The 57042-nt window shown below is 67.7% G+C and carries 49 protein-coding genes and 2 riboswitches (2 of these 51 running past the window's edge); of the genes, 26 read left to right on the top strand and 23 right to left on the bottom strand.

From position 1 onward, the window contains the following. Both AADH62_RS00735 and trpS read left to right on the top strand, forming a co-directional pair. Positions 1-340, top strand: partial view of an exodeoxyribonuclease III gene (locus tag AADH62_RS00735; protein WP_292726350.1) — the 3' portion only. Its footprint begins 509 nt before the window's first position; the window shows 340 of its 849 coding nt (coding positions 510-849); the start codon falls outside the window, past its left edge; the stop codon is at positions 338-340. A 40-nt stretch (positions 341-380) separates the two neighbouring features. Next, positions 381-1385: a tryptophan--tRNA ligase gene (trpS, locus tag AADH62_RS00730; RefSeq protein ID WP_228179180.1), complete on the top strand. Its 1005-nt coding sequence runs from the start codon at positions 381-383 to the stop codon at positions 1383-1385. 77 nt (positions 1386-1462) lie between these two features. Here trpS and AADH62_RS00725 read toward each other — a convergent pair whose 3' ends face one another. After that, positions 1463-1741, bottom strand: coding sequence for a hypothetical protein (locus AADH62_RS00725; RefSeq protein WP_341577829.1), 279 nt, complete (start codon positions 1739-1741; stop codon positions 1463-1465). Positions 1742-2478: 737 nt separating this feature from the next. Here AADH62_RS00725 and AADH62_RS00720 point away from each other — a divergent pair. Then, on the top strand, positions 2479-3066 hold the full coding sequence (locus tag AADH62_RS00720) for a GNAT family N-acetyltransferase (protein ID WP_341577828.1): 588 nt from the start codon (positions 2479-2481) through the stop codon (positions 3064-3066). A gap of 12 nt (positions 3067-3078) precedes the next feature. Then, on the top strand, positions 3079-3954 hold the full coding sequence (locus AADH62_RS00715; RefSeq protein WP_341577827.1) for an Fpg/Nei family DNA glycosylase: 876 nt from the start codon (positions 3079-3081) through the stop codon (positions 3952-3954). Between the two features lie 265 nt (positions 3955-4219). Here AADH62_RS00715 and glpK read toward each other — a convergent pair whose 3' ends face one another. After that, a complete protein-coding gene (gene glpK, locus AADH62_RS00710; protein ID WP_341577826.1) occupies positions 4220-5758 on the bottom strand; it encodes a glycerol kinase GlpK in 1539 nt (512 codons plus the stop codon). 49 nt (positions 5759-5807) lie between these two features. Further along, positions 5808-7541 carry a glycerol-3-phosphate dehydrogenase/oxidase gene (locus AADH62_RS00705; RefSeq protein ID WP_341577825.1) on the bottom strand — a complete coding sequence of 578 codons (1734 nt, stop codon included), beginning with the start codon at positions 7539-7541 and terminating at the stop codon, positions 5808-5810. 101 nt (positions 7542-7642) lie between these two features. On the opposite strand from AADH62_RS00705, the gene AADH62_RS00700 reads away from it, so the two are divergent. The 7 genes from AADH62_RS00700 to AADH62_RS00670 all read left to right on the top strand — a co-directional run bounded on the left by AADH62_RS00700 (position 7643) and on the right by AADH62_RS00670 (position 14296). Next, positions 7643-8611: a sugar-binding transcriptional regulator gene (locus AADH62_RS00700; protein ID WP_341577824.1), complete on the top strand. Its 969-nt coding sequence runs from the start codon at positions 7643-7645 to the stop codon at positions 8609-8611. Between the two features lie 53 nt (positions 8612-8664). Beyond that, positions 8665-8824: riboswitch (FMN riboswitch) on the top strand. 86 nt (positions 8825-8910) lie between these two features. Beyond that, positions 8911-9969: a bifunctional diaminohydroxyphosphoribosylaminopyrimidine deaminase/5-amino-6-(5-phosphoribosylamino)uracil reductase RibD gene (ribD, locus tag AADH62_RS00695; protein WP_341577823.1), complete on the top strand. Its 1059-nt coding sequence runs from the start codon at positions 8911-8913 to the stop codon at positions 9967-9969. 13 nt (positions 9970-9982) lie between these two features. Then, entirely contained in the window at positions 9983-10627 is a 645-nt protein-coding gene (locus AADH62_RS00690; protein ID WP_341577822.1) for a riboflavin synthase, read from the top strand. Continuing rightward, a complete protein-coding gene (gene ribA, locus AADH62_RS00685) occupies positions 10624-11907 on the top strand; it encodes a GTP cyclohydrolase II (RefSeq protein WP_341577821.1) in 1284 nt (427 codons plus the stop codon). The genes AADH62_RS00690 and ribA overlap by 4 nt, the downstream gene beginning before the upstream one ends. Beyond that, a complete protein-coding gene (gene ribH, locus AADH62_RS00680) occupies positions 11904-12377 on the top strand; it encodes a 6,7-dimethyl-8-ribityllumazine synthase (protein WP_300591211.1) in 474 nt (157 codons plus the stop codon). Before ribA ends, ribH begins: the two co-directional genes overlap by 4 nt. Positions 12378-12441: 64 nt before the next feature. Beyond that, positions 12442-12801, top strand: coding sequence for a Fe-S protein (locus AADH62_RS00675; RefSeq protein WP_300591210.1), 360 nt, complete (start codon positions 12442-12444; stop codon positions 12799-12801). A 52-nt stretch (positions 12802-12853) separates the two neighbouring features. Next, positions 12854-14296 carry an MFS transporter gene (locus AADH62_RS00670; RefSeq protein ID WP_341577820.1) on the top strand — a complete coding sequence of 481 codons (1443 nt, stop codon included), beginning with the start codon at positions 12854-12856 and terminating at the stop codon, positions 14294-14296. A gap of 30 nt (positions 14297-14326) precedes the next feature. Here AADH62_RS00670 and AADH62_RS00665 read toward each other — a convergent pair whose 3' ends face one another. Genes AADH62_RS00665 through AADH62_RS00655 form a run of 3 tightly spaced genes read right to left on the bottom strand, consistent with a single transcriptional unit; the run spans position 14327 to position 16952 of the window. Further along, the gene (locus AADH62_RS00665) at positions 14327-15151 is read right to left on the bottom strand and encodes an ABC transporter permease (protein ID WP_341577819.1); all 825 of its coding nucleotides are present in this window, start codon (positions 15149-15151) and stop codon (positions 14327-14329) included. Continuing rightward, complete coding sequence (locus AADH62_RS00660; RefSeq protein ID WP_341577818.1) at positions 15148-16014, bottom strand: ABC transporter permease; 867 nt, start codon at positions 16012-16014, stop codon at positions 15148-15150. The genes AADH62_RS00665 and AADH62_RS00660 overlap by 4 nt, the downstream gene beginning before the upstream one ends. Then, positions 16011-16952, bottom strand: coding sequence for an ABC transporter ATP-binding protein (locus tag AADH62_RS00655; RefSeq protein WP_300592333.1), 942 nt, complete (start codon positions 16950-16952; stop codon positions 16011-16013). Before AADH62_RS00655 ends, AADH62_RS00660 begins: the two co-directional genes overlap by 4 nt. Before the next feature lie 56 nt (positions 16953-17008). Between AADH62_RS00655 and AADH62_RS00650 the strand changes: the two genes are divergently transcribed. Next, a complete protein-coding gene (locus AADH62_RS00650; RefSeq protein ID WP_341577817.1) occupies positions 17009-18124 on the top strand; it encodes a 5-methyltetrahydropteroyltriglutamate--homocysteine S-methyltransferase in 1116 nt (371 codons plus the stop codon). 133 nt (positions 18125-18257) lie between these two features. Further along, positions 18258-19661, top strand: coding sequence for a vanillate/3-O-methylgallate O-demethylase (ligM, locus tag AADH62_RS00645; RefSeq protein WP_341577816.1), 1404 nt, complete (start codon positions 18258-18260; stop codon positions 19659-19661). Positions 19662-19741: 80 nt separating this feature from the next. Here ligM and AADH62_RS00640 read toward each other — a convergent pair whose 3' ends face one another. After that, positions 19742-20692: a LysR family transcriptional regulator gene (locus tag AADH62_RS00640; RefSeq protein WP_341577815.1), complete on the bottom strand. Its 951-nt coding sequence runs from the start codon at positions 20690-20692 to the stop codon at positions 19742-19744. 123 nt (positions 20693-20815) lie between these two features. Here AADH62_RS00640 and AADH62_RS00635 point away from each other — a divergent pair, with 123 nt between their 5' ends. After that, on the top strand, positions 20816-22186 hold the full coding sequence (locus AADH62_RS00635; RefSeq protein WP_341577814.1) for an aminomethyl transferase family protein: 1371 nt from the start codon (positions 20816-20818) through the stop codon (positions 22184-22186). A 333-nt stretch (positions 22187-22519) separates the two neighbouring features. After that, on the top strand, positions 22520-24517 hold the full coding sequence (locus AADH62_RS00630) for an ABC transporter ATP-binding protein (protein WP_341577813.1): 1998 nt from the start codon (positions 22520-22522) through the stop codon (positions 24515-24517). Between the two features lie 139 nt (positions 24518-24656). Here AADH62_RS00630 and AADH62_RS00625 read toward each other — a convergent pair whose 3' ends face one another. Beyond that, positions 24657-26519, bottom strand: a complete 1863-nt coding sequence (locus AADH62_RS00625) for a phosphoenolpyruvate carboxykinase (GTP) (RefSeq protein WP_341577812.1) — start codon at positions 26517-26519, stop codon at positions 24657-24659. 117 nt (positions 26520-26636) lie between these two features. Here AADH62_RS00625 and AADH62_RS00620 point away from each other — a divergent pair, with 117 nt between their 5' ends. Further along, positions 26637-28073, top strand: coding sequence for a helix-turn-helix domain-containing protein (locus AADH62_RS00620; RefSeq protein ID WP_341577811.1), 1437 nt, complete (start codon positions 26637-26639; stop codon positions 28071-28073). 150 nt (positions 28074-28223) lie between these two features. On the opposite strand, the gene AADH62_RS00615 is transcribed toward AADH62_RS00620, so the two are convergent. Then, a complete protein-coding gene (locus AADH62_RS00615) occupies positions 28224-28358 on the bottom strand; it encodes a hypothetical protein (protein WP_341577810.1) in 135 nt (44 codons plus the stop codon). A 222-nt stretch (positions 28359-28580) separates the two neighbouring features. On the opposite strand from AADH62_RS00615, the gene AADH62_RS00610 reads away from it, so the two are divergent. Together AADH62_RS00610 and AADH62_RS00605 are read left to right on the top strand one after the other, a co-directional pair. Continuing rightward, positions 28581-29339 (top strand): DUF559 domain-containing protein, encoded by a 759-nt coding sequence (locus AADH62_RS00610; RefSeq protein ID WP_341577809.1) that lies wholly within the window; start codon positions 28581-28583, stop codon positions 29337-29339. 51 nt (positions 29340-29390) lie between these two features. After that, positions 29391-29834 carry a hypothetical protein gene (locus AADH62_RS00605; RefSeq protein ID WP_341577807.1) on the top strand — a complete coding sequence of 148 codons (444 nt, stop codon included), beginning with the start codon at positions 29391-29393 and terminating at the stop codon, positions 29832-29834. On the opposite strand, the gene AADH62_RS00600 is transcribed toward AADH62_RS00605, so the two are convergent. From AADH62_RS00600 to glyA, 3 genes are all read right to left on the bottom strand, one after another. Continuing rightward, positions 29831-30811, bottom strand: coding sequence for a DUF4436 family protein (locus AADH62_RS00600; protein ID WP_341577805.1), 981 nt, complete (start codon positions 30809-30811; stop codon positions 29831-29833). The two genes, AADH62_RS00605 and AADH62_RS00600, sit on opposite strands and share 4 nt — an antisense overlap. Positions 30812-30865: 54 nt before the next feature. Then, the gene (locus tag AADH62_RS00595; RefSeq protein WP_341577804.1) at positions 30866-31753 is read right to left on the bottom strand and encodes a bifunctional methylenetetrahydrofolate dehydrogenase/methenyltetrahydrofolate cyclohydrolase; all 888 of its coding nucleotides are present in this window, start codon (positions 31751-31753) and stop codon (positions 30866-30868) included. Positions 31754-31871: 118 nt separating this feature from the next. Beyond that, a complete protein-coding gene (gene glyA, locus AADH62_RS00590; RefSeq protein WP_300592204.1) occupies positions 31872-33146 on the bottom strand; it encodes a serine hydroxymethyltransferase in 1275 nt (424 codons plus the stop codon). A gap of 53 nt (positions 33147-33199) precedes the next feature. Next, positions 33200-33283, bottom strand: a riboswitch (ZMP/ZTP riboswitch). 82 nt (positions 33284-33365) lie between these two features. On the opposite strand from glyA, the gene AADH62_RS00585 reads away from it, so the two are divergent. The 4 genes from AADH62_RS00585 to AADH62_RS00570 all read left to right on the top strand — a co-directional run bounded on the left by AADH62_RS00585 (position 33366) and on the right by AADH62_RS00570 (position 37934). Beyond that, positions 33366-34922 (top strand): family 20 glycosylhydrolase, encoded by a 1557-nt coding sequence (locus AADH62_RS00585; protein ID WP_341577803.1) that lies wholly within the window; start codon positions 33366-33368, stop codon positions 34920-34922. After that, positions 34916-36076: an N-acetylglucosamine-6-phosphate deacetylase gene (gene nagA, locus AADH62_RS00580; RefSeq protein WP_425355633.1), complete on the top strand. Its 1161-nt coding sequence runs from the start codon at positions 34916-34918 to the stop codon at positions 36074-36076. The genes AADH62_RS00585 and nagA overlap by 7 nt, the downstream gene beginning before the upstream one ends. 116 nt (positions 36077-36192) lie before the next feature. Next, positions 36193-36570 carry a YrdB family protein gene (locus tag AADH62_RS00575; RefSeq protein WP_341577801.1) on the top strand — a complete coding sequence of 126 codons (378 nt, stop codon included), beginning with the start codon at positions 36193-36195 and terminating at the stop codon, positions 36568-36570. Continuing rightward, the gene (locus tag AADH62_RS00570; protein WP_341577800.1) at positions 36567-37934 is read left to right on the top strand and encodes an FAD-binding oxidoreductase; all 1368 of its coding nucleotides are present in this window, start codon (positions 36567-36569) and stop codon (positions 37932-37934) included. Before AADH62_RS00575 ends, AADH62_RS00570 begins: the two co-directional genes overlap by 4 nt. 55 nt (positions 37935-37989) lie before the next feature. Here AADH62_RS00570 and AADH62_RS00565 read toward each other — a convergent pair whose 3' ends face one another. From AADH62_RS00565 to AADH62_RS00540, 6 genes are all read right to left on the bottom strand, one after another. Then, complete coding sequence (locus tag AADH62_RS00565) at positions 37990-38769, bottom strand: glucosamine-6-phosphate deaminase (RefSeq protein WP_341577799.1); 780 nt, start codon at positions 38767-38769, stop codon at positions 37990-37992. Continuing rightward, positions 38762-39691, bottom strand: coding sequence for an ROK family protein (locus AADH62_RS00560; RefSeq protein WP_341577798.1), 930 nt, complete (start codon positions 39689-39691; stop codon positions 38762-38764). Before AADH62_RS00560 ends, AADH62_RS00565 begins: the two co-directional genes overlap by 8 nt. Before the next feature lie 43 nt (positions 39692-39734). Next, positions 39735-40577, bottom strand: coding sequence for a carbohydrate ABC transporter permease (locus tag AADH62_RS00555; RefSeq protein WP_341577797.1), 843 nt, complete (start codon positions 40575-40577; stop codon positions 39735-39737). Beyond that, positions 40574-41545: a sugar ABC transporter permease gene (locus tag AADH62_RS00550; protein ID WP_341577796.1), complete on the bottom strand. Its 972-nt coding sequence runs from the start codon at positions 41543-41545 to the stop codon at positions 40574-40576. The genes AADH62_RS00555 and AADH62_RS00550 overlap by 4 nt, the downstream gene beginning before the upstream one ends. Before the next feature lie 74 nt (positions 41546-41619). Next, positions 41620-42888 (bottom strand): extracellular solute-binding protein, encoded by a 1269-nt coding sequence (locus AADH62_RS00545; RefSeq protein ID WP_341577795.1) that lies wholly within the window; start codon positions 42886-42888, stop codon positions 41620-41622. A gap of 78 nt (positions 42889-42966) precedes the next feature. Then, positions 42967-44163, bottom strand: coding sequence for an ROK family protein (locus AADH62_RS00540; protein WP_425355626.1), 1197 nt, complete (start codon positions 44161-44163; stop codon positions 42967-42969). A 188-nt stretch (positions 44164-44351) separates the two neighbouring features. Between AADH62_RS00540 and AADH62_RS00535 the strand changes: the two genes are divergently transcribed. Together AADH62_RS00535 and AADH62_RS00530 are read left to right on the top strand one after the other, a co-directional pair. Next, entirely contained in the window at positions 44352-45326 is a 975-nt protein-coding gene (locus tag AADH62_RS00535) for an acetylxylan esterase (protein WP_341577794.1), read from the top strand. Further along, positions 45323-46243, top strand: a complete 921-nt coding sequence (locus tag AADH62_RS00530) for an N-acetylglucosamine kinase (RefSeq protein WP_341577793.1) — start codon at positions 45323-45325, stop codon at positions 46241-46243. The genes AADH62_RS00535 and AADH62_RS00530 overlap by 4 nt, the downstream gene beginning before the upstream one ends. 247 nt (positions 46244-46490) lie before the next feature. On the opposite strand, the gene AADH62_RS00525 is transcribed toward AADH62_RS00530, so the two are convergent. After that, positions 46491-48710 (bottom strand): NADP-dependent isocitrate dehydrogenase, encoded by a 2220-nt coding sequence (locus AADH62_RS00525; protein WP_341577792.1) that lies wholly within the window; start codon positions 48708-48710, stop codon positions 46491-46493. 132 nt (positions 48711-48842) lie between these two features. Between AADH62_RS00525 and AADH62_RS00520 the strand changes: the two genes are divergently transcribed. Further along, positions 48843-49295 carry a GNAT family N-acetyltransferase gene (locus tag AADH62_RS00520; RefSeq protein ID WP_292711489.1) on the top strand — a complete coding sequence of 151 codons (453 nt, stop codon included), beginning with the start codon at positions 48843-48845 and terminating at the stop codon, positions 49293-49295. 218 nt (positions 49296-49513) lie between these two features. Here AADH62_RS00520 and AADH62_RS00515 read toward each other — a convergent pair whose 3' ends face one another. The 4 genes from AADH62_RS00515 to AADH62_RS00500 form a co-directional block, all read right to left on the bottom strand. Then, positions 49514-51328, bottom strand: coding sequence for an ABC transporter ATP-binding protein (locus AADH62_RS00515; protein ID WP_341577791.1), 1815 nt, complete (start codon positions 51326-51328; stop codon positions 49514-49516). Further along, complete coding sequence (locus AADH62_RS00510; RefSeq protein WP_341577790.1) at positions 51325-53148, bottom strand: ABC transporter ATP-binding protein; 1824 nt, start codon at positions 53146-53148, stop codon at positions 51325-51327. The genes AADH62_RS00515 and AADH62_RS00510 overlap by 4 nt, the downstream gene beginning before the upstream one ends. 293 nt (positions 53149-53441) lie before the next feature. After that, positions 53442-53960 carry a methylated-DNA--[protein]-cysteine S-methyltransferase gene (locus tag AADH62_RS00505; RefSeq protein ID WP_341578008.1) on the bottom strand — a complete coding sequence of 173 codons (519 nt, stop codon included), beginning with the start codon at positions 53958-53960 and terminating at the stop codon, positions 53442-53444. Between the two features lie 2 nt (positions 53961-53962). Then, positions 53963-55471: an AlkA N-terminal domain-containing protein gene (locus AADH62_RS00500; protein WP_341578007.1), complete on the bottom strand. Its 1509-nt coding sequence runs from the start codon at positions 55469-55471 to the stop codon at positions 53963-53965. 249 nt (positions 55472-55720) lie between these two features. On the opposite strand from AADH62_RS00500, the gene AADH62_RS00495 reads away from it, so the two are divergent. Further along, positions 55721-57042: the 5' portion of an NAD(P)/FAD-dependent oxidoreductase gene (locus tag AADH62_RS00495; RefSeq protein ID WP_341577789.1), read on the top strand. Its footprint extends 97 nt past the window's final position; only the first 1322 of its 1419 coding nucleotides appear in the window; its start codon is at positions 55721-55723; the stop codon falls past the right edge of the window.

Here is a 57042-nt window from a genome sequence, read left to right as displayed (position 1 = left end):
CAAAAAGGCCGGATTCCTCCCCCGCGAGCGCGCATACTTCGACCGCATCTTCGCTCCCGCGGGCTCCGAGATCGAATGCGTCGACGGATCCAACGGCACCGGACTCGGGTGGGTGGATGTCGGACGCCGCTGGGCCGGCGAGGTCGATGGACCGTACTCATGGTGGTCGAACCGCGGCCAGGCCTTCGACAACGACACCGGGTGGCGCATCGATTACCACCTCGCCACTGCTCCGCTGGCCGAGCGGGTCACGGCGTACCGAATCGACAGGGCACCGTCGTGGGACACCCGCTGGAGCGACCACGCGCCGGTCGTCGTCGACTACACGATCGGCGGGTGAGCGAGACGGCTGCCACATCGCCGCGGCCTAGGATTGTCGGGTGACCAAGCCCCGCCTGTACTCCGGAATGCAGCCCTCCGCCGACTCCCTCCAGATCGGCAACTACATCGGCGCGCTCATGCAGTGGCGGGATCTGCAGGAGGCCTACGACGCGTTCTTCTCGGTCGTCGACCTGCACGCACTGACGCAGCCGAACGATCCGGCCGAGCTGCGTGAGAAGACCCGGCGCACCGCGGCCCAGTACATCGCCGCAGGCATTGAACCGTCGAAGTCGACCCTGTACGTGCAGTCGCACGTTCCAGCGCATGCCGAGCTGGCATGGGTGCTCTCGACGCTCACCGGCTTCGGTGAGGCGGGGCGGATGACCCAGTTCAAAGACAAGTCGCAGCGGTACGGCCAGGATGCGACATCCGTTGGGCTGTTCACCTACCCGGTGCTCATGGCGGCCGACATCCTGCTGTACCAGACCGACATCGTGCCCGTCGGTGACGACCAGAAGCAGCACGTCGAGCTCACGCGAGATCTTGCCGAGCGCTTCAACGGACGATACGGCACCACCTTCCGGGTGCCGATGCCCGTCATTCAGCAAGACACCGCCCGGATCTACGACCTGCAGAACCCGACGGCGAAGATGTCGAAGTCGGCCGAGTCGGATGCCGGCGTGCTGTGGCTGCTGGATGAGCCCGCCAAGAGCGCCAAGAAGGTGATGCGTGCCGTCACCGACAGCGAGGGCTCGGTGCGATACGACCGCGAGAACAAGCCCGGTGTCTCGAACCTGCTCGTCATCTACGCTGCCCTCACTGGTCGGCAGATCCCCGCGATCGAAGACGAGTACGCCGGCCGCGGCTACGGCGACTTCAAGAAGGGTCTCGCCGACGTCGTAGTGAACGAGTTCGAGCCGGTGCGGGCTCGGGCGCTGGAGCTGCTCGATGACCGGGCCGAACTCGACCGGGTTCTGGCATCCAACGCTGCTCGCGCCGAGTCCGTCGCACGCTCGACCCTTGGCGACGTCTACGACCGGATCGGTCTACTGCGCCGCGCCTGAAAATCCTGCGGCGCCAACTCCTGCAATTCGCAGGCCAGAGTTCACTCGGCGGCACCAAAGATACCCTTCTGCAGGAGTTAGCGTCGCCTCCGACCGTGGGCCAGCACTGACCGTAGGGCCTCGCGAACACGATCGGGGCGATAGAGGATGTCCTCTGCCAAGAGCCGGAGGGTCGTGTACCCGCTGAGGGCAGCGGCAAGGTCTCGCTCTCGATCACGTCGCTGGGTGCGCTCATCGGCGTGGAAGGCGACGCTGTCGCACCCGACAACGAGCCAGCCGTCGACGACAAAGTCCACTCGCCCCACCCCGGGCAGCTGCGCCTGAATCACGAAGGATGCGCCCAGCGACCGCAGCATCAGCCGTACCAGTGTCTCCGTTCCCGACTCACACCGAGGGTCGAGCAGGCTTCGAATCCGGCGGTATCGCTGAGGCAATCGATCAAAAACCTCAGCGATCTCGCTCTCCGTGACCAATCCCTGGTGCCAGGCGCTGTCGAGCGTTGCAACCGCGTACCGAGCGGGCTGACACCGACACGCCTGGGCGAGCGCCTCAACAATCCCGCACACGAGATCGTGTCTTGGGGCATCCGAGGTGCGCCAATGAGCCACCACGCCATGACGCGACGGGAGCCGGCTCGCGTCGCGCTCGAACTGCACGTGCAGGCTGTGCCGCTCAGCAACAAAGACGCCTTGTAGCCGCAAGAGGGACACGCAATCGAGGCGACCGCCGACGGCGGCGGCCCGTGCAAGCGGTAGCGGGGTGTCAGCTGGAAGGTAGACGTCTCGACGGGCACGGAGCCACGATCCTGATCGCACCGCCGCCCGAAGTGCGGTTCGACCCAGCCCCAGACTTCCCAGTTCCGTGCGGGTATAGCGACGATACGCAGGGTTCATACGGAGAGAGTGGCGCCGTCGCACCGCCGGAAGACCTGGCGTCTGCACAGCAACAGCAAACGGGCGAGAACGCGAAGCTGGGGAGGACGCGTCACAACTCCTGCAATCCGTACTCGCGAATGGCAGAGCCGACACCCGGCCCCAGCTATTGCAGGAGTTGCGACGCGCCGCTCGACAAGCCCGGCGCATAGGGTGGGGCGATGGATGTCGTCGTGCTGCGCACCGAGCGATGCGAACTCTCGCCGCCGACCGACGCCGACGTGGATGCGATCTTCGAGGCGTGCCAGGATCCGGCGATCCAGCGATACACCACCGTGCCTTCGCCGTATCTCCGCGAGCACGCCGAGCAGTTCATCCCTCGCGTGCAGCGCCACTGGGCCGAGGGAAGAGAGGCGACGTGGGGCATCCGTCACGACGGGCGCCTCGCCGGAATGATCGGGCTGTACCGTCGGGAGACAGAGGCTGCTGAGCTGGGGTTCTGGATGTCGCCCTGGGCGCGTAGGCAGCACCTCCTCACCGAAGCTGCCACCGCGGTCGTCGACTTTGGGTTCGAATCCGCGGGAATGTCGCTGGTGCGCATCGAGTGGCGCGCCGTCGTGGGAAACACCGGGTCGGCGCGGACGGCTCGCGCACTGGGTTTCCGGTACGAGGGCACGCTGCGCCAGGCGCTCGCCGGCCCTCTGCAGCGTGACGATGCCTGGATCGCGGGCCTTCTTCCCGGCGATGACCGCACGCCGGTTGCGTGGCCGGTCCTCGATGGGGGTCTGCCGCCGATTCCCACGCCGTGACAGGATGGCGCCATGCCCGAGATGCCGGAAGTGCAAGGACTCGTCGACTACCTTGCCGGGCGCCTGCCGGGGCTCACTGTCACGCGTGCGACTGTCGCCAACATCGCGGCGCTCAAGACGTATGACCCGCCCCTCGACGCGCTCGTCGGCGCGCGGGTCGCGTCCGTATCACGCCACGGCAAATTCATCGATATCGAAGCGGACTCGGATGCTGCTGCGTCTCTGCACCTGATCTTCCACCTCGCGAAGGCGGGATGGCTCCGTTGGTACGACCAGCTGCCGAGCACGATCATCCGCCCTGGCAAGACCCCCATCGCGCTCCGCGTCGGTTTCTCGGATGACTCAGGCTTCGACCTCACCGAAGCCGGGACGAAGAAGTCCCTGGCGGTCTACGCGGCCCGAAACCCGACCGACGCACCCGGCATCGAGCGGCTCGGCCCCGATCCCCTCGACCCGGGCTTCGATCGCGATGCGCTCGCAGCGCTTCTCCGTGGACGCCGCACCCAGATCAAGGGCGTGCTGCGCGACCAGTCGATCATCGCCGGGATCGGCAACGCCTACTCCGACGAGATCCTGCACGCGGCACGGATGTCGCCCTATGCCTTGGCCGCGAACCTGACCGATGCCGACATCGACACCCTGTTCGCCGCGATGCGGCACACCCTCACCGAGGCGATCGCGGAGGCATCCGGCAAGCCGCCAGCAGATCTCAAGGATGCCAAGCGCCGCGGGATGCGGGTGCACGGCCGTCGCGGCGAGGCCTGCCCGGTCTGCGGCGACGAGGTGCGCAGCGTCTTCTTCGCCGACAACTCGCTCGAGTACTGCCCCACGTGCCAGACCGGCGGCAAGCTGCTCGCTGATCGTCGCCTCTCCCGCCTCCTGAAATAGACCCGAGATACGCGCCCGACCAGTCTGCTCAATGGTCTCCGCAGGAGCGAAGCGAACTGCCCAGCCCGGGGCTCGCGGAAGCCGATGCACGGCATACCAGTTCGCCCGATGGTCTCCGCAGGAGCGAAGCGAACTGCCCAGCGCGGGGCCGGCACCGGGTCTGGCGGGAGCCGGCGCAGCCGGCGAGGGCATGTCCCCGCGCTGGGCAGTTCGCGTAGCGGCACCACTTACCGCAGCTACCGCCCATCGGCGCAACGCGAACGAATCAGTCGCCGAGCGTGTCCATGAGTGTGCGGGCGTCATCATCCACCCAATCGAGGGACTTGGTGACGGCCTTCTTCCACAAGCGGTACCGGCGAGCGCGTTCCTCATCCGACATCTGCGGCTCGAACCGGTGGTCGACCTGCCAGTGTTCGCGCAGCTCATCAAGGTCCGACCAGACTCCGACGGCGAGACCGGCAGCGTACGCGGCGCCGAGGGCCGTCGTCTCGACCACGCGCGGGCGTACGACGGGGATGCCGAGGATGTCTGCCTGGAACTGCATGAGGAGGTCGTTTTTCGTCATTCCCCCGTCGACGCGGAGTTCTGAGAGGTCGCGTCCGGAATCCCCGACGACAGCCTCGATCACGTCCCGGGTCTGGAAGGCGGTCGACTCGAGAGCGGCACGGGCGATGTGGGCGCGCGTGACGTACCGGGTGAGGCCGACGATCGCGCCGCGCGCGTCGGGTCGCCAGTACGGGGCGAACAGGCCCGAGAAGGCCGGAACGAAGTAGGCGCCGCCGGCGTTTTCGACGGTCATGGCGAGGGTTTCGACATCCTGTGCGCGATCGATGATCCCGAGATTGTCGCGCAGCCACTGCACGAGCGATCCCGTGACGGCGATCGAGCCTTCGAGCGCGTAGTGGGCGGGCCCATCACCAAGTCGGTACGCGACGGTGGTGATGAGTCCGTGGCGGGACCGGACGATCTCGGTCCCCGTGCCCACCAGCAGGAAGTTGCCGGTGCCGTAGGTGTTCTTCGAATCCCCGACCCCGAAGGCAGCCTGCCCGAAGGTGGCGGCCTGCTGATCTCCGAGGATGCCGGCGATCGGCAGTTCGCGGGCTGTGCCCGGAAGCGCGAGCTCGCCCACGACGTCCGACGACGATCGGATTTCGGGCATCATGGCGCGCGGGATGTTCCACAGCGCGAGCATCTCGTCCGACCAGTCGAGGGTCTGCAGATCCATGAGCAGCGTGCGGCTCGCGTTGCTGACATCGGTCACGTGCGCTCCGCCGCTGGTGCCGCCGGTGAGATTCCACACCACCCACGAGTCGGGGGTGCCGAACAGCAGATGGCCGGCTTCGGCATCCGCCCGCGCCCCCGGCACGTGGTCGAGGATCCAGGCGATCTTGGAAGCCGAGAAGTAGGTGGCAAGCGGAAGACCCGTCACCTCGGTGACCCGATCGCCGACACCGTCACGGGCCAGCGCATCCAGCCGAGGCTGCGTGCGGGTGTCTTGCCACACGATGGCGTTGAAAACGGGCTGCCCGGTGCGGCGGTCCCACACGATCGCGGTCTCGCGCTGGTTCGTGACCCCGGCCGCGGCGATACCGGATGCCTGCAGGTGAGCCTTGGCGAGGACGCCAGAGATCACCCACTCGGTGTTGGTCCAGATCTCCATGGGGTCGTGCTCGACCCAGCCGGCGCGCGGAAATATCTGCTCGTGCTCGCGCTGAGCCGTTGCAACTACCGTTCCGGCACGATCGAACACGATTGCCCGCGTCGAGGTGGTGCCCTGGTCGATGGCTAAGACGTGTTCGGCCACGATGCCTCCCGAAGTGTTGAGCGCCTCCAGGCGATGGATGTCGCGCCGCTCAGGCTACCGGTGCTGGCGCCGGCTGCCACGTCGGATCGGCGGCGTGGACACCGGCAAGGCCCGCGGCGACTTCCGCCGCAACGTCCTCGTCGTCCCATCCGAGCACTCCAGCGACGGCTTCGGCGATCTCCGCCGCGACCTCGGGGGTAGCCTCGCCACGGAACGCGATGCTGGTTCGGCGCAGCAGCAGGTCGGCGAGATGCACGACATCCTCTTCGCTCGCCAGGTAACGCAGCTCGCCGGTGCTGTAGGCGGGAAGGGTCCGGAGTGGCCGGTCATCGGCATCCTCGTCGACGAAGGCGATGACCTCGCGGGCTGTCGTTCCGTAGCGTTCGAGGAGGGTGGCTGCGGCATCCTTCGAGAGCCCCCGGCGGTTCTCGGCGACCCACTGGTGCCGTGCCCGCTCGGTCACCGGATACCCGGCTCCGCCGCCGATCGCACGGCCATGGGTCGTGACGATGCGGGGCCGAGCGAGCAGAGCGAGGGCGTCATCGGTGAGGTGGGCGGCGGAGGCACGGAAGGTGGTCCACTTGCCGCCGACGAGGCTGATCACCGTGGTGTCCGCCGACCCGGGGAGCTGCTCGGTCTCGACACGGTAATCGCGCGAGACGAAGCCGGGAGCGAGATCGCCGTGGCCGGGAAGCGGGCGGACACCCGAGAAGCGGTACACGATCTGCGAGCGGTCGACGGTGATGTCGGGGAAGACGTGCCCGATGAGGTCGATGAAGTAGTCAACTTCGGGCTCGGTGCACACCGCGGGCTCTGCCATGTCGTGCTCGAGGTCGGTGGTGCCGACCAGGACGCGTCCCTTGAGCGGGTAGATGAGCACGATGCGACCGTCGCGGTGTTCGAAGAAGATCTCTCGACCAGCCGTGGCTGCCAGCAGCTCGGGGTTGTCGAGCACGATGTGCGAGCCTTTGGTTCCGCCCATGAAGCTGGTCGGGGCCCCGAGGGCGCGGTTGGTGAGGTCGGTCCAGGGTCCGGATGCGTTGATCACGACCGCGGCGCGGAACGGGAACTCGGCACCTGTCTCGGTGTCGCGAAGCGTGATCGCGCCGTCCGCTGCCCCCACGACTTCGAGGTAGTTCGCGGCCCGGGCGCGGTCGCCACCGGCGGCACGCCCGTCGCGGAGCAGATCGAGCGCGAGTCGCTCAGGGTCGTGCACCGAGGCATCCCAGTAGGTCGCGGTGTACTTGACGGTCTCGTTGATCGCCGGAAGCGCTCGCAGCGAACCGGCGCGTCCGCGGAAGGTGTGGCGGGGAACACGGCCGCCGCCGCGCGAGAACGAGTCGTAGATCGTAAGGCCGATCTTGATCAGCGCGGCGCCGCGCTCGACGTGCTTTCCTGCGCCGTGACGCAGGAAACGGAGGGGCGCCGAAAACACCCCCGAGAACGTGGAGAAGATCGGGATCGTCGTCTGCAACGGACGGACGTAGTGGGGAGCCGTGGCGAGCAGATCGTTGCGTTCGGTGACCGCCTCGTGCACAAGCCGGAACTCGCCGTTCTCGAGGTAACGGACGCCGCCGTGGATCATGTGCGACGACGCTGCTGATGCGCCGCTGACGAAGTCACCGCGTTCGACGATCGCGACATCCACGCCCTGGAGAGCGAGGTCCCGAAAAGTCGCGAGTCCGTTCACCCCTCCGCCGACGATGAGAACGTCAGCCTGCGGCCGTTCGCTCAACTGGGTGACGGTGCCTCGCTCGACACTGTTTCGTTCGACGACGCTCATCGATTGGTGTCCTTCCTCGCTCGGGGACTTCCCGCGTGCTCCCATCGTCCCATGACTGATCGAAGTTGCAGACCTAATGCACATACGTGCACACTGTTCGCGTGAGCGACGACTCAAACCACTTGCGGCGGGCACTGACCGCCGCCCACCTCTACTACGTCCAGCTCCGCACCATGGATGCGATCGCCGCCGAGCTCGGGACCTCGCGCTCCACGGTGTCGCGACTGCTGTCGTTTGCGCGCGCCGAGGGAATCGTCGAGGTGCGCGTGCGTTCACCCCTCGACGCCCCGGGACTCGTGGAGACGCAGCTGCGGCGCCAGTTCGGCGTCCGCGCACAGGTCATTCCCGTCCCCGAATCGGTGAGCGATCTCGAGCGCCTCGACCGCGTCGCGCAGGGAGCAGCTCAGTTGCTCGATGAGCTAATCGTCTCGGATCTGGTGGTCGGCATCGCGTGGGGATCAACACTGGCTGCAATAGCACGGCGTCTCACTCCCAAGCGCGTGCACGGCACGACATTCGTGCAGCTGAACGGCTCGGGGAACGTGAAGACGTCCGGTATCACGTATGCGAGCGAACTGCTCAGCAGATTCAGCACCGCATACGGTGGGGATGCCGAACAGTTCCCCGTCCCCGCGTTCTTCGACGATCCCGAGACTCGGCGCGCACTCTGGCGAGAGCGCAGCACGCGACGCATCCTCGATATCCAGAGCCGCATGGGTCTCGTGCTGTTCAGCGTGGGAGCGTTCCGGGCCGAGGTACCCAGCCGCGTGCACGCCGGCGACTACCTCGAACCCGCCGATCTCGAGCAGCTAAAGGCAGAGCGCGTCGTGGGCGACGTCGCAACGGTCTTCTACCGCGCGAACGGCTCAACCGAGGGGATCGCGTTGAACGACCGTGGCTCGGGGCCGTCCTTTGATCTGCTTCGCGCGGTCCCCAGGCGCTGCTGCATCGTGACCGGCGAGGCCAAGATCCCGAGTCTGCGCGGCGCGCTCGCCGCAGGCCTCATCACAGATCTCGTCATCGATGAGCGCACCGCCCGCGCCATGGTCGACGGACGCGAAGCGGCGTAGGCCACCGGGAATGAACGCACGTGCGGCGCGTTGACTACACTCGAGAGCAATGAACGTGCTCCGGGGTCGGTGAGAATCCGAACCGGCGGTGACAGTCCGCGACCCGCTGCATCCGTGTTCGAGAGAACACCGCAGCGGTTGATCCGGTGAAATTCCGGAACCGACGGTGATGCGACGCGAAAGTGTCGTCAGTCCGGATGGGAGGCAGCACAGGTGACGCCACGGCGTTGCCGCCTTCCCTGCCCCGGCGTACCCGACCGGAGTGGGCAGTGAGTCAAGGCACAAGCGAGACAGCCGCTATGAGGCGTGCGCTGGACGCTGCGCTGCGCGGTCCCCGCGGGGTGAACCCCCAGGTCGGAGCCGTCATCCTCTCCCCGAGCGGCGAAGTACTCGCCGAGGGGTGGCACCGGGGCGTCGGAACCGCGCACGCCGAGGTCGATGCGATGTCGCAGCTGGCTCCCGAGCAGCTTCGCGGGAGCACGGCAGTGGTCACCCTCGAACCCTGCAACCACACCGGGCGCACCGGCCCGTGTGCGCAGGCACTCATTGACGCTGGTGTGGCCCGTGTGGTCTACGCGGTCGACGATCCCGGCGCCGTCTCGGGCGGCGGCGCCGAACGTCTCGCGGCATCAGGCGTAACCGTCGAGGAGGGTCTGCTGCGCGATGAAGGCACCGCGCTCCTCGACACCTGGCTCACCGTGCAGCGGCTGGGTAGACCGCACGTCACCGTGAAGTGGGCGCAGAGCCTGGATGGCCGCGCCGCGGCCGCCGACGGAACGAGCATGTGGATCACCGGCCCCGAGGCGCGCGCTGACGTGCACCGGCGGCGATCGGATGCCGATGCCATCGTGGTTGGCATTGGAACCGTGCTCGCCGATGACCCGGCGCTCACCGCACGAGGGGCTGCCGGGCAGCCACTGTCGCAGCAGCCCCTGCCTGTCGTTCTCGGGCGGCGCGCGATTCCGGATGCCGCGCAGGTGCGCAGGCATCCCCGCACCCTGATCCAGCGGCCCGGGACAGACCTCACCATGGTGCTGGACGAACTGCGCGATCTCGGCATCCAGCGTGTTTTCGTGGAGGGCGGGCCGACGGTTGCGGCATCATTCCTGCGCGCCGGGCTCGTCGACGAGGTGCTGGCGTATGTCGCTCCGGTACTGATCGGCTCCGGCCCCGACGGCGACAGGCCGGCCGTCACCGACATCGGGGTCACGACCCTCGCTGACGCTCACCGACTCGAGCTGACCGCGCTCGAGCGGCTCGGCGATGACGTGTTGCTTGTCGCACGCCCCCGCGCCGCCGCCGAGGCCCCCGAATCCCCGTCCCCCGAGACCACCGCCGCTGACGCGTCGTCGGTGTAGTCAGGAGATCGCCATGTTCACAGGACTCGTTGAAGAGATCGGCCGCGTCACCGCCGTCGAACCGTCGGGTGACGGCATCCGGGTGACGATTCACGCACCGCGATCCGTCGCTGATGCCGCGCACGGCGACTCCATCGCCGTCAGCGGTGTGTGCCTGACCGTCGTCGCCCGCGACGGCGACGGCTTCACCGCCGACGTGATGCGCCAGACGCTCGACATGTCGACCCTCGCCGATGTTTCCGTCGACCGCCTGGTCAACCTCGAACGCGCTACCGCAGCAGGCGGGCGCCTGGGTGGACACATCGTGCAGGGGCACATCGATGGCACGGGCACCGTCGTCGAGGTGCGGCCCGGCGACCAGTGGCGCGTGATCCGCGTCGCGATCCCCCAGCATCTGGCGCCTCTGGTCGTCGACAAGGGCTCGATCGCGATGGACGGCGTCTCGCTGACCGTCAGCGCCGTGAGCGACCCGGCCGCGACAGAGCCGTGGTTCGAGGTTTCGCTCATCCCCGAAACCCTCGAGGCTACGACGTTCGACTCCCTGCAGCCGGGCTCGCCCGTGAACCTCGAAACCGACATCCTTGCCCGTCACGTGCAGCGTCTGCTGGCGTTCCCCTCGGCGGCCGAGGCCGCCCCGACCGAAGGAGGCTCGCGATGAGCCTTGCCCCCATCCCCGAGGCCCTGGATGCGCTACGCGCCGGGCGCCCGATCATCGTCGCGGATGACGAGAATCGCGAGAACGAGGGCGATGTCGTCCTCTCGGCAGAGCTCGCCACCCCCGAGGCTGTGGCGTGGACGATCCGCTGGTCCAGCGGCCTGCTGTGCGCGCCGATGCCCGCCGAATGGGCAGACCGGCTCGACCTGCCGCCCATGGTTGCGGTCAACGAGGATGCGCGGGGGACCGCGTACACCGTCACGGTGGATGCCGCCGACCGCACCTCGACCGGCATCAGCGCGAGCGATCGGGCACACACACTGAACGTGCTGGCCAACCCGGAATCGACGCCGTCGAGCGTCATACGACCGGGCCACGTACTGCCCCTGCGCGCCGTCGACGGCGGCGTTCGCGAACGCGCCGGCCACACCGAAGCTGCCGTCGAGTTGATGCGCCTGGCAGGCCTGCAGCCGGTCGGCGCGATCGCGGAGGTCGTGGCCGAGGACGGCTCGATGATGCGGATGCCGGGACTGCTCGAGCTCGGTGCGCGCGACGGCGTGCCGGTCATCACGATCGAGCAGCTCATCGCCTACCTCGACGAGCATGAGCCGCGCACCGTCGAACCACGGGAGGTGCACCATCGGCGCGTGAGCCTGCGGGCCGAGGCGACAGTCCCCACGACTCACGGCGTGTTCCGCTTTCTCGCCTACAAGGATCGGATCACCGGCACCGACCACATCGCGGTCGTGGCTGGCGACCTGGCCGAGGATGCACCACTCGTCCGCGTGCACTCGGAGTGCCTGACCGGCGAGGCCTTCGGCTCACTCAAGTGCGAATGCGGGCCACAGCTGGATGCCGCGCTCGACGCTATCGCGCAGAACGGCGGAGTTGTCATCTACATGCGCGGACACGAGGGACGCGGCATCGGGCTGATCAACAAGCTGCGCGCCTACAGTCTGCAGGAGCGGGGGCTCGACACCGTCGACGCGAACCTTGCTCTCGGGCTGCCCGCCGATGCGCGTGACTACGCTGCAGCCGCCGGCATCCTGGGAGATCTCGGCATCGAGCGGATGCGTCTGCTCACCAACAACGGCGACAAGGTCGCTCAGCTGCGTGGTCTCGGTCTCGACATCGTCGAGCAGGTGCCGCTCCTCGTGGGCGTGGGGCCGAACAACCACCAGTACCTGGCCACGAAGGCCGAGCGCATGGGACACACCATCGCCCTCGACGACCTGGATCGCGCCCTCGGAGTCGGGGCCGCAGCAGAGAGGACCGACGCATGAGCGGAACCGGCGCCCCCGAGCGCGACACCATCGACGGCTCGGGCCTGAACATCGTGATCGTCGCGGGCCAATGGCACGAGACCATCGCGAACGGCCTCCTGGAGGGTGCCCGTCGGGCACTTGAGGATGCCGGTGCGTCGTACCGGGTCGTGCCCGTCCCGGGATCATTCGAGCTTCCCGTCGTGGCGAAGGCAGCCCTGGATGCCGGCGCTGATGCGGTAGTTGCGCTCGGGGTCATCATCCGCGGCGGCACTCCGCACTTCGAGTTCGTCTCGTCGGCGGCCACCGACGGACTCACCCGCGTGGCCCTCGACACCGGCAAGCCCGTCGGCTTCGGCGTGCTGACCCTGGACGACGAGGCACAGGGAATCGACCGAGCCGGCCTTCCAGGCTCGCGCGAAGACAAGGGCTTCGAAGCTGCGGATGCCGCGCTGCGCACCGCGCTCGCGCTGCGGGAGCTGCGGGCCTGACAGGCCGACGAGAGTCAGGCGAAGAAGACTCCACCTTCAGTGATGCATAAGGTACGCTGACGGCATGGAGATTCTTCGTCACGCCGTGCTTCTCGTTCACCTCTCGGGCTTTGCGATTCTGTTCGGCGCCTGGGTCGTCGAAGCGGTGCGGCGCACCGGAGCCGTGACGACGCTCATGAACTGGGGCCTGCTGATCGCGGGCGTCGCAGGGCTCGCGCTGGCCGCGCCGTGGGGCGTCCCCGAGGGCGTCGAGTTCAACTACGTGAAGATCGGGACGAAGCTCGTCATCCTGCTCATCATCGGAGCACTCCTCGGCATCGGCTCAGCCCGCACCAAGCGGAACGGCTCGGCACCGGCCGGTGTATTCTGGGCGATCGGCATCCTCACCTTCGCGAACGCGGCGATCGCCACTCTCTGGCGCTAGGCGAGTCCGGAGGCGCGGACGCCGTTCTCGTCCGCCTCCTCCACAGGCCAGCATGACCTCCGCCACCGGTACCCTTCCCGTGCCCGCCAACCCGCGAAGCCGTGTCATCACGGCAAGCCTTGTCGGCACGACGATCGAGTTCTACGACTTCTACGTCTACGCGACGGCGGCGGTTCTGGTCTTCCCCGCGTTGTTCTTTCCGACGGGCAACGAGACCACGTCACTCTTGGCATCCTTCGCAGTGTTCGGCGCCGCGATGGTGGCCCGCCCGCTCGGCGCCGTCGTGTTCGGGCACTTCGGCGACCGGTTCGGCCGCAAGGCAACCCTGGTCACCTCGCTTCTCACTATGGGTATCGCGACCTTCGTGATCGGCCTGCTCCCGACCGTGAACGAGATCGGGGTCTGGGCCGCGGTGTTCCTGCTTGTGCTGCGACTCGCGCAGGGGTTCGCGCTGGGCGGCGAGTGGTCGGGGGCCGCGCTCGTCGCTACCGAGAACGCCCCGGCGGGCAAGCGAGCCTGGTACGGCACGTTCCCACAGCTCGGCGCCCCGATCGGTTTCATCATCGCGAACGGCATCTTCCTGGCGATCAACCTCGCGCTCCCCCACCCCGATGGCACGGCTCAAGCTTCGGACGCGTTTCTTGCCTGGGGCTGGCGCATCCCGTTTCTGTTCTCGGCGGTCATGGTCATCGTCGGCCTGTGGGTTCGGCTGCGCCTGGTCGAGTCTGACTCGTTCACGCGGGCCGAGAAGAGGGGGACGCTCCGAAAGTTCCCCCTCGGGCTCGCGCTGCGTCGCTATTGGTGGCAGCTGATTCTCGGCACGTTCATCATGCTGGCTACCTACGTGCTGTTCTACCTGATGACGAGCTTCACGCTCTCGTACGGAACGAAGGCGACGACGGATGCCGCGCAGGCAGCCGCAGAAGCGGCAGGAACCTCGTTCGACCCGGCCACCTACGTGCCTGGCCTCGGCTTCGGATACACGGACTTCGTGCTGATGCAGATCATCGGCGTCGTGTTCTTCGGGATCTTCACGCTGCTCTCTGGCCCCGTGGCTGACGCGATCGGCAGGCGCCGCCTGCTGCTGTGGGTGACCGCGGCGATCATCGTGTTCGGTGTCACGTTCACAGTCTTCCTGCTCCCCCAGGCCGATCCGAAGTTCACCGGTGCGCTGGTGCAGGCCTTCCTCGTGTTCGGGTTCGTGCTCATGGGTTCGACCTTCGGGCCGATGGGCGCGGTGCTGCCCGAACTGTTCCCCACCGAGGTGCGCTACACCGGGTCGGCGATCTCCTACAACGTCTCGTCGATCCTGGGTGCGGCGCTTGCACCCTTGGTGGCCGTGGCGCTGTGGGCGGCCGCCGATGGGAGCCCCTGGCTCGTCGGTGTATATCTTTCGGCGATGGCAGTGCTCACCTTCATCGCCCTCCTCCTCTCGCCGGAGACCAGGGACGTGGACTACGACGAGATCGGAGCGGGCGAGACGGTATCGCTCTAGCGCGAGCGTCGGGGGCGGGATGCCTTCGCGTCAGTCCAAGAAGAGCTTCCGCAGTCGGGTGGTCGTGAAGATGAGGCCGACGGCGATCATGACCACGTAGTAGAGGACGTGGCCGAGCATCGCGATCGACAGTGCCCCGGTGGTGAGGCCACGAATGAGTTCGACGCCGTGCCACAGCGGTAGGGCCATGACGATCGCCTGGACGAACTCCGGATAGACGGTGATCGGGTAGAAGGTCGCCGAGAAGAGGAACATCGGCAGCAGCACCATGTTGATCCAGTCCATGTGCTGGAAGGTCTTCATGTAGCTCGTCACCGCCATCCCGAGGCTCGCGAACCCGAAAGCGATGAGCACGACCGCGGGCAGCGCGAGGATCGCCGTGGGCGCGAGGTTCAGGCCCGCAAACTGCATGATGATCATGAACCCGGTCGCGTAAACGAGTCCGCGCAGCAGCGCGTACATGATCTCGCCGAGGGCGACATCCAGTGGGCCGAGGGATGTCGAGAGCTGCCCCTCATAGAGCTTGCCGTAGTTCAGCTTGAAGAAGACGTTCCAGGTGGAGTCGTAGATGGCGCCGTTCATCGCCGACACCGCCAACAGTGCGGGAGCGATGAAGGCCGCGTAGGAAACCTCCATCCCCGAGGAGGTCTCGACATCCTCGATGAGGCTACCCAGACCGATGCCGAGCGAGGCAAGGTAGAACACGGGCTCGAAAAAGCCCGAGAGCACAACGACCCAGCTCGACGACCGCGCCGCGATGAGACCCCGTTGCACGACGGCCCAGGGGTTGCCCGACCACAGCGCACGGACGCTCCCGCTGCGGCGGGGTTCGGTCTCCGATGCCAGCGCGGTCATTTCGCGAGCCTCCGCGCGAAGGTGCGGCGCGCGAACGCGTAGCCGACGACGGTCAGAAGAACGACATACGCGAGGTGGATCGCGACAGCGCCGGGGCCACCGGGCGACCCATACGTTGCCATCCGACCCAGCTCCGACGCGTGCCACAGGGGCGAGATCCAACCGATCCACTGCAGCCAGATCGGGAGGTTCTCGAGCGGGTAGAAGGTGCCCGAGAACAGGAACATCGGCACGAACAGGAAGCGCTGCACGAGCGCAAACTGACCCTTGTCGTCCTGGATCGACGCCGCATACGCCATCAAAGGCACGCCGAACGCGAGCCCCGCAAGCAGCCCGACGAACATCGCCAGCCAGCCGGTGGCAGGGTCGGGAACCGCACCGAAGAGGACGATGAAGACGTAGTAGGCGACGACGGCTATCAGCATCCTCGCCGAGGCGCCGAGGATGACCCCGTTCGCGATCTGCGGGCTCGACAGCGCCGACGCGTTGAAGCCGTAGAAGTAGCGGCGCCACTTGAACCCCGACATCACCGGGTAGGTGAACTCTTCGGTGGCCACGCCGATCGCTGCGGTCATGAGTAGCGCCGGGGCGACGAACACGAGGTAACGCACCTGCTCGCCGTGCACCTCGATCGTGCCGTCCAGGAGCGCGGCAAGACCCAGCACCAGCCCCAGCAGATACAGGATGGGCTGGCCGAGAGCACCGACGACGATCGTCCACCCGTAGGCGCGCATCGCACGCACCATATGCTCGGCGACGTACCACGAGCCCCACCGGCGGGGCTTGCGCCCCCAGGCGAGAGCTTCGGCACGCAACTCGTCCAGGGTTGGCTGAGTGCGCGCATCCGGAATCGGCGTGCTCATTCGATCAGCGACCTTCCGGTCAGGCGCAGGAACACATCCTCCAGGCTCGACCGGCGCACCAGCGAGGTCAGCGGCTGCAGGCCCGCGGCGGTCACCCGTTCGAGAGCCTGCTCACCGTCGTGCGCGTAGACGAGGATGCGGTCAGGGAGCACCTCGACGCGGTCGCCGATCCCCGCGAGCTGCGGCGCCACCTGCTCATTGCGATCCGACCCGAAACGCACCTCGAGCACCTCACGGCTGGAGTGCTCGCGGATGAGCGAGGCCGGCGTCCCCTCGGCCATGATCTGCCCCTTGTCGACCACGATGAGCCTGTCGCACAGTTGCTCGGCCTCGTCCATGTAGTGCGTCGTCAGCACGAGCGTCGTGCCGCGCTCCTTGAGACGGAAAAGACGGTCCCACAGCACGTGGCGGGCCTGCGGGTCGAGTCCCGTCGTGGGCTCGTCCAGCAGCAGGATGCGGGGATCGTTGATCAGCCCGCGGGCGATCGTGAGCCGTCGCTTCATGCCGCCCGAGAGTTGATCGACCTTGCTCTTCGCCTTGTCTTCGAGCGCAGCGAACGCCAGCAGCTCGTCGGCCTTCTGTGCGCACACCTTGCCCGGGAGCCCGAAATAGCGGCCATAGATGAAGAGGTTCTCGCGGGCGTTGAGTTCGCCATCGAGGTTGTCCTGCTGCGGGACGACACCCAGCCGCGAACGGATCTCAGGACCGTACTGGTCAGGATCCAGGCCCAGGATGCTGAGCTCCCCGCTCGTGCGGGTCGAGACCGCACCGATCATCTTCATCGTCGTGGACTTGCCGGCGCCGTTCGGGCCGAGAAGTCCGAATGACTCGCCGGGGGCCACCTCGAACGACAGCCCGTTCACGGCAAGGAAGTCATCCTTGCCGGCGATCTTGTAAGCCTTGACGAGGTTGTGGGCGCGGATCACAGGCTCTGGCACCGTCCTACTGTACGAGCGATCTCCGACATCCGACGACGCGGGAGTAGCATCCCGGTGTGACCGATACACAGCTTCCCTACCGCGCCGACATCGTCGGCAGTTTCCTTCGACCGGCAGCCCTCGCCGAGGCTCGCGCCGCGCGCGCTGCGGGCGAAATCGATGATGCCGCCCTCCGCGAGGTGGAAGATGCCGAGATCGCCGCGCTCGTGGCGAAGGAAGCGCAGAACGGTCTGCGGCTCGCCACCGACGGCGAGTTCCGGCGGTCATGGTGGCACTTCGACTTCTTCGGGATGCTCGATGGTGTCGAGGTGGTCGAACTCGACCACGGCATCCAGTTCCAGGGCGTGCAGACGCGGCCTCTCGGCCTGCAGGTGAACGGACGCATCGGCTTCAGCGACACGCATCCGTTCCTCGCCCACTTCCGCTCGCTCGCCGAGGCCACTGTCGCCACCGGGGCAACGCCGAAGTTCACGATCCCCGCCCCCACCGTTTTCGACTTCCGCCTCGAGCCTGCGGGGATCACCACTGACCTCTACGCCGACCGCGATGCCCTCGTGCCCGACCTCGTGCAGGCCTACCGCGACGCGGTGCAGGCGTTCTATGAGGCCGGATGCCGCTACCTGCAGTTCGACGACACGGCGTGGGCCTACCTCTGCTCGCCCGAGGAGCTCGAGAAGGCAGCGGCCCGCGGCATCCGTACCGAGGGAATCGGCGAACGCTACTCCGCGATGCTCAACGCGATCCTCGAGGCAAAGCCCGCCGACATGACGATCACGACGCACGTGTGCCGCGGCAACTTCCGGTCCACGTGGATCTCGTCCGGCGGTTACGAACCCGTCGCCAAGCACCTGCTCGCCGACACGAACTATGACGGCTACTTCCTCGAGTACGACAGCGACCGCGCTGGTGGTTTCGAGCCGCTCCGCTTCCTTCCCCACGGCCACAAGCGGGTTGTGCTGGGCCTCGTGACCACCAAGTCGGGCGAGCTCGAGGATGCCGACCTGCTGCGCACTCGCATTCAGGAGGCAGCGCAGTTCGCACCGCTGGAGCAGCTTGCCCTCAGCCCGCAGTGCGGATTCGCCTCAACCGAGGAAGGCAACCTCCTCACCGAGGACGAGCAGTGGGCCAAGATCCGTCTGGTCGTCGACACTGCCGCCACCGTCTGGGAGTGAGCTCGCCGCTCCAGATCGCCCCGTCGGGCGTTCCGCAGGATTGTGTTTACAACTAAATACCTCTGGACATAGGTAAATTTTGCCCGTACGCTCTCGCTGAAGCCACCCGGACGAGGAAGTCGAGGAGACACCCATGGCCAAGAATCTGCAAGAGCTGCTGGACGAGAAGGGCGATACCGTCCGGATGCTGCGGGACTCGCAGCTCGGGACGTACATCTACCCCGTGGTTCCGGCTGAGTTCAGCAACTGGCGCCGCGAGCAGAAGGCGTGGCGCAACGCCGCGGTGCTCTACGACCAGAGCCACCACATGGTCAACTTCTTCGTGAAGGGCCCCGACGCGCTGAAGCTGCTCACCGACACGGGCATCAACGGGTTCAAGAACTTCCCCGTCAACACCGCCAAGCAGTTCGTTCCCACCGCCTCCAACGGCGGCGTCATCGGTGACGGCATCCTCTTCCACGAAGCAGAGGGTGAGTACGTCTACGTCGGCCGCGCCCCCGGGGCGAACTGGCTGCAGTTCCACGCCGAGACCGGCGGATACGACGTCGAGTTCCGCTACGACGACCGCTCCCCCTCCCGCCCCTACGGCCAGGCCGTGCACCGCGACTACTACCGCTTCCAGATCCAGGGCCCGAACGCCTGGGCGATCATCGAGAAGCTCGCCGGCGGACCGGTCGAGCAGGTCAAGTTCTTCCACATGGGAGAGATGACGATCGCCGGCGAGAAGGTGCGCACGCTCCGTCACGGCATGGCAGGCGCTCCAGGCCTGGAGATCTGGGGACCCTACGAGCAGCACGGCAAGATCCGCGATGCCATCCTCGAGGCAGGCCGCGAGTTCGGCATCGAACCCTGCGGCTCGCGCGCCTACTCGTCGAACACTCTCGAGTCGGGCTGGATCCCCTCGCCCCTGCCCGCGATCTACTCCAGCGAGGCCGAGCGCGCCTACCGCGAGTGGCTGCCCGCGAACAGCTACGAAGCGATCAACGCGCTGGCAGGGTCCTTCGTCTCGGAGAACATCGAGGACTACTACCTGAACCCGTGGGAGCTCGGCTACGGCTCGTTCGTGAAGTTCGATCACGACTTCATCGGTCGTGACGCGCTCGAAAAGCTCGATCCCGAGACCCAGCGCAAGAAGGTCACGCTCGCGTGGAACGACGAGGACCTCACCAAGGTGCTCGCCTCGGTGCTCGACCGCGAAGGCCCCGGGTACCAGTTCTTCGACCTGCCCAACGCCAACTACGGCTCGAGCAACTACGACGCCGTCATCGACGCCGACGGCAACACCGTGGGCCTCTCGCTGTTCACGGGCGTCACCGCGAACGAGAAGCGCGGCCTGTCGCTGGCCACTGTCGACCGTGACGTTCCCGTGGGAGCCGAGGTTCGTGCCGTCTGGGGCGAGCCGAACGGCGGATCGGGCAAGACGACAGTCGAGCCGCACGAGCAGATCGCGATCCGCGCCGTCGTCAGCCCCGTGCCCTACGCCGTGACCGCACGCCAGGAGTACCAGGGCGGGTGGCGCACCACCGGATCGCTCTGATCCGGCAGCGCTTCGCGCACAACGATCTCGGGGGCGGATGCTGCGGCATCCGCCCCCGAGATCGTCTTCGGGCAGTCGCGTCAGGACGCGATGTGGATGCCTTCGAAGCCGCCCGGAAAGCCGCTGACCGCCGCCGAGACGGTGTTGAAGAACCAGTCGAGCGCACCCGCGTGCTGTGGGGACCGGCGACGATAGAGATGCAGTTCGACGGGTCCGAGAGCGAAGGGCAGTTCGCGGATGATGAGCGGCCAGCTCCGCGACCATCCGACAGCCAGTGTCTCGGGAATCGTCGCGATGAGCGTCGTCGACCGCGCGAGTAAGGGCGGGAGCGACGCGATGTGTTGCACGCTCACCGCCGGCGGCTCGCTCACGCCGTGGCGAGCGTGTACGCCGGCCAGCAGGCGGGCACTCGAGTCGCCCTCGACCCAGACCCGGCGCGCCGCACGGTACGCCTCGAGACTCATCTCAGCGCCGACGAGGGGGTTCTGCGAGGACATCACGACGCGGTACTCCTCGCGCTTGACCGTCTGGCGCTCGAACGCAGCGGGCAGTTCCGCCGGGGTGATGGCAAGGTCCACAGATCCTCGGGTGAGTAGATCCTCGAGGTCTTCACCGCGCAACGCTGTGACGGCAAGGCGCGCGCGCGGCGCTCCGAGCGCCATCGCGTCGCCGATCGCCGGAAGCCAGCCGATCTCACCGAGCTCCGACAGTGCGATGCGGAAGGTGCGCTCAGAGGTCAGGGGGTCGAACCCGGTCACTGCCGCAATGGTCCGATCGATCACTGACATGCCCTCGTGGAGCTCGGGATAGATCGCTTCGGCAAGCGCTGTGGGACGCATCCCCTGCGCCGTTCGCTCGAACAGCGGATCTCCGAGTTCCCGGCGCAGCCGCGCGAGCGACTGACTGATCGCCGACTGCGTCACGAACAATCTGCGCCCCGCCGCTGTCAGGCTGCCGGCCTCGTAGATCGCAACGAACACGCGGGTGAGGTTCAGGTCAGTGAGCATGCGTGCCCCTCGATCGATCGACATGAGGACTGCTCATAGCGCTATTAGCAGGGCTCATCATGAAAGGGTATTTGATTCAGCCGCGCTTGGGATAGCGTCTCCTCGGACCGGCGCGCACCGCGTCGAGCCCGGAACGAAGGAGTTCACATGACCGAGTCGTTGGCTGCCGCGATCGCCCGAGCGGGAAGCCCCGTGCAGCTTCTGCGCAACGCACAGGCGCGGCCCACGATCTTTCCCGTAACGGCGGAGTTCAGCAACTGGAGATCCGAGCAGCAGTCCTGGCGCAGCACCGTCGCCCTGCTCGACCAGTCCCACCACATGACCGACCTGTTCATCCGCGGTCGCGACGCCCTGCGTCTGCTGAGCAACCTCGGCGTCAACAGCTTCGCCCGCTTCGAGGTCGACAATGCGAAGCAGTTCATTGCCGTAGGCGACGAGGGCTACCTCATCGGCGACGCGATCCTCTTCTACCTGGCCGAAGAAGAGTTCGACCTCGTCGGCCACCAGATGGTGATCGACTGGGTCCAGTTCCACGGCGAGACCGGAGACTACGACGTCACCTTCGAGCGGGACGGCAACTCGATCGTGCGCTCCGGCAACCCCACGCTCTACCGCTACGAGCTGCAGGGACCGAACGCGCTGGAGCTCATGGAACGCGTCACCGGCGCGCCAGTCCCGCCCACGCGGTTCTTCCACATGGCCACCTTCACGATCGACGGCATCACCGTGCGTTCGCTGCGCCACGGCATGGCCGGCCAGCCCGGCTTCGAGCTCTTTGGCCCCTGGGAGGACGGCGAGCGCGTTCGTGAGGCGCTGCTGCGCGAAGGCGCGGCGCTCGGGCTAGTCCGGGTCGGTTCCAAGGCTTACTCGTCGGCGAACCTCGAGTCTGCATGGGTACCCTCTCCGCTGCCGGCGATCTTCACCGGAGCCCACGCAGAGCGCTACCTCGACTGGCTCCCCGCCACCAGCGCCGGATCCCTGGCCGGGAGCCTGAGCTCCGACCGGATCGAGGACTACTACGTCACCCCCTACGACCTGGGGTACGGCCGCAGCGTGGCGTTCGATCACGACTTCCTCGGGCGGGACGCACTTGAGCGCATCGCCCAGCAGCCCCAGCGCACCAAGGTGACGTTGATCTGGAACCCCGACGATGTCGCAGCGGCGCAGCGATCCCTGCTCGAGCCGGGGTTGCCGGCGAAGTACATCGACTTCCCGAAGGCGCGCTACGGCCTGTATCAGGTCGACCGCGTTCTCATCAACGGTCGCGACGTCGGGATCTCGCACGACGCCGGGTACATCACGAACGAGCAGGTGTTCGCTTCGCTGGCGAGTCTCGTTCCGGATGCCGCGGAGCCGGGCACGGAGGTCGTGGTGGTGTGGGGCGAGGACCCTAACTCCGCCAAGCCCGCTGTCGAGCCACACCGTCAGGTTGAGATCCGCGCGACGGTTGCTCCCGCACCGTATTCGTCGTACGCGCGCGAGAACTACCGTCGGGACACCTCAGCCGCATCCAGCTGACGGGCGGGAGGTCGTCGCCGCCGCGCTAAGCCACACCGCGCGGCGGCGACGACGCGCGACGCCCCGGGTCGGGGTGTGTCTCGAGGTAGGCGAGCGAGCGGGGATCGCCTCGCGGATCTGCCTGGTGACGTCGGTGCTCGGGGCACCCTCGACTGACATCGTCGTCATCGACGTATCCTCCTCGACTCGACAATAGTGTTTGCAGCCCGGCTGTCGGCGATATCTTTCACGATCTCGGCGCGGATCCTCGCACAGTCCGTCTACCGTGGGGCGAGCGGGGTATCCAGCGCGGAGTACGGTCGTAGATAGCCCCTCCCCCGAATCGAGGTCTCGATGTCGCGCGCTGATACGCGTCCCGTCCGCCGTGGTCGTCGCACCCCCGAAGAAGGCCCGCGCGCGACTTTCCGCCAGCTGGTGCCCTTCCTTCTCGAGCATCGGAACGTGCTCATCGTGGTCGCGATCCTGAGCATCATCGGGGCAGTCGCCACCCTCGCCCAGCCCGTGCTGGTCGGCCAGGTGATCACCCGCGTTCAAGATCAAGTCCCGCTCGGATGGCTCGTGTGGGGAATCGTCGCGCTCGTTGTCGCGGCATCGCTCATCTCCGGGTTCCAGCACTACCTGCTGCAGCGCACCGGAACTGCCGTGGTCTACTCGAGCAGGCGACAGCTCGTGGCCCGCATCCTGCACCTTCCCATCCGGGAGTTCGATGCACGCCGCACGGGCGACCTCGTCTCCCGTGTCGGTACCGACACGACGCTGCTGTACGCGGTCCTCACGCAGGGACTCGCGGATGCCGTCGGCAACTCGCTCCTCTTTATCGGTGCCCTGGTCGCGATGGCGCTGATCGACCCCCTTCTGCTGCTGGCCATCGTCGTCGTGATCGGCTTGTCGGTCACCGTGGTCGTGATCCTCAGCGGCAGGATCCGCCGCGCCACCGGCGAGCAGCAAGAGAAGGTCGGCGAGTTGGCCTCCTCGGTGGAACGCGCCGTCAGCTCGATCCGAACCGTGCGCGCCGCAGGAGCCACCGAGCGCGAGGTTGCGGACATCACGGGTGTCGCGACGGAGGCCTACGGCGTCGGCGTGCGGATCGCGAAGGTCTCGGCGCTCGTCGTTCCTGTCGCGGGCATCGCCCTGCAGGTCTCACTGCTGGTCGTCCTGGGCGTCGGCGGATTCCGCGTGGCATCCGGCGCGATCGAGATCGCAAGCCTGGTCACCTTCATCATGTTCCTCTTCCTGCTCGTCGGCCCGCTCGGGAGCTTCTTCGGGGCCATCACCTCGGTGAACCAGGCCCTCGGTGCGCTCGGCCGCATCCAAGAGATCCTCAATCTCCCGACAGAGGACGCCGACGACGCACGGCTCGCGGCATCCGTCACCGAGTCCTCCCCCGTTCCGGTGTCACAGATGGCGGGCGCCGCGGCCTCAGACCCGGCATCCGTGACACCGGAACCGCGGGAGATCGCGATCGAGTTCCGGGATGTCTGGTTCCGATACCCCGAGGCCGTCGTCGCCGCACGCCGAAAGGCCGAGACCGAAGCGCGTGCCGTGCTCGAGAGCGCGCATGTCGACACATCGGCCATCGCGCTCGCGGGTGACGACGGCACGGATGCCACCTCCAATGAGCAGGCGCAGTCCGAGGCATCCGATCATGCCGGCGACGTGCTGCGCGGCGTCTCGTTCCACGTCCCCCGGGGGTCGCGTGTGGCGATCGTCGGTCCGTCAGGGGCCGGCAAGAGCACGACGCTCGCACTCATCGAGCGGTTCTACGATCCGACCGCCGGCGCGATCCTGCTCGGTGGTGCTGACATCCGAACCCTTCCGCGCGAACAGCTGCGCGCACAGCTCGGCTACGTCGAGCAGGACGCGCCGACCCTCGCCGGAACGATCGCGCAGAACCTGCGCCTCGCCTCCCCCGAGGCGACGGATGCCGACTGCGAGCGCGTTCTTGACGCGGTGAACCTGACCGAGGTGCTCGAGCGCAGTCCGCTGCGCCTTCAGGCCCCGGTCGGTGAGAACGGCGTCATGCTCTCCGGCGGCGAGCGTCAGCGCCTGGCGATCGCCCGTGCTCTTCTGGCCGCCCCGCCCATCCTGCTGCTGGACGAGTCGACATCATCCTTGGACGGACTAAATGAGCAGCGGATGCGGGATGCGATCGACGCCGTCGCAGCAGAACGGACCCTTATCGTCATCGCCCATCGCCTGTCGACGGTCGTCGACAGCGACCTGATCGTGGTTATGCAAAACGGCGAGGTGATCGGCCAGGGTACCCACGGCGGGCTGGTCGAGTCGACGCCGCTCTACCGCGACCTCGCGCGCCACCAACTCCTGGTCTGACGCCACCCCGCCGAATCCGAACGAATTTCGACGAACCCACACCTTCCTGCGGCTGAAACGTGTGGGCTGGTGCCGGAAGGTGTGGGTTCGCGAGGGACGCGGGTTCGCGCCGGGTGCGGGCGGGAGGAGGACGCCCGGGTCAGGCTGATTTGAGGCGGTAGCGCAGGGCCGCGAGTTCGGCGTTCAACTGGGCCGGGATGCGACCGTCGAAGACGCCGTAGAACTCCTCGGTGAGGTCAGCCTCGTGCAGCCACGACGCGGGGTCTACGGCGAAGAGCTCATCGAGGTCTTCCTGCGGAACCTCGATGCCCTCGAGGTTGAGGTCCTCGAGGCGCGGCAGGCGCCCGATCGGGCTGTCAAGCGCCGGCACCGTCCCGTCGACGCGGCGGATGATCCACTCGATGACACGGGAGTTGTCGCCGAACCCGGGCCAGAGGAAGCGACCATCCGTTCCCTTGCGGAACCAGTTGACCTGGAAGATCCGCGGAGCGCGATCGAACCGCAGCTGCTGACCCATCTTGACCCAGTGGCCGAAGTAGTCGGCCATGTTGTAGCCACAGAAGGGCAGCATCGCGAACGGATCACGGCGGAGCTCGCCGACCGTGCCCTCTGCAGCCGCGGTGCGCTCTGACGAGATCGTCGAACCCAGGAAGACGCCGTGAGCCCAGTCGGTTGCCTCGACCACGAGCGGAACGTTGGTGGCGCGGCGTCCACCGAACAGGATCGCGTCGATCGGCACACCCTCGGGTGCATCCCAGTCGTCCGCGATCTGCGGGCACTGGTCGGCACGCACGGTGAAACGGGAGTTCGGGTGCGCCGCGGGACGCCCGGATGCCGGGGTCCAGGGGTTGCCTTCCCAGTCGATGAGCTCGGCGGGAGCCTCGTCGGTGAGACCCTCCCACCACACATCCCCGTCGGGGCGAAGAGCCACGTTCGTGAAGATCGTGTTGCCCCAGAGCGTCTCAACTGCCGTGACGTTGGTGGACTCACCGGTGCCGGGGGCGACGCCGAAGAAGCCGGCCTCGGGGTTGATCGCCCAGAGACGCCCATCCTCACCAGGGCGCAGCCACGCGATGTCGTCGCCGAGGGTCTCGACGCGCCATCCGGGGATCGTCGGGCGCAGCATCGCAAGGTTGGTCTTGCCGCAGGCCGACGGGAACGCGGCGGCCAGGTGGTAAGCCTTGCCCTCGGGACTGATAACGCGGATGAGCAGCATGTGCTCGGCCATCCAGCCCTCATCACGCCCGATGACCGAGGCGATGCGCAGCGCGAAACACTTCTTCGCGAGGATGGCGTTGCCGCCGTATCCGGAGCCGTATGACCACACCTCAAGCGTGTCGGGGAAGTGCACGATGTACTTCTCGTCGTTGCACGGCCAGGCGACATCCTCCTGACCCGGCGCCAGCGGCGCACCCACGGAGTGGACGGTCTTGACCCACGGCGACCCAGCTGCGATCTCGCGCAGGACATCGGTGCCGACACGCGTCATGATGCCGATCGAGGTGACAGCGTAGGCACTGTCGGTGATCTGTACGCCGATGTGCGACAGCGGTCCAGCAACGGGTCCCATCGAGAACGGCACGACGTACATCGTGCGCCCACGCATCGACCCGTCGAAAAGTGGAGCGATCGTGGCGCGGATCTCGGCGGGGGCCACCCAGTTATTGGTCGGGCCGGCGTCCTCCTCGCGCTCCGACGCGATGAAGGTGCGCGCCTCGGTGCGTGCCACATCGCTCGGGTGAGAGCGCGCGAGGTACGAGCCCGGCCGCCACTCGGGGTTGAGCTTGATGAGCTTGCCCTGCTCGACCTGCTCGCGCAGCAGAGCCTCGTTCTCGGCGCGGGAGCCGCTCACCCAGTGGATCCGATCGGGCTTGGTGAGCGCTGCGATCTCGCCCACCCACTCGATGAGGGCATCCATGCCGGGGCCAGAGATCGACGGCAGTTCGCCGGATGCCGACGCGGGCGCCGAGATGGTGGGGTGAGTAATGTCAGCGATGGCCATTGTCTCTCCTGTGTGCGACGTCGTCTGGGGGCTCGTTGTCCACTTTCCTGCACGTGAAGCGCGGTTTGAACGCGTCTAGCCTCATAAGAAACCCGATTCTTTCGCTAGCATCAAGGAATGGCACCCACGAACCTCGAGCTGGTGACCCTCGGGCACCGCATCCGTCACGAACGCGTGTCTCGAGGGTGGACGCTCGACGAGTTGGGTGCGCAGGTCGGGGTCGCCGGCAGCCAACTGAGCCTCATTGAAAACGGCAAGCGCGAGCCGAAGCTCTCGCTGCTGCAGGCAATCGCCCACGCGACGGGGCTGGAAGTCACCGATCTTCTGGCGGCTGAGCCGCCGAATCGCCGAGCGGCGCTGGAGATCGAACTCGAACGCGCGCAGGCAAGCCCCGTGTTTCGCAGCCTCGGCATCCCACCGGTCAAGGTCACCAAGGGGATGCCGGACGAGACGATCGAGTCGATACTCGGTCTGCACCGGGAGCTCGATCGCCGTGAGCGAGAAGCGATCGCGACGCCCGAGGAGGCGCGTCGGGCCAACACCGAGCTGCGTCTGCGGATGCGGGAGCGCGACAATTACCTCCCCGAGATCGAGAAGCTCGCTGAGAAGCAACTCGCAGCAGCAGGTCACGTGTCAGGAGCTCTCACCCACCGCACCGTGAGCATCATGGCCGAGCGCCTCGGGTTCGAGTTGCTTTATGTCAACGACCTGCCACGCTCCGCGCGATCGGTCACCGACCTCGAGAACGGCCGCATCTACCTCCCGCCCGCGTCGATCCCGGGCGGCCACGGGCTGCGCTCTATGGCGTTGCAGGCGATGGCGCACCGGTTGCTCGGACACCAGCGGCCCACCTCGTACGCGGACTTCCTGCAACAGCGGCTGGAGATCAACTACTTCGCCGCCTGCTGCCTCATCCCCGAGACCAACGGCGTCGCGTTCCTGCAGCAGGCCAAGAAAGACCGCAACCTCGCCGTCGAGGACTTCCGCGATGCGTTCGGCGTGACGCACGAGGCGGCTGCGATGCGGATGACGAACCTGATGACACAGCATCTCGGCATCCGCCTGCACTTCTTGCGCGTCGACGGATCCGGAGCCATCTCGCGCGTCTATGAGAACGACGACCTTCCGCTGCCCATGGATGTCACGGGTGCCGTCGATGGGCAGATCGCGTGCCGCAAGTGGTCGGCGCGCGCTGCATTCTCGGAGCAGAACCGCACGACCGAGCATTACCAGTACACCGACACTCCCGCCGGGACGTTCTGGTGCGCCACGCAGACCGGCACGACAGCCGACGGCGAGTTCTCGATCAGTGTGGGGGTCCCGTTCGACGACGCCCGCTGGTTCCGTGGTCGCGAGACGACCAAGCGCGCGATCTCTTCGTGTCCCGACGAGGCGTGCTGCCGCCGGGCACCCTCGGAGCTCACCTCGCGTTGGGAGGGCAAGGCGTGGCCGAGCGCCCGCGTGCACATGCAGATGTTCACCCCGCTCCCCCGCGGCAACTTCCCCGGCGTCGACGACTCCGAGGTGTACGCGTTTCTGGACCGTCACGCCTGACGCGGCATCAGCGTCCACGCCGGTCGCTCGCGCCCGCGATAGTGGGCGTAGATTGTCGTCTCGACTCGAGAAGTGGGCGCAAATTGTCGCCTCAGGACCTGCAAGCGACAATTCAGGCCAACCTTTCGCCGTTGGGACCGCGCGCGAGAATCAGACAGTGATGCTCGAGAGTCCGGCATGGGCTCCTCCCCACATCCAGGTTCGGCGCAGGATGACAGGAGTTGCCTGAACGGCCAGCCCCGGGTGCGGCCCGCCCCGGATGCTGATCGGATGCCACGCCGCCACGCCTCGCTTCCTCCGACGCTGTCTGGCACATTCGCCTACGCAGAGGCGCGCGCGATGGGTGTTAGTCCCCGGCGACTGCGTGGGTCCGATCTCGAGCGCCCGTTCCATGCCACTCGGATTCGTCCCGAGGCCGCGACACGCTCCGCGTTCGAGGGTCCGCAAGCGATCGACGCCCGAGCCCGCGCCCGGGTACTCGAGCGGGCCCGCGCATACAGCCGCGTGATGAGTCGGCGCGGATTCTTCACAGGGATGACGGCAGCAGCGCTTCTCGGGTGTCCACTCCCCGACGACTTCGACGCTGACGCAGACCTGTCGGTCGGCATCATGCACCCGCATCGGGCAGCGCGAGCCCGAGGCGTGGCCGGCCTTCAGACGCGCGAGCACCTTGCGTACGTGATGGATGTCGAAGGCTTGCGCGTGACCACTCCCGCCTCGACCTGGGCGATGCTCGGCGGAGAGCTGTCAGAACGGTGGCTCGTGATCATGGGGGATCATTTCGTACGAGTTCCTCGCGACCACCGGGGTCGGGCCATGCCGGACGCGCGACTGGCCACGCCCGCACAGTTGGAGGCAGCAGCGCTCGCGCCAGGGCGGCGGCACCGCAAAGAGCTCCTTCGTGCCCTGACGTCGGTGCGCGTCGGCAGTGCTTCCCGGCTCGAGACTGAGTATCGATTGGATGCCGAGGCCGAGCGACTGCCCGACATGGAGTTGGATGTCGAGGTCCGCGATGCGGACGGAGCGCTGATAGCAATTGTCGACGGCATGCATCGAGCGTTCGACCTGATTGTCGAAGTCGAAGGGGATCACCACCGGACCGATCGCGCACAGTGGAATCGCGACATCGACAGAACGGCGGCACTGGCGGCGCAGGGGTGGGAGGTCGTCCGCCTGACCTCTCGACGGATTCGAGACGGGAGCGCGACGGCGGTGGTCGGAAGCGCCCTCCACCGCCATGGTTGGGAGGGAGCGCGGGGCCACTAGCAGCGGCGCATCCCGGCTGACGTGACGCGGCATCCGTGGCAGGGTGGATCCGTGCGCGCCTGGCTGATCCGCTTCGTGACTCTCTACCTGTTCGACGTTGTCGTGCTGCTCGTGATCGGTCTGATCATGCCGCAGGTCTCGGTCGGATGGTCGGTACTGTGGGCAGCCGTGATCCTCGCGCTGGCGACGCTCTGGGTCAAGCCGGCCTTACGACGCTGGCTGGGAGGCCGCGCCGAGCGGTCAAGCCGCGACCTCACGCGCACAGGCGCAAAGCTCGTTCAGGGCGCCGTCGTGCTCATCGTCGCAGCAGTCGTGTGGGTGCTCGTCGTCGTGCTGTCCGGTGTCAACGTCGCGGGCTTTTTCTGGGGCTGGGTCATCCCACCGGTGTTGCTCGTCATCGCGTGGCTCATCTACGACGCCATCGATGACCGTCTCGAAGCACACGCTGGCCGCCTCTGGGATGGCGCCCGCGGGCGCGAATCCCGCGGCGGCTAGGAGTCCCCGCCGCCATCTGATCCGGCATCCGCGTCGGATCCATCGCCCGGCACGTGGGAGTCGCCCGCAGACTGGGCAGCGGCAACGCCGGCCGGGCCACTGCGGAGCCACGCGAGGATGAAGATCACCAGTCCGGCGATGAGCGCAGCGATCACCCAGAGCACGATGAGGTAGTCCACCCAGGAGCCGATCGGCGGGGAACCGGGAAGGAAGTTGCGAAGCGGAATCGTCGCGAACAGCATCGCGCCGAACCAGCCGAGCATGGTCGCCTCGATCTTGCGGCGGCCCCGATAGACGGTGATCGCAGCGGTCAGGACGAGAACCGGCGCGATCACCATCAGCGTCAACAGCACGACACCGAAAGCGATGGTGGATGCCGCGCGCGTGATGGTGAACTGAACCCCGAGTGTTGTGATCAGCCCATCCTCGGTGGCCATAGCGGGCAACTCCACCGCCTGCGCGGTGACGTTCCAACCCGGGACTCGACCATCGACCGCGAGTTCGTACGGGATCGGCACGCCCTCACCGTCCGCAGCTTCGCGCAGTGGCACGATCATCGTTTCCGTCGTGTAGCGGTCGAACGGCCACTGCTCGATGAATCCATCGAGCGTGAGTGCGACGGTCTCGGCCCCCACGACCTCATCCGCGCCGTAGGTGATCGTGCGCGACCCGTCGGTTCCGGTGACCAGGACGTGCACAGTTTGGTCCATCGAGAATTGGTCGGACGAGTAGGAACCGAGGTCGGGACCGGGCGTGATACGCAGCGTGAGGTGGCTCGCCGCGGCGTCCACGTCAGCAGGAGTCAGGGTGAGCACGAGCGGTTGCCCCGAGCCCCCGCTAGACACAGACGCACGCTCGATGCGTCCGCCTGACGCGTAGAGCAGAACCACGACGACATACAGCAAAACGAGGGCGAGGATACCGCCCACCATGGCCGCGCGACGGCCGCGGCGTCGCGCAGGAGTCGAGGACGTCACGGCGTCATTGTGCCAGAGCAAGGATGCCGACGCGTGCCGCCGCCGCGGTCGGGGTCAGCCGGCCAGGCGTTCGGCGGTCTCCACGACGTTCGCGACAAGCATTGCGCGGGTCATGGGTCCGACACCACCGGGGTTCGGAGAGAGCCAGCCGGCGACCTCGGCCACTGCCGGATCGACGTCCCCGGCGAGCTTCGCACGACCGGAGTCGGTGGTCCCGACGCGGGTCACGCCGACATCCAGCACAGCCGCGCCCGGCGCAATCCACTCGGGCTTCACCAGGTGCGGCTGCCCGACCGCGGCGACGACGATGTCGGCCCGGCGAACCTGAGCCTCGAGGTCGGGGGTGCGTGAGTGCGTGAGCGTGACTGTCGCGTCAGTGCCCTTGCGGGTCAGCAGGAGCCCGAGCGGGCGACCGACGGTGATGCCGCGCCCGATGACGGTCACGTGCTTGCCGGCGATCTGCACGCTGTGGCGAGTGAGCAGCTCGATGATGCCGGCAGGCGTGCACGGCAGGGGCGCTGCAACCGCGGTGGCAGGGTCGACTCCGAGCACGAGCCGACCGAGGTTCGTCGGATGCAGGCCGTCGGCATCCTTGTCGGGATCGATCAGCTCGAGGATGGCGTTCTCATCGATCCCCTTCGGCAGCGGCAGCTGCACGATGAACCCGGTGACGGCGGGGTCCGCGTTGAGCCCACGGACGGCATCCGCGATCTCTTCCTGCGTCGCCGTCGCGGGCAGCTCGACAGCAATCGAGGCGACGCCGACTTCCGCGCAGTCGCGGTGCTTGCCGGTGACGTACGAGCGCGAGGCACCGTCATCGCCGACGAGTAGTGTCCCCAGGCCCGGCACGATGCCCCGCTCCGCAAGGGTAGCGACGCGGTCACGAAGCTCCCCCTTGATCGCAGCGGCGGTCGCGGTGCCGTCGAGTAGTTGTGCAGTCATTCGCGTCTCCTGTCGTCATCCCGCGACATCCGCGTCCCGGGACGGATAACTACGTCCATAGGTATTCTACGGGCGCGGGGTCGCGTCATCCAGACCCGGATGCCGCAGCGATCCGGGCTTACTGGGACAGACCCGGGTAGAGCGGGAAGGCTTCGGTCAGGGTCGCGACGCGCGCACGAAGAGCGTCGATGTCGGGGTTCGGCAGCAGCGCGAGCGCGATGATGTCGGCTACCTCGGCGAACTCAGCGTCCCCGAAACCACGCGTGGCGAGCGCGGGCGTCCCGATACGCAAGCCCGAGGTGACCATCGGCGGGCGCGGGTCATTGGGCACGGCGTTGCGGTTGACGGTGATCTGGATCTCGTGCAGCAGATCCTCCGCCTGCTTCCCGTCGATCGCCGCGTTCCGCAGGTCGACGAGCACGAGGTGCACATCGGTGCCACCCGAGCGAACAGCGATGCCGGCATCGGCCACATCGCGCTGGGCGAGCCGGTCGGCGAGGATCTTCGCCCCGCGCACGGTGCGCTGCTGCCGCTCGCGGAACTCCGGGGTCGCAGCGAGCTTGAAAGCCGTCGCCTTCGCTGCGATCACGTGCATCAGCGGGCCACCCTGCTGCCCCGGGAAGACCGCCGAGTTGATCTTCTTCGCAAGCGCCTCGTCGTTGGTCAGAATGAACCCCGAACGCGGGCCGCCGATGGTCTTGTGAACCGTGGATGACACGACGTGCGCGTGGGGCACGGGCGAGGGGTGCACGCCACCTGCCACGAGACCGGCGAAGTGAGCCATGTCGACCCAGAGAAGTGCATCCACCTCGTCGGCGATCTCGCGGAACCGCGCGAAGTCGAGCTGGCGCGGGTATGCCGACCAGCCCGCGATGATGACCTGCGGACGGTGTTCGAGCGCGAGGCGACGCACCTCGTCCATGTCGATGAGGCTCGTCTCGGGGTCGACCCCGTACGCGACGATGTCGTACAGGCGACCGGAGAAGTTGGCCTTCATGCCGTGCGTGAGGTGTCCCCCGTGATCGAGTGACAGACCGAGGATCGTGTCGCCCGGGCGCGCGATCGCGTGAAGGACAGCCGCGTTCGCCGTGGCACCGGAGTGAGGCTGCACGTTCGCGTACGCGGCGCCGAACAGCTCCTTCGCGCGGGCGATCGCGAGCTCTTCGGCGACGTCGACCTCTTCGCACCCGCCGTAGTAGCGCTTGCCCGGGTAGCCCTCGGCGTACTTGTTCGTGAGCACCGAGCCCTGCGACTGCAGCACCGAGACGGGCACGAAGTTCTCGGACGCGATCATCTCGAGGTAGCTCTGCTGACGAGCGAGCTCGCGGTCAAGGACCTGAGCGATCTCGGGATCGACTTCGGCAAGTGGGGCGGTGAACAGCGAGTCGCTCATGGCGTTGTGCTCCTTGTGCTGCGGGGCGGGGACGACGGCCTCGGGTGGGGTTCCGTCTCGACCCAGGCGTACGGTCGAGTACCGTGTCGGTCGCTCCCCGGTGGTCATCCACCTCAACGCCAGTCGCGACATCCTGAGCATACCGGATCGCACACAGCCCTCGATCCGCGACGGAGCGGTTGGTAGAGTGACTAACAACTATTTGTTAGGACTCTTTACATGACTGTGGCGCAGCCCCGCGACACCGCCACCTTCGCGTGGCCCGTCCCTCTTCCTCGTGAGGTCGTGGCGGGCGAAGGACCGGGTTTCATCCTGCGAGCGCGGGCCGCGGTCATGGGGGACCCGACGGGCATCGATGTTCTGACGAACCTCCTGTCTGCGCGAACGGACGGCGCGATCAGCCTCGATTCCACCGCGACAGGCCCCGGTATCTCGTTGGCGGTCACGGATGCCGAAACTGCCGAGTCCTACCGGCTGATCGCCTCTGCGGACGGCGTCGAGGTGGTCGGGTCCGACGCTGCTGGCCTGTTCTACGGCATCCAGACACTGATGCAGGTGATCGAGCGGACCGACGACGGATGGCGCGTCCCGGCCGTGCAGATCACTGACGCGCCGCGGTTTGCGTACCGCGGCGTCATGCTCGATGTCGCGCGCCACTTCTTCCCCGTCGAGGTGGTGCTCGGTGTCATCGACCGGGCTGCGCAGCTGAAACTGAACCATCTGCACCTGCATCTGAGCGATGACCAGGGGTGGCGGATCGAGATCCCTTCGCGCTCGGAGCTCACACGGCTGGCATCCGCAACCGCTATCGGCCGGGACCCCGGCGGCTTCTACACTGCCGAGGACTACGCCCGGATCGTGGCGTACGCCGCTGCCCGCCACCTGACGGTCGTGCCCGAGATCGACCTTCCCGGCCACACCCACGCGGTCGGTCTCGCCTACCCCGACATCGTCGAGCCTCCCGTGCTCTCGGAGCACATCCGCGAGATCGTCGAGGCCTACGGCAGCACGCTTCCCGTCGCGGGCAAGGCCTACGAGGGCATCGCGGTCGGCTTCTCGTCGCTGCGAATCGGCGAGCCCGCCACCGAGGCCTTCGTGGCGGATGTCGTCTCCGATCTTGCCGCGATGACCCCCGGCCCCTACCTGCACGTCGGCGGCGACGAAGCACTGGGAACGGATCCCGCCGACTATGCCGCGTTTGTGAGTCTCGCCTCGCGCATCGTCGCGGATGCCGGGAAGGTGCCCGTCATGTGGCATGAAGCCGGTGCGGCACCTGACCTTCATCCGGGAACGATCGGCCAATACTGGGGATTCGTCTCACCGACCGACGGCATGGACGCGAAGGCTCGGGGGTTTGTCGCGCGCGGCGGGCGCGTCATCCTGTCGCCTGCCGACGCGGTCTACCTCGATATGAAGGATGCGGAGGATTCGGAGCTCGGCCTGACCTGGGCGAACGGTGTCACGAGCGTCGAGCGCGCGTACGCGTGGGAGCCGGCGTCGGTGCTCGACGGGGTAGCCGAGAGCGACATCCTCGGTGTCGAGGCAGCGCTGTGGACCGAGACCGTGCGCACCGCCACCGATATCGACACGCTGATGTTCCCGCGGATCGCGGCCGCAGCCGAAGCCGCGTGGTCACCGGCTGTGGAGCGGCATCCGTTGCGAACCTGGGACTCGTTCCGCATTCGCGTCGCCGCGCGCGCGGGGTTGTGGGACGCCCTCGGCATCCGCTTCCGCCGCTCACCCGAGATCCCCTGGCGCGACGGGGACGCATCGTGACCGCCACGATCATCCACAGCGCGCGGCTCGTCTCGGACGGCGCCGAGACCGGCGATGCGTGGGTGGAGCTGCACGGCGGCACCATCGCCGCCGTGGGAACCTGCGAGTCGTGGCGGTCCCGTCCGGCCTCCGCGACGATCATCGACGCGAGCGAGGTCGCCGGACCCGGCGCCATTCTCACGCCGGGGTTCGTCGACCTCCACGGTCACGGCGGCGGCGGCTTTTCGTACGAGGGCGATGGGGCAGACATCCGCGCCGCCCGCGCCCTCCACCTCGCGCACGGCACGACGCGGGCCGTACTCTCGCTGGTTTCCGGCTCGCTCGAGCACCTCACGGAGCAGGTCGCCCGGATCGCGGCGATGACGAAGACGGATGCCGGCATCCTCGGCTCCCACCTCGAGGGACCGTTCCTGGACCCGGGTCACCGCGGCGCCCACGACCCCGCGGCCCTGCGCGCGGCGACCCCGGACGCTGTCGCCGCGTTGCTCGAGGCCGGGGCCGGGACGATCCGGCAGGTCACGCTGGCACCAGAGCTGCCCGGTGCGGCTGACGCGATCCGCGCGTTTCGGGAGGTGGGCGTCTGCGTCGCGGTCGGTCACACGGATGCCGACCTCGAGGCGACACGCGCAGCGTTCGAGGCCGGCGCTAGCATCCTGACCCACGCGTTCAACGCGATGCCTCCCCTGCACCACCGCGCGCCGGGGCCGGTCGGCGCAGCAACCGCCGATGCGCGCGTGACGCTCGAGGTCATCGCCGACGGCGTCCACGTGCATCCCGAGCTCATCCGGATCCTGTTCGCCGCGGCGCCGGGACGGATCGCGCTCGTCACCGACGCGATGGCCGCCGCGGGCGCCGGCGACGGCCGGTATGTGCTCGGCGAGCTGGAGGTAGATGTCGTCGACGGTGTCGCACGCATCGCCGGGACCGATACGATCGCCGGGTCGACGCTGACACAGGATGCTGCGCTGCGCGTCGCCGTCGGGGCCGGAGTCGACCTCGCCGACGCCCTCGGTGCCCTCACCGTCGTGCCCGCCAGAGCGGTCGGTCGCCCTGACCTCGGCATCCTGGCCCCCGGTCACGCGGCCGACGCCGTGCTGCTGGATGCCTCGCTGACCGTGCGCGCCGTCTGGTGTGACGGCCACCGCGTGCAGTGAGGCTGCGGATAGTGGGCGCGAACTGTCGTCTCCTAGCCCAGAAGCGACGATTCGGGCCCTCCTTTTGCCGCGATAGCGACCAGATGCGCCCAACTCACGCGGCCTAGACTGAAGCCATGCCCGAATCAGCGACCCCGTCCGGCCTGCCCGCAGGGACCCGCCCGGCACTCAGCGTGGTCGACGTGCTCGCCGTTTTGTGCGAACTCTTCGCGTTCGGGACGCTCGCGTTCTGGGGCTTCGCCGCCTGGCCCTTCCCCTGGAACATCGTCGCGGGCATCGTCGCGCCCGTGGTCGCCATCCTGCTGTGGGCGCTGTTCGTCTCACCCCGAGCGGTGATCATCGTGCATCCGTTCCTGCGCGCGGTGGTTGAGCTCCTCGTGTATGTCTCAGCGACGATCGCATGGTGGAGCGTGGGCCTTGTGTGGGTTGGTCTGATCTTCGGGGTCTTCGCCGTCACCGTCGGCGTGATCGCCGGGCGTCGCCGGCTGGCATGAGCGACCGCGAGGTCCTCGCGCAGTTGCGTGCCGAACTCGGCGACGCGCTCGATACGACGGATGCCTCGCTCGACGCTGCCCGCGCCGACAAGTCGGGGCACGCCAGCACCGGGCGCCCGCTCGCCGTCGTGCATGCCCGGAGCGTCGACGATGTCCAAGCGACGCTGCGCATTGCCTCTGCCACCGGGACGCCCGTCGTCACCCGGGGAGCGGGGACGGGGCTCGCCGGCGGCGCGAACGCCGGCCCCGGCGAGATCGCGCTCTCGGTTCGGGCGATGGATCGCATCCTGGAGGTGCGACCCGATGACCTGCTGGCCGTCGTCGAGCCCGGCATCCTGAACGCCGACCTGAACCGCGCGCTCGCCGAGCACGGCCTGTGGTGGGCACCGGATCCCGCCAGCCGTGACATCTCCACCGTTGGCGGGAACATCGCCACCGGTGCCGGGGGCCTCTTGTGCGCGAAGTACGGCGTGGTGCGAGACGCCGTCCTCGGCATCGATCTCGTCCTCGCCGACGGGCGACTGCTGCACCTGGGTCACCGCACAGTCAAGGGCGTGACGGGCCTCGACCTGACGTCGCTCGTCATCGGTTCCGAGGGCATCCTCGGTGTCGTGGTGGGTGCGACCCTGAAGCTCCGACGGCTCGTGCCGGGCGACGTGTGCACCATCGCTGCGACCTTCACGGATGTCGGCACCGCCGCGAGCGCCTGTAGCACGGTGACCGCCGCGGGCCTGCAGCCGGCGATCATGGAACTGCTGGATGCCGCGGCGCTGACGGCCATCCACGAGTTACTGGGCCTTGCCGCGCCGACCCCGGGCGCGACGCACGTCACGATTCAGACCGACGGCACCGCCGCGGCAGCTGACGCGGCGGCAATCACCGCGGTGCTGGAGGCAGCGGGAGGCACCGTCGCCCTCTCCACCGACCGCGAGGAAGGCGAGCGACTGCTCGCGATCCGCCGGTCGGTGCATCCCGCGATGGCGCGCCTGGGGACGACGCTCATCGAAGACGTTTCGGTTCCGCGGTCGCAGCTCGCGACGATGTTCGCGCGCATCGCCGACATCGAGCGCCGCTACGGTCTCGTGATCCCGACTGTCGCGCACGCGGGCGATGGAAACCTGCATCCGAACTTCATCTTCGATGGTCCCGACGTACCCGCCGAGATCTGGGAAGCCGCCGACGAGCTGTTCCATGCCGCGCTCGATCTCGGCGGAACCCTCACCGGCGAGCACGGCATCGGGGTCCTCAAGCGCCGATGGCTCGCTGACGAACTCGGCGATGACCAGTGGGAGCTGCAGCGCCAGATCGCGCGCGTCTTCGATCCGCAGGGGATCCTCAACCCCGGCAAGGTGTTCGCCCCGTGAGTGTCACCGTGACGGGCGTCGTGCGCGTGAACCCTGCCGGCGCGCAGCGCTCGGCCTAGATACCCTGCCAGGCCGGCTTGTTCGCGTAGGCGTAGCGGTAGTACTCCGCGCGGGTGAGCTCGCTCGCGGCGTCCTCGTCGACGACGACCGTGACGTGAGGATGCAGCTGAATCGCAGAGCCCGGAACGGATGCCGACACCGGCCCCTCGACGGCTGCCGCGAGGGCCACCGCCTTGGATGTCCCGAATGCGAGGAGCACGAGGTGGCCGGCTTCGAGGATCGTGCCGAGCCCCTGCGTGATGCAGTGCATCGGCACCTCGTCGGGCGAGGCGAAGAAACGCGCATTGTCGGCGCGGGTCTGCTCGGTGAGGGTCTTGACGCGCGTGCGGGAGGCGAACGACGAGCCCGGTTCGTTGAAGCCGATGTGGCCGTCGGTGCCGATCCCGAGGATCTGCAGGGCGACGCCGCCGGCATCCATGATCGCTGCCTCGTAAACCTCGCCGGCGTGCGCGATCCCCTCGAGGCGCCCATCGGGAACCCGGATGCGCGCCGGATTCAGCCCCAGTGGCTCGACCACCTCGCTCGTGATGACCGACCGGTAGCTCTGCGGGTGCGCGGGATCGAGTCCCACGTACTCGTCGAGGGCGAAACCGCGAACCAGTGATACGTCGACACCGGCCAGGGCGGGGCGCAGAGCCTCATAGACGGGGAGTGGCGTCGACCCCGTCGCCAGCCCGAGCACGAGCTCGGGGGTGGCGCGGATGCGTCGAGCGATCTCGCTCGCTACCAGCTGCCCGCCCGCCTCACGGTTTGGGACGATGATGACTTCAGCCATGGGAAAGAACCTCTCTCTCGTCTGCCGCTTCAGCTCCGATGAGTGCCGCGCCGAGCGCCGCGGCGGGCGCGCCGACGGGAAGGATCTCAACGCGATCGACCAGTTGGAGTGACCGCAGGAACGCCGACTCGTGCGCACTCGTCTCCAACTGCGCGGCAACCTGTTCCTCCAGCCGGGTTCCCAGAGCCGTGATGCCGCCGCCGAGAACGACGGTGTCGACATCCGCTGTGAGCACGAGCACCCGGATGGCGGCAGCGACACCCCGGGCGAGGTCGGTGCGCAGTCGCACGGCTGCCGGATCGCCCGCGTCTGCCGCGTCGAAAACGTCGCGAATCGGAAGCGCGCCGGGCCTACCCCACCGGGCCGACACGGCGCCACCGCCGGCAAGCGCCTCGATGCACCCGCGTTGGCCGCAGCGGCAGACGGGGCCTGCCGGATCGATCGACAGATGCCCGATCTCTCCCGCTCCACCACGCGCACCGCGCCACAGCAGACCGTCTGTCACAACGGCAGCGGCCATGCCCGTCCCGAGGTTCAGATACCCCATCGACCGCGTACCGCCCCGCAACGAGGCGGCGCCGAGCGCGGCGGCCTTCACATCGTTTTCGACGCGCACGGGCACGCCGAGTCCCGGTGCAACGGCGGCTGCAAGATCGAGCGTCTCAACACCCAGGTTGACGGCGTGCTCGACCCGCCCCGACCCCGGTTCGATCCGGCCGGGGATCCCGATCCCGACGGAGCGGATGTCGGCCGTGGTGAGCGCGGGCTCGGCGCACAGACGGGATACCGCGGCAAGGATCGTCTGCACGACGGCATCCGGCCCCCACCCGGTTGCCAGGCGCGTGCGGGCGACGATGGTGCCGTTCGGAGCGACGGCGACGGCATCCGTCTTGGTTCCTCCGACATCGAGGCCGAGTCTCATCGCCCGCCTCCGATCCAGAGCGGGTGGGTGGTGCGCATGGTCATCAGCCCTTGACCGCTCCGGCGACAAGTCCCCCGGTCATGCGGCGGTTCACGAGCAGGAAGAACACGATGACGGGGATGGCCATGATCGTGGAGGCTGCCATCACCACTGCCCAGTCGGTGGCTTTGGTTGCCTGCACGAAGGCGCGAAGCCAGATCGGGAGGGTGAGCGACTCCGGACGGGTCATGATCACGAGGGCGAACACGAACTCGTTCCACGCCTGGATGAATGCGAAGACACCGGTGGCGATGAGTCCGGGCGCCAGCAGCGGGAACGTGACCCGCCAGAATGCACCGGCGCGGCTGCATCCGTCGATCATCGCGGCCTCTTCGAGTTCGACCGGCACCCCCGCGACAAACCCGCGCAGCGTCCAGATCGTGAACGGCAGGACGAAGGCGATGTAGACGAAGCTCAGACCGATGATCGTGTTGATGAGGTACCAGCCGTCGAGCATCCGGAACACCGAGATGATCATGGCTTCGGCGGGGATCATCTGGACAACCAGGATCGCGATGATGAACGACCGCCGACTGCGGAACCGATACCGCGAGACGGCGAGTGCCGCCAGGAAAGCGAACACCAGTGCCGCGACCAGGGTGATCGCCGTGACCGCAACGGAGTTTCCGAGCGCCGTCACCAGACCCTCATCGCCGAGGGCGGTCTGATAGTTCGAGAGCGTGAACTGGTCGGGCCACCAATGCGGCTCCGCCGAGCGTACGGCCGATGCCGGCAGGAGCGACGTGTTGACCATCCAGTAGACGGGGAAGACCGAGAACGCGATCACGACGAGGGCCGCGAGGTTCAGCAGGATGCGGGCGGAGCGCCGCCGGGGCCGAGCATTCATGACTGTTCCTCCTGTCGCAGCATCGTGCGAATCCAATAGCCGGAGATCAGCAGCAGGATCGCGACCAGGATGACCGAGATGGCGCCGCCTGCCCCGAGATCACCCGAGGCCATCGAGACGCTGTAGATGTAAACGCCGATCGTGTTGGTCTCGGCGCGCACCCCACCAATCGATTGGAGGGCGTAGATCTGGGCGAACACGCGCAGATCCCAGATGATCTGCAGGATCAGCAGCACCAGCAGGATCGAGCGGACGTACGGGACGACGATGAGTCGGAAGCGTGCGAACCCGGACGCTCCGTCCAGCGATGCGGCCTCCATCACCTCGTCGGGGACTTGCGTGAAGCCCGCGTAGGCGGTGAAAGCGACGAAGGGAACGGCACCCCACGTGATGATGATCGCGGCAACCGCATAGAAGCTCACGGGATCGATGAGCCAGCTGTGGCCCGTCCAGTCCGTTCCCGTGACGTGGGTGAGAACCCAGTTGACCAGGCCGTACTGGGTGTCGAAGATCCAGCCCCACACGATCGTGGCGGTCAGGGCCGGCATCGCCCAGGCCAGCAGCAGTGCGACAGAGACGGCCGTGCGCATGACAGTACCGAGCTTGGTCAGAAGCACCGCGACAAGGATGCCGAGCACCATCGTGGCGACAACGCTGACGATGCACAGGGCGATGCTGCGAGCAAGGACCGCCCAGAATTCGGCATCCGTGAGGACGGCGACGTAGTTGTCGAGCCCGACGAATCCGGGCGGGGCGCCGAAGATCTGAGCCCGACCGAACTCTTGAAACGACATCACGAGCAGCTGCACGAGCGGCCAGCCGATGAAGACCACGAGCATGATGAGCGCCGGCGTCAACAGTGCCAGCGGCGCCCAGGGGAAGCGCCGACGACGCGGGGACTGCTCGCGAAGGTCGGGACCCGTTGTCTCCGGCGACGCCGAGGCGGCGGGTGCGGTGACGGTGGTCATGGAAAGTCCTTTGACAGAGAGGGAGACACGGAGCGGGGACGCCCTGACGGAGCAGAGCGTCCCCGCTCGAGGTGTCAGCCGTTGAGGATGTCGGTGATCTTCGCGTCGGCGTCGGCCGCGAGGGTCGCGATGTCGCCGCCGTTCGCGATGTTCACGAACAGGTCCTGCATGATGCCCTGGGCTTCGACATCCGCCCAGTTCGGCGATGCCGGGGTGAGCTTCGCGTTGGCGGCAGCCTCGGCGATGACGGCAGCCAGCTCCGGCGTTGCGGCAGCTACCTTGTCGCCGAGCGAGACCTTGGCCGGTACGAGCCCCGCACCGGCAAGGATCGTCTGGTACTCATCCGAAAGCATGATCTCCAGCGCCGACTTTGCCAGCTCCGGGTTCTGCGACTTCGCCGAGATGCCGACGTTCGAGCCGCCCGCGAACACCTGGGCGGCCCCGCCTTCCATGCCCGGCAGCGCGAAGTAGCCGGTGATGTCGGCCACGGGGGTCGCCGCCTGGTCCTCGTCCGCGATGATCGACCAGTACGCCCAGCTCGGCGCAGAGTAGGTCGCCGACTGCTCGGTGCGGAACGGCACCCAGCCCTCAGCCTCATCGCCGTCCTTCGGAGCCAAGGATGCCTTCGTCATGAGCTCCTGCACCTGTGCGAGTCCCGCCTGCGATTCGGCGCTCGACAGCTGCGCTTCCCAGGTGCCGTCGCTGCCCTGCACGGCGATCTCGCCACCGTTCTCCCAGATAAAGGGCAGGGCGTTGTACCAGTCCTTGCCGGGGAAGTAGACACCCGAGACGCCCGGCAGCGCGGTCGCGAGGGCGACCCCGTTGGAGACGTACTCGTCGAGCGTGGTGGGCACGGCAACACCGGCCTGCTCGTACATCGCGGTGTTGTAGAACACGACGCGCGAACCCGAGTAGTACGGGGCTGCGTACAGGGTGTCATCCCAGCTGCCGGCCTGGACGAAGCCGGGCAGGAGGTCCGAGCCGCCGAGCTGCTCTTCGATGTCGGACAGGCTGAGCAGCGCACCACTGGAGGTGAACGCGGGAGCCTGCGTGTTGCCCATCTCGACGATGTCGGGGCTGTCGTTGCTCGACAGGCTCGTGGTGAGCTTGTCGACCAGCCCGGTCCACTGCTGCTCTTCGATGACCAGAGTGCTGCCGGGGTTCTCCTCTTCGAAGGTCTCCACGAGGTAGTCGCGGGCCTCCTGCGGAGTATCGGTACCGACCAACCAGACGCGCAGTTCCGCTGCCTCGGGGGTGTCGTTCGGGGTGCCGCCGCCTGCACAGCCGGCGAGGACCACAGCTGAGGCACCGACGAGGGCGACGGCTCCGAGCTTTCTGTTCATGGTGTCTTCCTTCGTGTTCTCTTGGTTTCGGAAGAGGTCGGGCGACCTATCCGGTGGGGGGAATGGTTGGGGTGACGCTTACGACACCCCGAGCTGGCCTGACAGGACCATGACGGCTGCTCCGCGCAAGACGATGTCCTGGCCTTGCGCCGTCATCCGGACGCGCACGCCGTCATGGAACCGGGCGAGCGTGCGAGTACGGATCGTCTCGACGGTTGCCTCGGCGAGAGGACCGGCGAGAAGTTCATCGGGACCCGAAAGCACGATCTCCGACACGTCGAGGGCGCCGACGATCGGGGCGAGCGCGATCCCCAGGCGTTCGCCGGCATCGCGCAGCTGCTGCTCACGATCGGCGGCTGTCTCGGCATCCGCCATGCGTGCGGTCAACGCGGGTACCGACAGCCATGCCTCGAGGCATCCGACTTTGCCGCACGCGCACTGTGGGCCGCCGTCGGTACCGACGGTGACGTGTCCGATCTCACCCGCAGCGAAGTGCGCACCGCGCATCGGCTGACCGGCAGATACCAGCCCCGACCCGACGCCGCGCCCGACCTTCACGAGCACGACATCGTCTCCTGCGCCACCGAAGGTGTATTCGGCGAGGACTGCGGCATTCGCGTCGTTGGCCACGAGCACCGGCAGAGCGAGCGCGTCCTCGAGGATGCTGCGAAGCGGCACCTGCGTCCACCCGAGGCCGGGAGCGCTGAGCACGACACCATCGTTGTCGACGACACCGGGAGACCCGACGCCGATTCCCAGGATCGGAGCGTGAGCATCGGCGACGAGGCGCCGAGCCAGCTCGATCACGGCATCCCGGGCGTCCTCCGCCCCGCGCGGGGCCGGGATCTCGTGACGGGCGACGATGTCGCCGTCGAGCGTCAGGATGGCGCCGAGGAACCTGTCGGGGCCGGAGAGGTCCATACCGAGGATCCGGCGGCCTGCGCGGTCGAGATCCACGACCATCGCGGGCTTGCCCGGGCCAGAGGCTTCGCGGATGCCGAGCTCGGCGACCAGGCCATCACCGATGAGTTCAGCGACGAGGTCAGAGATCGTGACGCGCGTCAGCCCCGTCTCCCGGGAGAGGTCAGCGCGGCTCATCGCGCCGTCATGGAAGAGCGTCTGGAGTACGAGCGAGCGGTTGTGCGCGCGGGCATGCTCAGGAAGCACCTTGACCCGGCGCAGACCGCGGCGCGGCATCGTGGCCGAGGCGCCTGGAGCCGTCTGGGTGTGCGCGGTCCCCGTGGAAGAGCCGCGCTGCGCTTCCGATGCAGTCATGTTTGTTAGTAGACCTTACGAACAAAAGATCTGCAAGCGCGTTCCTGGATTTGGACGGACAGTTTACAAAACCGTTACATCCGTCCGACGGCGCAACCCTAGCTTTCCCCTGGCCGTCGAGCCCACGCCGGGGCGGCAAGAGCCGTAACATGCGATGGGCGATCTCGCGCCCGAGGAAAGGAACACGCGTGCCCTACTTCGACCTCTCCCCCGCTGAGCTCGAGGCGTATGTCCCGCGGATTACCGAGCCGTCGGATTTCGACGCCTTCTGGAACGCCACGATCGAGGAGTCTCGCCTCGCGGGCTGGGAGCCGCGCCTCACTCCTGTTGATTCGGCGCTGCGGTCAGTCGACGTTTTCGATGTCTCGTTCGCGGGATTTGGCGGTGACCCGATCAAGGCCTGGCTGCTGCTGCCGGCCGGCGCGACCGAGCCCCTTCCCGCGGTGGTCGAGTACATCGGGTACGGGGGCGGGCGCGGCCTGTCCTCCGAGCGGCTCGCGTGGTCGGCAGCCGGCTACGCGCACCTCATCATGGACACGCGCGGCCAGGGCTCGACCTGGGGAGCGGGCGGGGACACTCCCGATCCGCACGGCACCGGCGCAGCCACCAACGGATACATGACCCGCGGCATCGAGGACCCCGCCGACTACTACTACCGCCGGGTCTTCACGGATGCCGTCCGCGCGGTCGACGCCATCCGTGCTCTTCCCCAGATCGATGCCGCGCGTGTGGCAGTCACCGGGGGAAGCCAGGGCGGCGGCATCGCGCTGGCCGCCGGCGCACTCTCGAAGGGGCTGGTCGCTGTCATGCCCGACGTCCCCTTCCTCTGCCACTTCTCTCGCGCCGTCGGGTTGACCGATCGCGAGCCCTATCAGGAGCTCGTCCGGTACCTGAGCGTGCACCGGGACGCCCGCGAGCGTACTTTCGCGACGCTCAGCTACTTCGACGGCGTCTCGATGGCGCGCCGTGCGAGCGCACCGGGGCTCTTCTCGGTCGCGCTCATGGACTTCACCTGCCCGCCCTCGACGGTGTACGCGGCCTTCAACACCTTCGCTCACGAGACCAAGCGCATCGTGGCCTACGAGTTCAACGACCACGAGGGCGGCGGCGCGCACCAGTGGACGCAGCAGGCGGCGTTCCTCGCGGAACTGGGCATCCAGTGAGCGCTCGAACCGCAGCCGTCGTCGCGATCGACGCCGGCCAGACCGGCATGAAAGTGCGTGTGCGCACTGACGCCTCGGTCGGCGAGGCCCTTCTACCCGGCGTTCGTACCGACCAGCCGGTGCTCCCGCAGATCGGTCTGGCAGCACGACAGATCGCCGACGAGTTCGATCTCGACATCCGTCACCTCGCCGCGGGAATCTCGGGGCTCACCGACGGCGAGACGACTCCCGACGCCGTCGCGGCGCTGGTGCGCAGTGCCGGGGCCGCACACGCGGTCATCGCTCACGATGCGACAACGTCGTACCTCGGGGCCCGCGGCATCGCCCACGGTGCCGTTGTGGCGGCCGGAACCGGCGTCGTGACTCTGGGAGTCGGCCCTGGCGGCGCAGCGCGCGTCGACGGCTGGGGTTACCTCATGGGTGACGCCGGCAGCGGCTTCTGGCTCGGGCGTGAAGCGCTCGTCGCCGCGATGCGCGACCACGACGGCCGGGGCGCCGCGACCGCGCTCACCGGTGTGGTGCGGGATCGTTGGCCAGACCTTGAACAGGCCTACATCGACCTGCAGGCCGATCCCGCTCGGGTGAGCATCGTTGCATCCTTCGCGGCTGAGGTCGCACGGGCGGGAGCCGACGGCGATGCCGTGGCTCTCGACATCCTGAGGCGCGCCGCCGATCTGCTGGCAGAGAGTGCGCTGACCGCGCTCCGCCGCGTCGACGCGGAACCGGCCGTGTGCGCAATCGGCGGGGTGTTCCGGTCCGAGGCCCTCCGCGACGAGTTCACGCGCGCACTGGTGAGCGAGCGGCCGGATGCCCGGGTCGTCGAGCCCGCCGGGATCGGCATCGACGGTGTCGAGGCTCTCATCGACCTCCCCGCCGATCACCCGCTCGCGCCCCTGACCTGGTCGGCCCGCGCGTAGCCTCCAGCCCCATCGCGTCCAAACCCTTTCGTTCGGTCGCGCCCTGATGCGGGTGTGATGCACCTCGCCCCGCAAAACAGCGTGACCGAAATCTGTGAGACCGAAGCCTGCCAGACGCGGCGGATGCCTGCGAGGAATGCGTGCGACACACCTGAAGAAGTGCTTCGGTCGCACGGATGCCGCGACGGATACCGGATACGACTCGGGCCGCCCCGCCAAAGCGAAAGCGGCCCGAGTCGAGAAGAGATCAGCGCAGCGCGTCGATGACGGCGTTGAAGGTCGCCGAGGGTCGCATGACCTCGTCGACGAGTTCGCCGTTCGGGCGGTAGTAGCCACCGATCTCGACCGGTGACCCCTGCGCGGCATTGAGCTCCGCGACGATCGTCGCTTCCTCGGCAGTGAGCTTCTCGGCTACCGGTGCGAAGGTCGCCGCGAGTTCGGCATCCTCGGTCTGCTTCGTCAGCTCCTGCACCCAGTACAGGGCGAGGTAGAAGTGGCTGCCGCGGTTGTCGATGGTGCCGAGCTCGCGGCCCGGAGACTTGTCGTTCTCGAGGAAGGTGCCGGTAGCGGCATCGAGCGTGTCGGCGAGGACCTTCGCCCGCGCGTTGCCGGTCGTCTCAGCGAGGTGCTCGAGGGATGCCGCGAGCGCGAAGAATTCGCCGAGCGAGTCCCAGCGCAGGTAGTTCTCGCTCAGCAGCTGCTGCACGTGCTTCGGGGCAGACCCGCCGGCGCCGGTCTCGAACAGCCCGCCACCCGCGAGCAGTGGCACGATCGAGAGCATCTTGGCGCTCGTGCCCACCTCGAGGATCGGGAAGAGGTCGGTGAGGTAGTCGCGCAACACGTTGCCGGTGACCGAGATCGTGTCGAGGCCGTGGCGCATGCGCGCGAGCGTGTAGCGGGTGGCTTCCTCGGGCGAGAGGATGCTGATCTGCACGCCCTTGGTATCGAGCAGCGCGAGCCCCTGGTGGACCTTCGCGATCAGCTGGGCGTCGTGCGAGCGGTTGACGTCGAGCCAGAACACAGCGGGAACCCCGGTTGCCCGGGCGCGGGTGACGGCGAGCTTCACCCAATCCATGACCGCGATGTGCTTGGTCTGCGTCGCGCGCCAGATGTCGCCGGCGCCGACCTCGTGCTCGAGCAGCACCTCACCCGACGAGTCGAGCACCTGAACGACGCCAGGAGCGGCGATCTCGAATGTCTTGTCGTGGCTGCCGTACTCTTCAGCAGCCTGCGCCATGAGACCGACGTTGGGAACCGTGCCGATCGTCGTGGGATCGAGCGGCCCGTTCGCGATGACGTCGTCGATCACGGCCTGGTAGACGCCGGCGTAGGAGGAGTCCGGGATCACGGCGAGCGTGTCATCCTCACCACCGTCGGCTCCCCAGAGCTTGCCGCCGTTTCGGACCAGGGCAGGCATGGATGCATCGACGATGACATCCGAGGGAACGTGCAGGTTCGTGATGCCCTTGTCGGAGTTGACGTACGAGAGCCGGGGGCCGCGCTCCAGGTCGGCGTCGATCGCCGCCGCGATCTCGTCGCCACCCTCGACCGACGGCAGACCCGCGAGGATCGACCCGAGTCCGTTGTTCGGCGTGAGGCCCGCTGCCGCGAGCTTGTCGCCGTAGCGCTCGAAGACATCCGCGAAGTACGTCTTCACGACGTGACCGAAGATGATCGGGTCACTGACCTTCATCATCGTGGCCTTCAGGTGAACGGAATAGAGCACGTCCTCCGCGGATGCCTGCGCCAGCGTCTCAGCAAGGAAGGCATCGAGGGCGGATGCCGACAGGAATGTCGCATCGATGATCTCGCGCGGGAGGACCTTCAGTCCCTCCTTGAGCACCGTGACGGCGCCGTCAGTGGCGACATGACGGATGGAGAGCACGTCGTCGTGTGCTGCGACCCACGACTTCTCGTTGCTCTTGAAGTCGTCGTGACCCATCGTCGCGACCCGGGTCTTCGAGCCCTCCGGGAAGGGCTTGTTGCGGTGCGGGTGCTTGCGCGCATAGTTCTTGACCGACAGCGGCGCCCGGCGGTCGCTGTTTCCCTCGCGCAGGACGGGGTTGACAGCCGACCCCTTGATGCGGTCGTAGCGAGCGCGGATGTCCTTCTGCTCGATCGTCTGCGGCTCGTCGGGGTAGTCGGGGATGTCATAGCCCTGCGACTGCAGCTCGGCAATGGCGGCCTTCAGCTGCGGAATGGATGCCGAGATGTTCGGCAGCTTGATGATGTTGGCCTCGGGGAGGGTGGCCAACCCGCCGAGCTCGGCGAGGGCGTCACCGACCGCCTGCTCGGGCGTGAGCTGCTGCGGAAAAGCGGCAAGGATGCGACCGGCGAGAGAGATATCGCGCGTCTCGACATCCACGCCGGCCTGATGCGTGATCGCCTGCACGATGGGAAGGAAGGAAGCTGTGGCCAGGGCCGGGGCTTCATCGGTGTACGTGTAGATGATCGTGGATTCGCTCACTCGCCTGTCTTTCCGCTCGGGTCGCCGGGCCAGCCTACCGCACCCCGATAACTATCTCGATATCAAGATAAATTCCCCAGAGGTCACCGTCTCGGGATGCTGAACCGCAGCATCCCGGCTAGCCTGTGTGACATGGCCGAACTGCGACTTGCTGAACTGTCCGCCGCCACGGTGGAAGCTGTCAACAATATGTCGCTCAAGCCCGGGCAGGCAGAGTTTCTCGCCCCCGAGAGCTACGAAGTGGCGGCAGGAGATGTGGATCCCCAGACCATGTGGCAGCGGGTCGTGCTCGATGGCGACGACGTAGTCGGGTTCATCAGCGCGAACTTCGACGGCGACAGCGTCTCGGAGTACTTCCGGTCAGTGCTGTGGCGGATCAACGTCGACGCCGACGACCAGGGACGCGGAATCGGTCGATTCGCCGTCGAAAGCCTGCTCGCCGAAGCCCGTGAGCACGGGGTCGATCACGTGAATGTCATCTATGGTGCGGGCCAAGAGGGCCCGCAGGCATTCTTCGAGCGTGTGGGCTTCACACCGGTCGGAGAAACCGAGTACGGTGAGGTTATCGCCGAGATCCGGCTCTGATCCGGCGAGTCCCACCTTAGTATTCAGCCCCCACCCGAGGGGCTTGTCGGCTGGCGGCGGGGCCTCGGATTCCCCTCCCCCACCGAGGCCCCGTCGCCTTTTTCGACGGCCGCACGTTCGCTTCGGAGGGGCTGACCGCTCGGGAGGGCCGGGCGCGGCATCCATCCCCTCCCGAACGGACATCTCCTCCCGGGTGGTCAGGCCCGGCGTCGCTGCCGTCAGACGAGCGACTCCCGCCACGCAGCATGGAGTTGCGCGAACTTGCCCGTGCCCGCGATCAGCGTCTCGGGGGTGTCGTCCTCAATGATCCGCCCGTGCTCCATGACCAGCACCCGGTCCGCGATGGCCACCGTAGACAGGCGGTGCGCGATGATGATCGCCGTGCGGTCTGCCAGCAGCGTCTGCAGGGCATCCTGAATCGCGCGCTCTGACGGGATGTCAAGCGACGCCGTCGCTTCGTCGAGGATCAGCACAGCCGGGTTTGCCAGGAACGCCCGCGCGAACGAGATCAGCTGACGCTGCCCCGCCGACACGCGGCCGCCGCGCTTGTTGACGTCGGTGTCGTACCCGTCGGGCAGGGCGCGGATAAAGGCGTCAGCCCCCACCGCCTTCGCGGCGGCCTCGATCTCGTCAAGCGTCGCGTCGGGCTTCCCAAGCGCGATGTTGTCGGCGACCGTCCCGCTGAACAGGTAGGCCTCCTGCGTGACCATGACGATCGCGCGTCGCAGGTCCTTCGGATGGAGTCTGCGCAAGTCGACGCCGTCGAGGGTCACGGCTCCGCGCGTCGGGTCGTAGAAGCGTGAGACGAGCTTCGCGAGCGTCGACTTGCCGGCTCCCGTCGTCCCCACCAGGGCAATGGTCTGCCCCGCGGGGATGTCGAGCGAAAAGTGCGGCAGGATGACGCGGTCATCCGCGTACCCGAACGTGACGTCTTCGAACGCGACATGCCCGCGGGCGGTCCACAGGTCGACGGCATCGGTGGGGTCGGGAACCGTCGGCTCCTCCTCCAGCACCCCCGAGACCTTCTCGAGCGCCGCGGTGGCAGCCTGGTACGAGTTCAGGAACATCGCGACCTCCTGCAGAGGTGCGAAGAAGTTCCGCACGTACAGGACGCTTGCCAGCAGGATGCCGATGGCGATCGCCCCGTCGGCAACCCGCAGGCCGCCCCACAGCACGACGAGTGCGATCGATACCGAGGCGACTGCCATGAGGCCCGGCTCGAACGTGCCGAACAGGCGGATCGAGCGCATGTTCACGTCGCGGTAGTCCTCGGCGACGTCACCGAACTCGTCGTCGTTGCGCGGTTCCTTGCGGAAGGCCTTGACGGCACGGATGCCGGTCATGGTCTCGACGAACTTCACGATGAGCTTCGCGCTGATGACCCGCGACTCGCGGTAGACGACCTGCGAGCGCCGGTAGAACCAGCGCATCAGCAGGAACAGCGGCACGCCCATGACGGCGAGGATGACTCCCGACTGCCAGTCCAACAGCAACAGCGCGATGAGCGTGAACCCGCCGTACAGCAGTCCCGACACGAGCTGGTTGAGTCCGCCGTCGAGGAGCTCCCGGATCGACTCGAGGTCGCTCGTCTGCCGCGAGATGATCCGGCCCGAGGTGTAGGACTCGTGGAACTCGAGGCTGAGCCGCTGCGTGTGCAAGAAGATGCGCTTGCGAAGATCCAGCATCACGGCCTGCGTGAGGCGCGCAGCAACGACTGCGAACCAGCCGACGAGACCCGCGCCGCCGAGCCCCGCGACGAGGTACACAGCGACGACACCGATGGTCGGCATCCAGTTCGCCTCGTCGAGCACTGCCGGAAGCGCGGTGTCGATGCCGAACGCGATCAGCGCGGGCCCTGCGACCTGCAGCGCGGTCGAGACGACAAGCACAACGCCGGCGAGCACGACCTGCCACCGCAGCGGCGAGATGAGCGAACCGAGCAGGCGCAGCGAGCGGCGGCGGATGGCGCGACTTTCGTCCTTGGTGTAATCCGACCGGTCTTCGCCGGCCGTACCCACGACCGTGGCGCTCATAGGGTCACCTCCCTCTCCCGCATGCGGGCTTGTTCGTCTTCGAGGCTCGAGATGACGTACCGGTAGTGCTCGCTGTCGCGGAGCAGGTCGGAGTGCGTCCCCACCGCCGTGACCTTCCCGTCCTCGAGCAGGGCTACGCGGTCTGCGAGGGTGACAGTCGAGGGACGATGCGCGATGACCAGGGCTGTCGTGTCGGCGAGGACGCGCCGCAGGGCATCCTCGACGAGAGCCTCGGTGTCGACATCCAGGGCCGACAGCGGGTCATCGAGCACGAGAACGGCGGGCTTTGCCGCGACCGCGCGGGCAAGCGCCAGACGCTGGCGCTGGCCGCCCGACAGGCTGAGTCCCTCTTCGCCGATGACGGTGTCGACACCGTCGGGCAGGTCGTCGACAAAGCTCGCCTGCGCGACCTCGAGCGCTTCCCGCAGTGCTGCCTCGGCCTCCGGCGACCCGGGGATGAGGTCTTCACGACCGAGCAGCACGTTCTCGCGCACGGTCTGCGAGAACAGCGTCGCATCCTCGAACGCCATCCCGATGTGGGTGCGCAGCTCGGCCAGGGTCAGATCACGGATGTCGACCCCATCGAGCGTCACACGCCCGCCGGTCACGTCATACAGCCGTGTCGGCAGGGTCGTGAGGGTCGTCTTTCCCGACCCCGTGAGCCCGACCAGGGCCATCGTCTCGCCGGGACGCAGTACGAGGTCGACACCGTCGAGCAGGTCGCGCTGACTTTCCGGCGCGTCCTGGTAGCGGAAGTGCACGCCTTCGAACGCCAGTTCGCCGCGGGGAGACGCAATGGTCGTCGGGTGCTCGGGGTCGGTGATGGTGTCGACCTCGTCGAACACCTCGAAGATGCGGTCGGTGGCCGTGCGGGCATCCAGCAGGAACGAGAAGAGGAACCCGATCGACTCCATGGGCCATCGCAGTACGGTCGCCATCGCGAAGAAGGCGATCAGTTCCGCGGCGTTCAGCTGGCCCATCTGAATGAGCACGATGCCTGCACCGAGTGCGAGAGCGAACGCGATGTCAGGAAGCAGGATCAGCCAGAACCAGATCAGCCCCACAGCGCGCGCCTTGTGGATCTCGGTCTCGCGCAGGGTCTCAGCCTGTCGGGCGAACTTCTGCAGGGCGTGCGATCCGCGGCCAAAGGCCTTGAGCACGCGGATGCCGTGCACGCTCTCTTCGACGGAGGTGGCAAGGTCACCGGCCTGGTCCTGCGACTGGCGGGCCAGGGTCCCGTATCGCTTCTCGAAGCGGTATCCGGCGTACCAGAGGGGCGCTGAGGTGACCAGGAAGATCACCCCGAGCAGCCAGTGCCACTGGAACAGCAGGACCGCACCCACGATGATCGTGAGGACGTTGACCACCAGCAGCACGAGACCGAACGCCAGCCAGCGGCGGATGATGCTGATGTCTTGCATCATCCGCGAAAGCAGCTGACCGGACTGCCAGCGGTCGTGGAACGCGACCGGCAGCCGCTGCAGGCGCTGATAGAAAGTCGTCCGCAGCTCGTACTCGACGCGTGTCGAGGGAGCGAGCACGAACCAGCGGCGTGCCCACACCATCGCCGCCTCGGCAAGACCCAGGGCGAGAATCGCCACAGCCCCCCAGGCGATCTGACCGGGGTCGCCGGAGGCGATCGGGCCACCGACGATCACCTCGAGCACGAGCGGGAACATGAGAGCCAGCACCGAGGCGAGCATGGCGCTTGCCGCCCCGAGGCCGAGGCGAGGCAGCACCGGTCGGGCGAACGGGAGCAGGCGGCCCAGGGCACGCAGGGTCGACAGGTGGGGCGTGGGGGAAGAAGGCGTAACGGTCATGGTCCTTGTGGGAGGGCGAAGCGAACCCGCGTGTGTGCAGGCGGAGAGGGCGGCTCCGGGTCGGTGGAGCGCGGACGCAAAGCGTGCGGTGTCGTAGTCGAGAACGCAGGCGGCGCCGAGAGCATGCCGCGACCGGTCAGGTCGTCGGCAGTCGGACTAGTGCGTCGTGGCGGGGCCGCGGTGACGCAGCGGGGCCGCGGCGGCAAGGACGACAGTGCTCGCGACAACAGCGATCTGATACATGGCATCCTCCTTGGCGTACGGGCGGCCGCACGACGCGGCAGCCCTCCAGACTATGCCTGAGAGTCGGCTGAAAGCAAGGACGGATTCTCCCGATCCAGCAGAGACCGCTTCACCTCCAGACCCCATGCGAAACCGCCGAGGCTTCCGTCGGTGCGCAGCACGCGGTGACACGGCACGAACAGCGCAGGTGCGTTCCGGGCGCAGACGGATGCCGCGGCCCGCACCGCCGTGGGATGGCCGAGCGCCGCGGCAAATGTGGCGTACGACAACGGTGCGCCCGGTGCGATCCGGCGAAGCGCAGCCCACCCGGCCACCTGCCCCGGTGTGCCGAACTGCCGGACCGGTACGTCATCGATCGCCGCAAGATCCCCCGCGTAATATGCGCGGACGGCAGCTGCCGCATCCGTCGCGCCCGGGCGGACATCCGCGGGCCGGTCAGCCGGACGGATGCGTTCGACGATGCGTTCGACCGAGTCGGTCCACCCGGAGGAGAGCACCGCACCGTCGGCCGCAGCGAGGATCGCGAACGGGCCGTCGGGGGTGTCGACGACATCGAAAACGGCGGTCATGGTCATGTGGGGACCTCCTCAGCGGGCGCGGTGAGCGCAGGGGTACGGGTGACGCGGGTGCGGGCGGCTGCAGTGCGGATGGGGCGGGCGGGAACGGCCCGCCAGAGGTGCGCGCTCAGGTAGCTGCGCCAGGGCGCGGCTGTCGCAGCCCACGCCTCGAGCCTGTCCGCGGGGATGCCGATAGCCTGGGCGCCGGTGCGCACCGCGACATCCCCGGGCAGGAACACGTCGGGGTCGCCGAGCACCCGCATCCTGACGTAGTCGGCAGTCCAGGGACCGACGCCGGGCAGCGCGAGGAGGGCGCGGCGCTGGTCGACGCCGTCATCGGCGATCGTGAGGGTCAGGCTGCCGTCGGCCAGGGCCGCCGCGGCGCCGGTGATGGATCGGATGCGGGCTCCCGGCCCGCGCAGCACCTCGGCACCGCGCTCGGCGATCGCCGTCATCGTCGGGAACAACCGTGTCAGCCCATCGGGCCCCGACACTTCCTCACCCAGCGCATCGGCGAGCGCGGTCAGCGCCGTGCGTGCTGCGGCGACGCTGATCTGCTGGCCGACCATCGCGCGGATCAGCATCTCGTGCGGGTCCGCAGCGCCAGGAACCCGGATGCCGGGAATCACCCTCACCCGCGGCGCGAGACGCGGATCGCGCGAAAGCGCAGCGGCGATCGCGAGAGGGTCGGCATCCAGATCGAAGATGCGGCGAACGCGGGCTACGAGGGCGGCAAGGTCGGGCAGTGCGGTCACCGTGGCGCGCAGGCGCACGGTGCCGGCATCCGATCTCACCTCGAACCACGCGGGGCCCGATGCCAGTCGGACCGTGCGCGCGAAGGATCTTTCACCCGACACCTCGACGCCAGGCAGCGCCCGCGCGCTCATCCACGCGAACAGGCCGTCGGCGTCGAACGGTCCTCGCACGGGAAGCGCGAGGTCGATGACTCCACCGGCTGACTCGGCGCCCGCGCGCCTGGCGCGCACCTCGAGCGGTGTGAGGTCGAAGACCTCGCGGATCGTGTCGTTGAACTGCCGAACGCTGGCAAAGCCCGACGCGAACGCGATGTCGGATGCCGGCATCGCGGTGCCCACCAGCAGCATCCGTGCCGTGTGTGCGCGCTGCGCACGGCTGAGCGCGAGTGGGCCGGCTCCGAGTTCTGCAGTCAGCAGTCTCGTGAGGTGCCGCGGCGAATAGCCCAGGCGACGAGCAAGCCCGGGAACACCCTCGCGCTCGATGACCCCGTCGGCGATGAGGCGCATCGCCCGAGCCGCGACATCGCCACGCACATCCCAGTCCGGGGAGCCGGGAGCCGCCTCGGGCAGGCACCGCTTGCAGGCGCGATACCCGGCCTCGTGGGCGGCGGCGCTGGTGGGGTAGAAGGTCACGTTCGCCGGCTTGGGCGTGCGGGCCGGGCAACTGGGCCGGCAGTAGATCCCCGTCGAGCTGACCGCGGTGATGAACTGACCATCGAAGCGGCTATCGCGCGACTGGATCGCGGCATACCGTTCATCGAAGGTCATCGAGAGCACGGGTCAAGACTGTCACGCCACTCCCCCGCCCTCTAGCGGAAATCAGACACGGCAGCGGGAGACAACCGCGACCCCTGACGCTCGCCTGCCCTGCTGAAGCCGCCCTAGCGCACGAACAGTGGGCGCATCGTGTCGCTTGCGGGGGCGGATGCGGCAATTCGCGCCCACTCTCTCGCCGGGTCGCGACAATTCGCGCCCACTCTCTGGCGCGATGCCGCCGCATGCGGGTTACCGTGGCATATGGGCGCTCGGGAGTATGACCTTGTTGTGATCGGGGCAGGACCTGTCGGTGAGAACGTCGCCGACCGGGCAGTGCAGGGGGGCCTGCGGGTCGTCATCGTCGAGAGCGAGCTCGTCGGTGGCGAGTGCTCGTACTGGGCGTGCATGCCCTCGAAAGCGCTACTGCGCGCGGGATCGGTACTGCGCGCTGCTCGAGCAGTCGACGGCGCAAAGCAGGCCGTCACCGGCGAACTCGACGTTGCGGCAGCCCTGGCGCGCCGCACCCGGATGACGCACGACTGGGATGACTCCTCGCAGGTCGAGTGGCTCGAGGGCGCCGGCATCGATCTGGTGCGGGGGCACGCCCGGCTCGCGGGACGCAAGCGGGTCGAAGTCACCCGGCCCGGCGGCGGGGTCGTCGACCTCATCGCCACCCATGCCGTCGCCGTCTGCACCGGTTCGGCGGCCCTGCTGCCGAACACCCCGGGCCTGCGCGAGATCGAACCGTGGACGAGCCGCGAGGCGACGAGCGCCAGATCCGCACCCTCTTCACTCGCGATCATCGGCGGCGGGGTCGTCGGATGCGAGATGGCAACCGCGTACGCGAGCTTCGGCACGGATGTGACGCTCGTCGCGCGATCCGGGCTGCTGGGCGGTATGGAACCGTTCGCGGGCGAGATGGTGGCCGAGGCGCTGACGGCGCAGGGAGCGCAGGTCCTCACCGGGGTCGATGTCGTCTCGGCATCCCGCGACGACATCGGTCGGACTCTGGTGCTTTCGGATGGCTCGTCGGTCACAGCGGATGAGGTGCTCGTGGCCACCGGACGGGTGCCACGCACCGCAGATCTGGGTCTCGAGTCCGTCGATCTGAAACCGGGCGCGTGGCTTGACGTCGACGACACGATGCTCGTACAGGGCACCGATTGGCTCTACGCCGTCGGCGACGTGAATCACCGCGCCCTCCTCACCCATCAGGGCAAGTACCAGGCGCGCGCCGCGGGAGATGTCATCGCCGCCCGCGCCCGCGGTTCCCACGTCGACACGTCCCGCTGGGGCACCCATGTCGCAACGGCCGACCACGATCATGTCCCCCAGGTGACCTTCACCGTCCCGGAGGTCGCCTCGGTCGGGATGACCGCCGAGCGCGCGGAAGCGGCGGGGATCAACATCCGGGTGCTGGACTACGACCTCTCTTGGGTCGCTGGTGCCTCAACGGTCTCGGATGACTATCGCGGCCAGGCACGGGCTGTCATCGACCGGGAACGAGAAGTGCTGGTCGGGGCGACCTTCGTGGGGCCGGATGTCGCGGAGCTGTTGCACTCGGCCACTATTGCCATCGTCGG

The organism is Microbacterium schleiferi (genome assembly GCF_038150145.1).
Taxonomy (GTDB): Bacteria; Actinomycetota; Actinomycetes; order Actinomycetales; family Microbacteriaceae; genus Microbacterium; species Microbacterium schleiferi_B.
The sequence above is the reverse complement of the archived record's forward strand: the minus strand, read 5'-3'. Positions and strand labels throughout refer to the sequence as shown.

Excerpts from the sequence above, each read along its gene's own strand:
- AADH62_RS00595 (WP_341577804.1), bottom strand. The coding sequence starts at position 31,753 with ATGACTGCACAACTACTCGACGGCACCGCGACCGCCGCTGCGATCAAG.
- AADH62_RS00610 (WP_341577809.1), top strand. The coding sequence starts at position 28,581 with ATGAGTCGGCGCGGATTCTTCACAGGGATGACGGCAGCAGCGCTTCTC.
- AADH62_RS00540 (WP_425355626.1), bottom strand. The coding sequence starts at position 44,163 with ATGACTGCATCGGAAGCGCAGCGCGGCTCTTCCACGGGGACCGCGCAC.
- ribD (WP_341577823.1), top strand. The coding sequence starts at position 8,911 with ATGAGGCGTGCGCTGGACGCTGCGCTGCGCGGTCCCCGCGGGGTGAAC.
- AADH62_RS00635 (WP_341577814.1), top strand. The coding sequence starts at position 20,816 with ATGACCGAGTCGTTGGCTGCCGCGATCGCCCGAGCGGGAAGCCCCGTG.
- glyA (WP_300592204.1), bottom strand. The coding sequence starts at position 33,146 with ATGAGCGACTCGCTGTTCACCGCCCCACTTGCCGAAGTCGATCCCGAG.
- AADH62_RS00720 (WP_341577828.1), top strand. The coding sequence starts at position 2,479 with ATGGATGTCGTCGTGCTGCGCACCGAGCGATGCGAACTCTCGCCGCCG.
- AADH62_RS00725 (WP_341577829.1), bottom strand. The coding sequence starts at position 1,741 with ATGCTGCGGTCGCTGGGCGCATCCTTCGTGATTCAGGCGCAGCTGCCC.
- AADH62_RS00630 (WP_341577813.1), top strand. The coding sequence starts at position 22,520 with ATGTCGCGCGCTGATACGCGTCCCGTCCGCCGTGGTCGTCGCACCCCC.
- ribH (WP_300591211.1), top strand. The coding sequence starts at position 11,904 with ATGAGCGGAACCGGCGCCCCCGAGCGCGACACCATCGACGGCTCGGGC.
- ligM (WP_341577816.1), top strand. The coding sequence starts at position 18,258 with ATGGCCAAGAATCTGCAAGAGCTGCTGGACGAGAAGGGCGATACCGTC.
- AADH62_RS00675 (WP_300591210.1), top strand. The coding sequence starts at position 12,442 with ATGGAGATTCTTCGTCACGCCGTGCTTCTCGTTCACCTCTCGGGCTTT.
- AADH62_RS00715 (WP_341577827.1), top strand. The coding sequence starts at position 3,079 with ATGCCCGAGATGCCGGAAGTGCAAGGACTCGTCGACTACCTTGCCGGG.
- AADH62_RS00705 (WP_341577825.1), bottom strand. The coding sequence starts at position 7,541 with ATGAGCGTCGTCGAACGAAACAGTGTCGAGCGAGGCACCGTCACCCAG.
- AADH62_RS00625 (WP_341577812.1), bottom strand. The coding sequence starts at position 26,519 with ATGGCCATCGCTGACATTACTCACCCCACCATCTCGGCGCCCGCGTCG.
- AADH62_RS00660 (WP_341577818.1), bottom strand. The coding sequence starts at position 16,014 with ATGAGCACGCCGATTCCGGATGCGCGCACTCAGCCAACCCTGGACGAG.
- AADH62_RS00665 (WP_341577819.1), bottom strand. The coding sequence starts at position 15,151 with ATGACCGCGCTGGCATCGGAGACCGAACCCCGCCGCAGCGGGAGCGTC.
- AADH62_RS00565 (WP_341577799.1), bottom strand. The coding sequence starts at position 38,769 with ATGGCTGAAGTCATCATCGTCCCAAACCGTGAGGCGGGCGGGCAGCTG.
- AADH62_RS00585 (WP_341577803.1), top strand. The coding sequence starts at position 33,366 with ATGACTGTGGCGCAGCCCCGCGACACCGCCACCTTCGCGTGGCCCGTC.
- AADH62_RS00510 (WP_341577790.1), bottom strand. The coding sequence starts at position 53,148 with ATGACCGTTACGCCTTCTTCCCCCACGCCCCACCTGTCGACCCTGCGT.
- AADH62_RS00670 (WP_341577820.1), top strand. The coding sequence starts at position 12,854 with ATGACCTCCGCCACCGGTACCCTTCCCGTGCCCGCCAACCCGCGAAGC.
- AADH62_RS00560 (WP_341577798.1), bottom strand. The coding sequence starts at position 39,691 with ATGAGACTCGGCCTCGATGTCGGAGGAACCAAGACGGATGCCGTCGCC.
- AADH62_RS00640 (WP_341577815.1), bottom strand. The coding sequence starts at position 20,692 with ATGTCGATCGATCGAGGGGCACGCATGCTCACTGACCTGAACCTCACC.
- AADH62_RS00575 (WP_341577801.1), top strand. The coding sequence starts at position 36,193 with ATGCCCGAATCAGCGACCCCGTCCGGCCTGCCCGCAGGGACCCGCCCG.
- AADH62_RS00550 (WP_341577796.1), bottom strand. The coding sequence starts at position 41,545 with ATGACCACCGTCACCGCACCCGCCGCCTCGGCGTCGCCGGAGACAACG.
- AADH62_RS00545 (WP_341577795.1), bottom strand. The coding sequence starts at position 42,888 with ATGAACAGAAAGCTCGGAGCCGTCGCCCTCGTCGGTGCCTCAGCTGTG.
- AADH62_RS00555 (WP_341577797.1), bottom strand. The coding sequence starts at position 40,577 with ATGAATGCTCGGCCCCGGCGGCGCTCCGCCCGCATCCTGCTGAACCTC.
- AADH62_RS00620 (WP_341577811.1), top strand. The coding sequence starts at position 26,637 with ATGGCACCCACGAACCTCGAGCTGGTGACCCTCGGGCACCGCATCCGT.
- AADH62_RS00690 (WP_341577822.1), top strand. The coding sequence starts at position 9,983 with ATGTTCACAGGACTCGTTGAAGAGATCGGCCGCGTCACCGCCGTCGAA.
- AADH62_RS00515 (WP_341577791.1), bottom strand. The coding sequence starts at position 51,328 with ATGAGCGCCACGGTCGTGGGTACGGCCGGCGAAGACCGGTCGGATTAC.
- AADH62_RS00500 (WP_341578007.1), bottom strand. The coding sequence starts at position 55,471 with ATGACCTTCGATGAACGGTATGCCGCGATCCAGTCGCGCGATAGCCGC.
- AADH62_RS00505 (WP_341578008.1), bottom strand. The coding sequence starts at position 53,960 with ATGACCGCCGTTTTCGATGTCGTCGACACCCCCGACGGCCCGTTCGCG.
- AADH62_RS00520 (WP_292711489.1), top strand. The coding sequence starts at position 48,843 with ATGGCCGAACTGCGACTTGCTGAACTGTCCGCCGCCACGGTGGAAGCT.
- AADH62_RS00570 (WP_341577800.1), top strand. The coding sequence starts at position 36,567 with ATGAGCGACCGCGAGGTCCTCGCGCAGTTGCGTGCCGAACTCGGCGAC.
- ribA (WP_341577821.1), top strand. The coding sequence starts at position 10,624 with ATGAGCCTTGCCCCCATCCCCGAGGCCCTGGATGCGCTACGCGCCGGG.